Source organism: Mycoplasmopsis opalescens ATCC 27921, assembly GCF_000712185.1.
Lineage (GTDB): Bacteria > Bacillota_I > Bacilli_A > Mycoplasmatales > Metamycoplasmataceae > Mycoplasmopsis > Mycoplasmopsis opalescens.
This window is the reverse complement of record NZ_JOOB01000008.1, coordinates 1-57,671: the sequence shown is the minus strand read 5'-3', so window position 1 is coordinate 57,671 and position 57,671 is coordinate 1. Positions and strand designations below refer to the sequence as shown.

General features: G+C 28.6%; 59 protein-coding genes and 3 tRNA genes (1 of these 62 running past the window's edge). 16 read left to right on the top strand and 46 right to left on the bottom strand.

Features of this window, described 5'->3' with window-relative positions; translation table 4 throughout:
- The 4 genes in view from T385_RS0100355 to T385_RS0100340 are tightly spaced (at most 46 nt apart) and all read left to right on the top strand, a layout consistent with a single transcriptional unit that may run on beyond the window.
- Positions 1-810 carry the 3' portion of an HpyAIV family type II restriction enzyme gene (locus T385_RS0100355; RefSeq protein ID WP_029905484.1) on the top strand. It extends 78 nt beyond the left edge of the window, so the window shows 810 of its 888 coding nt (coding positions 79-888); its start codon lies off the left edge, out of view; its stop codon occupies positions 808-810.
- Between the two features lie 46 nt (positions 811-856).
- The gene (gene nadE / locus T385_RS0100350) at positions 857-1,642 is read left to right on the top strand and encodes an NAD(+) synthase (protein WP_029905482.1); all 786 of its coding nucleotides are present in this window, start codon (positions 857-859) and stop codon (positions 1,640-1,642) included.
- A 23-nt stretch (positions 1,643-1,665) separates the two neighbouring features.
- Positions 1,666-2,409 (top strand): YebC/PmpR family DNA-binding transcriptional regulator, encoded by a 744-nt coding sequence (locus T385_RS0100345; RefSeq protein WP_029905480.1) that lies wholly within the window; start codon positions 1,666-1,668, stop codon positions 2,407-2,409.
- A 3-nt stretch (positions 2,410-2,412) separates the two neighbouring features.
- On the top strand, positions 2,413-3,420 hold the full coding sequence (locus T385_RS0100340) for a ZIP family metal transporter (protein WP_029905478.1): 1,008 nt from the start codon (positions 2,413-2,415) through the stop codon (positions 3,418-3,420).
- Positions 3,421-3,516: 96 nt separating this feature from the next.
- Here the strand turns inward: T385_RS0100340 and T385_RS0100335 are convergent, their stop codons facing one another.
- Genes T385_RS0100335 through T385_RS03780 form a run of 4 tightly spaced genes read right to left on the bottom strand, consistent with a single transcriptional unit; the run spans position 3,517 to position 5,775 of the window.
- A complete protein-coding gene (locus T385_RS0100335; RefSeq protein ID WP_029905476.1) occupies positions 3,517-4,458 on the bottom strand; it encodes a hypothetical protein in 942 nt (313 codons plus the stop codon).
- 27 nt (positions 4,459-4,485) lie between these two features.
- The gene (locus T385_RS0100330) at positions 4,486-5,397 is read right to left on the bottom strand and encodes an RluA family pseudouridine synthase (protein WP_029905474.1); all 912 of its coding nucleotides are present in this window, start codon (positions 5,395-5,397) and stop codon (positions 4,486-4,488) included.
- Positions 5,398-5,438: 41 nt separating this feature from the next.
- Entirely contained in the window at positions 5,439-5,675 is a 237-nt protein-coding gene (locus T385_RS03785; RefSeq protein WP_084276656.1) for a DNA-3-methyladenine glycosylase I, read from the bottom strand.
- Positions 5,665-5,775, bottom strand: a complete 111-nt coding sequence (locus tag T385_RS03780; RefSeq protein ID WP_408633461.1) for a DNA-3-methyladenine glycosylase I — start codon at positions 5,773-5,775, stop codon at positions 5,665-5,667. Before T385_RS03780 ends, T385_RS03785 begins: the two co-directional genes overlap by 11 nt.
- 352 nt (positions 5,776-6,127) lie before the next feature.
- On the opposite strand from T385_RS03780, the gene T385_RS0100325 reads away from it, so the two are divergent.
- The 3 genes from T385_RS0100325 to T385_RS0100315 are packed head-to-tail and all read left to right on the top strand — an operon-like array spanning position 6,128 to position 8,862.
- Positions 6,128-6,730 carry a hypothetical protein gene (locus tag T385_RS0100325; protein WP_029905472.1) on the top strand — a complete coding sequence of 201 codons (603 nt, stop codon included), beginning with the start codon at positions 6,128-6,130 and terminating at the stop codon, positions 6,728-6,730.
- A 22-nt stretch (positions 6,731-6,752) separates the two neighbouring features.
- On the top strand, positions 6,753-7,706 hold the full coding sequence (locus T385_RS0100320) for an ABC transporter permease subunit (RefSeq protein WP_029905470.1): 954 nt from the start codon (positions 6,753-6,755) through the stop codon (positions 7,704-7,706).
- Complete coding sequence (locus T385_RS0100315; protein WP_029905468.1) at positions 7,699-8,862, top strand: ABC transporter permease subunit; 1,164 nt, start codon at positions 7,699-7,701, stop codon at positions 8,860-8,862. Before T385_RS0100320 ends, T385_RS0100315 begins: the two co-directional genes overlap by 8 nt.
- Positions 8,863-8,951: 89 nt before the next feature.
- On the opposite strand, the gene T385_RS0100310 is transcribed toward T385_RS0100315, so the two are convergent.
- Complete coding sequence (locus T385_RS0100310) at positions 8,952-9,956, bottom strand: HxHSH motif-containing lipoprotein (protein WP_029905466.1); 1,005 nt, start codon at positions 9,954-9,956, stop codon at positions 8,952-8,954.
- Positions 9,956-11,818 carry an MAG3240 family lipoprotein gene (locus T385_RS0100305; RefSeq protein WP_029905464.1) on the bottom strand — a complete coding sequence of 621 codons (1,863 nt, stop codon included), beginning with the start codon at positions 11,816-11,818 and terminating at the stop codon, positions 9,956-9,958. The genes T385_RS0100310 and T385_RS0100305 overlap by 1 nt, the downstream gene beginning before the upstream one ends.
- A gap of 166 nt (positions 11,819-11,984) precedes the next feature.
- Here T385_RS0100305 and T385_RS0100300 point away from each other — a divergent pair, with 166 nt between their 5' ends.
- Both T385_RS0100300 and T385_RS0100295 read left to right on the top strand, forming a co-directional pair.
- The gene (locus tag T385_RS0100300; protein WP_029905462.1) at positions 11,985-14,327 is read left to right on the top strand and encodes an OppA family ABC transporter substrate-binding lipoprotein; all 2,343 of its coding nucleotides are present in this window, start codon (positions 11,985-11,987) and stop codon (positions 14,325-14,327) included.
- 43 nt (positions 14,328-14,370) lie between these two features.
- Positions 14,371-14,964 (top strand): hypothetical protein, encoded by a 594-nt coding sequence (locus T385_RS0100295; protein ID WP_029905460.1) that lies wholly within the window; start codon positions 14,371-14,373, stop codon positions 14,962-14,964.
- A 698-nt stretch (positions 14,965-15,662) separates the two neighbouring features.
- Here the strand turns inward: T385_RS0100295 and T385_RS0100290 are convergent.
- From T385_RS0100290 to T385_RS0100250, 9 genes are all read right to left on the bottom strand, one after another.
- A complete protein-coding gene (locus T385_RS0100290) occupies positions 15,663-20,093 on the bottom strand; it encodes a PolC-type DNA polymerase III (RefSeq protein ID WP_029905458.1) in 4,431 nt (1,476 codons plus the stop codon).
- 156 nt (positions 20,094-20,249) lie between these two features.
- On the bottom strand, positions 20,250-20,624 hold the full coding sequence (locus T385_RS0100285; protein ID WP_051677934.1) for an MG284/MPN403 family protein: 375 nt from the start codon (positions 20,622-20,624) through the stop codon (positions 20,250-20,252).
- Positions 20,625-20,632: 8 nt separating this feature from the next.
- Positions 20,633-22,072, bottom strand: a complete 1,440-nt coding sequence (proS, locus tag T385_RS0100280) for a proline--tRNA ligase (protein WP_029905454.1) — start codon at positions 22,070-22,072, stop codon at positions 20,633-20,635.
- A 133-nt stretch (positions 22,073-22,205) separates the two neighbouring features.
- Positions 22,206-23,279, bottom strand: coding sequence for an aminopeptidase P family protein (locus T385_RS0100275; protein ID WP_029905452.1), 1,074 nt, complete (start codon positions 23,277-23,279; stop codon positions 22,206-22,208).
- Between the two features lie 8 nt (positions 23,280-23,287).
- Positions 23,288-24,160: a GTPase Era gene (gene era / locus T385_RS0100270; RefSeq protein ID WP_029905450.1), complete on the bottom strand. Its 873-nt coding sequence runs from the start codon at positions 24,158-24,160 to the stop codon at positions 23,288-23,290.
- A complete protein-coding gene (cdd, locus tag T385_RS0100265; RefSeq protein WP_029905448.1) occupies positions 24,160-24,552 on the bottom strand; it encodes a cytidine deaminase in 393 nt (130 codons plus the stop codon). The genes era and cdd overlap by 1 nt, the downstream gene beginning before the upstream one ends.
- A gap of 2 nt (positions 24,553-24,554) precedes the next feature.
- Entirely contained in the window at positions 24,555-25,010 is a 456-nt protein-coding gene (gene ybeY, locus T385_RS0100260) for an rRNA maturation RNase YbeY (RefSeq protein ID WP_029905445.1), read from the bottom strand.
- A 49-nt stretch (positions 25,011-25,059) separates the two neighbouring features.
- Positions 25,060-25,341 carry a hypothetical protein gene (locus T385_RS0100255; protein WP_156953931.1) on the bottom strand — a complete coding sequence of 94 codons (282 nt, stop codon included), beginning with the start codon at positions 25,339-25,341 and terminating at the stop codon, positions 25,060-25,062.
- A gap of 88 nt (positions 25,342-25,429) precedes the next feature.
- Complete coding sequence (locus T385_RS0100250) at positions 25,430-27,493, bottom strand: Mbov_0121 family peptidase domain-containing ABC transporter (protein WP_084276654.1); 2,064 nt, start codon at positions 27,491-27,493, stop codon at positions 25,430-25,432.
- 79 nt (positions 27,494-27,572) lie between these two features.
- Between T385_RS0100250 and T385_RS0100245 the strand changes: the two genes are divergently transcribed.
- Entirely contained in the window at positions 27,573-28,019 is a 447-nt protein-coding gene (locus T385_RS0100245; protein WP_029905441.1) for an RpiB/LacA/LacB family sugar-phosphate isomerase, read from the top strand.
- A 73-nt stretch (positions 28,020-28,092) separates the two neighbouring features.
- The gene (locus tag T385_RS0100240) at positions 28,093-29,136 is read left to right on the top strand and encodes a YhjD/YihY/BrkB family envelope integrity protein (protein WP_029905440.1); all 1,044 of its coding nucleotides are present in this window, start codon (positions 28,093-28,095) and stop codon (positions 29,134-29,136) included.
- A gap of 72 nt (positions 29,137-29,208) precedes the next feature.
- Here T385_RS0100240 and T385_RS0100235 read toward each other — a convergent pair whose 3' ends face one another.
- The 7 genes from T385_RS0100235 to T385_RS0100205 all read right to left on the bottom strand — a co-directional run bounded on the left by T385_RS0100235 (position 29,209) and on the right by T385_RS0100205 (position 35,151).
- Complete coding sequence (locus T385_RS0100235; protein ID WP_051677933.1) at positions 29,209-29,859, bottom strand: hypothetical protein; 651 nt, start codon at positions 29,857-29,859, stop codon at positions 29,209-29,211.
- A gap of 1 nt (position 29,860) precedes the next feature.
- Positions 29,861-30,364 (bottom strand): peptide-methionine (S)-S-oxide reductase MsrA, encoded by a 504-nt coding sequence (msrA, locus tag T385_RS0100230; protein WP_029905438.1) that lies wholly within the window; start codon positions 30,362-30,364, stop codon positions 29,861-29,863.
- Between the two features lie 104 nt (positions 30,365-30,468).
- Positions 30,469-30,981 carry an adenine phosphoribosyltransferase gene (locus T385_RS0100225; RefSeq protein ID WP_029905437.1) on the bottom strand — a complete coding sequence of 171 codons (513 nt, stop codon included), beginning with the start codon at positions 30,979-30,981 and terminating at the stop codon, positions 30,469-30,471.
- Between the two features lie 27 nt (positions 30,982-31,008).
- The gene (gene infB, locus T385_RS0100220; RefSeq protein ID WP_029905436.1) at positions 31,009-32,817 is read right to left on the bottom strand and encodes a translation initiation factor IF-2; all 1,809 of its coding nucleotides are present in this window, start codon (positions 32,815-32,817) and stop codon (positions 31,009-31,011) included.
- Entirely contained in the window at positions 32,787-33,092 is a 306-nt protein-coding gene (locus T385_RS0100215) for a YlxR family protein (RefSeq protein ID WP_318023865.1), read from the bottom strand. The genes infB and T385_RS0100215 overlap by 31 nt, the downstream gene beginning before the upstream one ends.
- Complete coding sequence (locus tag T385_RS0100210; protein WP_029905432.1) at positions 33,073-34,701, bottom strand: NusA N-terminal domain-containing protein; 1,629 nt, start codon at positions 34,699-34,701, stop codon at positions 33,073-33,075. The genes T385_RS0100215 and T385_RS0100210 overlap by 20 nt, the downstream gene beginning before the upstream one ends.
- Positions 34,702-34,710: 9 nt before the next feature.
- Positions 34,711-35,151: a ribosome assembly cofactor RimP gene (locus tag T385_RS0100205; protein ID WP_029905430.1), complete on the bottom strand. Its 441-nt coding sequence runs from the start codon at positions 35,149-35,151 to the stop codon at positions 34,711-34,713.
- Positions 35,152-35,280: 129 nt separating this feature from the next.
- On the opposite strand from T385_RS0100205, the gene rpsT reads away from it, so the two are divergent.
- On the top strand, positions 35,281-35,553 hold the full coding sequence (gene rpsT, locus T385_RS0100200; protein WP_029905428.1) for a 30S ribosomal protein S20: 273 nt from the start codon (positions 35,281-35,283) through the stop codon (positions 35,551-35,553).
- Between the two features lie 181 nt (positions 35,554-35,734).
- Here the strand turns inward: rpsT and T385_RS0100195 are convergent, their stop codons facing one another.
- The 5 genes from T385_RS0100195 to pyrH form a co-directional block, all read right to left on the bottom strand.
- On the bottom strand, positions 35,735-36,487 hold the full coding sequence (locus T385_RS0100195; RefSeq protein WP_029905426.1) for a hypothetical protein: 753 nt from the start codon (positions 36,485-36,487) through the stop codon (positions 35,735-35,737).
- A gap of 32 nt (positions 36,488-36,519) precedes the next feature.
- Entirely contained in the window at positions 36,520-38,319 is a 1,800-nt protein-coding gene (locus T385_RS0100190; RefSeq protein ID WP_051677932.1) for an MATE family efflux transporter, read from the bottom strand.
- Positions 38,320-38,457: 138 nt separating this feature from the next.
- Positions 38,458-38,533, bottom strand: a tRNA-Thr gene (locus T385_RS0100185).
- 789 nt (positions 38,534-39,322) lie between these two features.
- Positions 39,323-39,874: a ribosome recycling factor gene (gene frr / locus T385_RS0100175; RefSeq protein WP_029905420.1), complete on the bottom strand. Its 552-nt coding sequence runs from the start codon at positions 39,872-39,874 to the stop codon at positions 39,323-39,325.
- Positions 39,874-40,593, bottom strand: coding sequence for a UMP kinase (gene pyrH / locus T385_RS0100170; RefSeq protein ID WP_084276653.1), 720 nt, complete (start codon positions 40,591-40,593; stop codon positions 39,874-39,876). The genes frr and pyrH overlap by 1 nt, the downstream gene beginning before the upstream one ends.
- Before the next feature lie 91 nt (positions 40,594-40,684).
- On the opposite strand from pyrH, the gene T385_RS0100165 reads away from it, so the two are divergent.
- A complete protein-coding gene (locus tag T385_RS0100165) occupies positions 40,685-41,641 on the top strand; it encodes a phosphatidate cytidylyltransferase (RefSeq protein WP_029905416.1) in 957 nt (318 codons plus the stop codon).
- Between the two features lie 245 nt (positions 41,642-41,886).
- Here the strand turns inward: T385_RS0100165 and gatB are convergent, their stop codons facing one another.
- From gatB to T385_RS0100125, 8 genes are read right to left on the bottom strand one after another with little or no spacing between them, the layout of a single operon-like run.
- Positions 41,887-43,299, bottom strand: coding sequence for an Asp-tRNA(Asn)/Glu-tRNA(Gln) amidotransferase subunit GatB (gene gatB / locus T385_RS0100160; protein ID WP_029905415.1), 1,413 nt, complete (start codon positions 43,297-43,299; stop codon positions 41,887-41,889).
- A complete protein-coding gene (locus T385_RS0100155; protein WP_029905413.1) occupies positions 43,292-44,623 on the bottom strand; it encodes an amidase family protein in 1,332 nt (443 codons plus the stop codon). Before T385_RS0100155 ends, gatB begins: the two co-directional genes overlap by 8 nt.
- Entirely contained in the window at positions 44,623-44,925 is a 303-nt protein-coding gene (locus T385_RS0100150) for an Asp-tRNA(Asn)/Glu-tRNA(Gln) amidotransferase subunit GatC (RefSeq protein WP_029905411.1), read from the bottom strand. Before T385_RS0100150 ends, T385_RS0100155 begins: the two co-directional genes overlap by 1 nt.
- Positions 44,913-45,797 (bottom strand): pseudouridine synthase, encoded by an 885-nt coding sequence (locus T385_RS0100145; RefSeq protein ID WP_029905410.1) that lies wholly within the window; start codon positions 45,795-45,797, stop codon positions 44,913-44,915. Before T385_RS0100145 ends, T385_RS0100150 begins: the two co-directional genes overlap by 13 nt.
- Positions 45,798-45,802: 5 nt before the next feature.
- Positions 45,803-46,375, bottom strand: a complete 573-nt coding sequence (scpB, locus tag T385_RS0100140) for an SMC-Scp complex subunit ScpB (protein WP_029905409.1) — start codon at positions 46,373-46,375, stop codon at positions 45,803-45,805.
- Positions 46,365-47,150 carry a segregation/condensation protein A gene (locus T385_RS0100135; protein ID WP_029905408.1) on the bottom strand — a complete coding sequence of 262 codons (786 nt, stop codon included), beginning with the start codon at positions 47,148-47,150 and terminating at the stop codon, positions 46,365-46,367. Before T385_RS0100135 ends, scpB begins: the two co-directional genes overlap by 11 nt.
- On the bottom strand, positions 47,143-47,883 hold the full coding sequence (locus tag T385_RS0100130) for a lysophospholipid acyltransferase family protein (RefSeq protein ID WP_029905407.1): 741 nt from the start codon (positions 47,881-47,883) through the stop codon (positions 47,143-47,145). Before T385_RS0100130 ends, T385_RS0100135 begins: the two co-directional genes overlap by 8 nt.
- A 9-nt stretch (positions 47,884-47,892) precedes the next feature.
- A complete protein-coding gene (locus tag T385_RS0100125) occupies positions 47,893-48,210 on the bottom strand; it encodes a 4'-phosphopantetheinyl transferase superfamily protein (protein WP_029905406.1) in 318 nt (105 codons plus the stop codon).
- A gap of 167 nt (positions 48,211-48,377) precedes the next feature.
- On the opposite strand from T385_RS0100125, the gene recU reads away from it, so the two are divergent.
- Positions 48,378-48,869, top strand: coding sequence for a Holliday junction resolvase RecU (gene recU / locus T385_RS0100120; protein ID WP_036450645.1), 492 nt, complete (start codon positions 48,378-48,380; stop codon positions 48,867-48,869).
- A gap of 82 nt (positions 48,870-48,951) precedes the next feature.
- On the opposite strand, the gene T385_RS0100115 is transcribed toward recU, so the two are convergent.
- From T385_RS0100115 to tapR, 3 genes are all read right to left on the bottom strand, one after another.
- A tRNA-Thr gene (locus T385_RS0100115) sits at positions 48,952-49,025 on the bottom strand.
- Positions 49,026-49,034: 9 nt separating this feature from the next.
- Positions 49,035-50,270, bottom strand: a complete 1,236-nt coding sequence (gene tyrS / locus T385_RS0100110; RefSeq protein ID WP_156953930.1) for a tyrosine--tRNA ligase — start codon at positions 50,268-50,270, stop codon at positions 49,035-49,037.
- Positions 50,267-50,851 carry a TyrS-associated PheT N-terminal domain-related protein TapR gene (gene tapR / locus T385_RS03535; RefSeq protein WP_051677931.1) on the bottom strand — a complete coding sequence of 195 codons (585 nt, stop codon included), beginning with the start codon at positions 50,849-50,851 and terminating at the stop codon, positions 50,267-50,269. The genes tyrS and tapR overlap by 4 nt, the downstream gene beginning before the upstream one ends.
- A gap of 27 nt (positions 50,852-50,878) precedes the next feature.
- Between tapR and T385_RS0100100 the strand changes: the two genes are divergently transcribed.
- Positions 50,879-51,769 carry a DegV family protein gene (locus tag T385_RS0100100; RefSeq protein WP_029905400.1) on the top strand — a complete coding sequence of 297 codons (891 nt, stop codon included), beginning with the start codon at positions 50,879-50,881 and terminating at the stop codon, positions 51,767-51,769.
- 144 nt (positions 51,770-51,913) lie between these two features.
- Here T385_RS0100100 and T385_RS0100095 read toward each other — a convergent pair.
- The 8 genes from T385_RS0100095 to T385_RS03655 form a co-directional block, all read right to left on the bottom strand.
- Positions 51,914-51,988, bottom strand: a tRNA-Trp gene (locus tag T385_RS0100095).
- A gap of 76 nt (positions 51,989-52,064) precedes the next feature.
- Positions 52,065-52,295: an acyl carrier protein gene (locus T385_RS0100090; RefSeq protein WP_029905398.1), complete on the bottom strand. Its 231-nt coding sequence runs from the start codon at positions 52,293-52,295 to the stop codon at positions 52,065-52,067.
- Positions 52,296-52,302: 7 nt separating this feature from the next.
- The gene (gene prmC, locus T385_RS0100085; RefSeq protein ID WP_029905396.1) at positions 52,303-53,013 is read right to left on the bottom strand and encodes a peptide chain release factor N(5)-glutamine methyltransferase; all 711 of its coding nucleotides are present in this window, start codon (positions 53,011-53,013) and stop codon (positions 52,303-52,305) included.
- Positions 53,003-54,091 (bottom strand): peptide chain release factor 1, encoded by a 1,089-nt coding sequence (prfA, locus tag T385_RS0100080; protein ID WP_029905394.1) that lies wholly within the window; start codon positions 54,089-54,091, stop codon positions 53,003-53,005. Before prfA ends, prmC begins: the two co-directional genes overlap by 11 nt.
- A 117-nt stretch (positions 54,092-54,208) precedes the next feature.
- Positions 54,209-54,904: a 50S ribosomal protein L1 gene (rplA, locus tag T385_RS0100075; RefSeq protein ID WP_029905392.1), complete on the bottom strand. Its 696-nt coding sequence runs from the start codon at positions 54,902-54,904 to the stop codon at positions 54,209-54,211.
- The gene (gene rplK, locus T385_RS0100070) at positions 54,904-55,494 is read right to left on the bottom strand and encodes a 50S ribosomal protein L11 (protein ID WP_029905383.1); all 591 of its coding nucleotides are present in this window, start codon (positions 55,492-55,494) and stop codon (positions 54,904-54,906) included. The genes rplA and rplK overlap by 1 nt, the downstream gene beginning before the upstream one ends.
- 223 nt (positions 55,495-55,717) lie before the next feature.
- A complete protein-coding gene (locus T385_RS0100065) occupies positions 55,718-56,278 on the bottom strand; it encodes a thermonuclease family protein (RefSeq protein WP_084276652.1) in 561 nt (186 codons plus the stop codon).
- Between the two features lie 387 nt (positions 56,279-56,665).
- Positions 56,666-56,899: a hypothetical protein gene (locus T385_RS03655; protein WP_156953929.1), complete on the bottom strand. Its 234-nt coding sequence runs from the start codon at positions 56,897-56,899 to the stop codon at positions 56,666-56,668.
- A 95-nt stretch (positions 56,900-56,994) separates the two neighbouring features.
- On the opposite strand from T385_RS03655, the gene T385_RS0100060 reads away from it, so the two are divergent.
- Positions 56,995-57,671: restriction endonuclease subunit S (locus tag T385_RS0100060; RefSeq protein WP_245601755.1), on the top strand; the 677-nt coding region annotated here is incomplete at its 3' end.

Below are 57,671 nucleotides of genomic sequence, written 5' to 3'. Positions count from 1 at the left end.
ATTAATGCTCCATATAGGTTTTGATCCACATTGTCACCTCTTAATATGAAAATAAAATATGAACAGTCATTTTTAAGAACGCAAGAAAATAACTATTATAAATTTATTAAAAATTGCGCTGAAGAAATATTTGCATTTAATGAATATGAACTAATAGATAACCATTTTAAGATTCAATATGCCAATGAAGAGGGGGATATAATCAGCAAAATTATAGTGTCCGGATTTTCTTTTATTGATAAAGAAAATAATTTAAATATAGTTTTTATAAAAAAACATGATACTTTATCAAAAAAACAAACTATAGAATTAACGAATAAATATGAAAAGATTATGCTTGAATTTAAAAAAATATATCAAGATAAAAATATAGTTATATATAACTGATTTATTGATCCTTTACAAACTAAAAATTTCGAATTCTTTAGCGAATATTCACAAAATTATAATAGCACGCAGACTAAAATTAATTTTGTTTATGGAGCAATGCTTTTTGATAACTATAATCTCAAAGATAGCTGAAATAAAATCGAAGATAACATTAAACAATTTAAAAAGCAAAATTATGATTTCTTTTTACTTCCTCCTGATTTAAACACAGATCAAGAAACATATGAATTTATGATAAATATGAGCCAAAATTCTTGAGATAAATTATTAAGCAATGACTATGAAATGACAAAAGTTAGAGAGACATTTTTCAATGTCAATGATCCAGAAAGTAACATTAATAGAGCCAAAATAGATAGAATTAATATTCATGGAATGAATCAAAATGATATTGAAAATGAGATTTCAAAATTAATATAGTATTTTCAAGCTAAATATATAGTAAAATAGACAAATAAGGAAAAATATGGGTAAAAAACGTATTAATTTAATTGAAAATGATGCTCAAAAAACTAATGAGAATGTTGCAAAATATATAAATTATTTAGTAAATTGGATTCGTGAAAAAGTCTTAAAAGCTCACTGCAAGGGTGTAATTGTCGGAATTAGCGGAGGAATCGATAGTGCACTAGTGTGTGCTTTAGCATTAAAAGCATTCCCAAATAATACACTAGGTGTTGTTATGCCTATTGATAATATGTCTCATGATAAAACAGATATAGATGCTTTATCAAAAAGTTTAAATACTCCATTTATCGAAATAAATTTAGCTTCAACATTTGATCAAATCACCTGTGCTATAGGTAAATTAGATAATTTACTCGCAATTAGCAATATTAAACCCCGTCTAAGGATGACCACATTATATGCTTTAGCTCAAGAAAATAATTATCTTGTACTCGGCACGGATAATGAGGACGAAACATATATCGGATACTTCACTAAATATGGTGATGGCGGTGTAGATATCTTGCCTATTTCTAGACTTTTAAAATGTGAAGTTAGATTATTGGCTAAGTATTTAAATGTTCCTGAAAGTATTATAAATAAGGCACCTTCGGCAGGAATCTGAGAAGGACAAACCGATGAAAACGAACTGGGCTTTACATATAATGAGTTAGATAACTATTTGATGGGTAATACAATCAGCAAAGAAACTATAAAAAAAATTGAGTACAAACATTTAATCAGCGAACACAAAAGAAATATCCCAGATAAACCCTTATTAATTAGTGATATAATTAAAAGCTAAATTCAAATGAAAGGATTAATGATATGGCAGGACATTCACATTCAGCAAATATAGCGCACCGAAAAGGTGCACAAGACTTGGCACGTGGCAAAGTCTTTCAAAAATTATTTAAAGAAATTTTTGTTGCAGCATCTGGACCGGGCGGAGCAGATCCAGACCGTAATCCAGCTTTAAAATTAACTATTGCGAAAGCAAAGGCAAAAAATATGCCTAAGGCTAATATCGAAAGAGCTTTAGCTAAAGCATCAGGAGAAGCCAAAGATGGAGCAACATTTAGCGAAGTTTTATTCAATGCAACAATAACTGGTGGCGCATCATTTCTAGTTTCAACTTTAAGTGATAATTTAAATAGAACTAAATCAAATATGGCTATGTATTTTTCACGTCAAGGTGCTACTTTAGGAAAAACTGGACAAGTACCTTTTCAATTCGATCACAAAGGTATAATTGAAATTTCTAAAGACCTTATTGATGAGGATTCAATCACAATGGTTGCTTTAGAAAATGGTGCTGAAGATATTCAAGTTTTTGATGAATCTTACTATATTACAACACTTCCAGAAAATTTTACAGACTTAAAAAATGCTATCGAATCTTCTTTAGGCATTACAGATTATTTACGTTGCGAAGTAACTTATGTTCCTAACAGTTTTGTGGAATTTGATGCCGAAAAGACAGCCAAAATTAAGGAATTTATTGCAAAACTTGATGATGATGACGACGTCCAAGAAGTCTTTCACAATATAGAATTTGCTGACGAAAATTAATTCATGACTATACAAGAAATAATTAATAATTTTGTCACGCCTTCGTTTGGCGACGAAAAAAAATGAAGACAACTTTTTGTTGCGTTATTGGCCTCATTTATCTTTTTAATAATTCCAATATTAGTAGCTATTATTTTCCCTTTTATTAAAAAAGGTAAACTTTCTGAAAAAGGCACAGTAATAATTTATACATTTTCAACCGGTTTTTTTATAACTCTTTCACTTTTTGGTTTTTTACGTGAAGCCTTAGAAGGTTCAACATTAGAACTAAATAACTACAACTACCCTGATTGAAAGGTATATGTTATAAACGCTTTAATAGTAGGCGGTGGGTTGTCTTTTGGTATATCTTTAGCCTTTCTCATTAAGTGAATCATTAAAATTAGCGCAGTTAGTAAAGTAAAAAAAGATCCTCACGCTTCACAATTAATTCACTCTCATGATTTTGGCGAAGAACATGTCGAACATTATCATATCGATAAGCACACCCATACTCGTGAATGTGAAAAACAAGCCAAAAGCAGTAAAAGAATGAAGGCTATAGCTTTATTTTTACTTCTAACACATCGTGTACCCGCTGGATTGGTTATCGGATATTCCCTTAATAGCTTATTTGATACAATTTCAAAGACTTCATCTGTAATTAATTTGGCATTCTTAATTTCTTTTATATTACACTTAATTCCTGAAGAAATAATTTTCTTTTATCGTTTAAAATCGATGGGTATGAGTAATTCTAAGTCTACAATTTTATCAATTTCGTCATTGTTGATTTTAGTACCATTAATAATTATTGGTATTTATGCTGGGGCACCATTGTATGAAACAAAATTTGTTAAATCAATAGTGTGGGCAAGCGTTTCAGGTATATTCTTGTTCACATCAATAGTTGAATTTTTACCAGAAGTATTAAATATGAAGTATGACAAAAAAATGGTTACATATATTTTAATAAGTTTTTTTGTTGCAATAATCATTTGCTCAATCATATTATCGTTTCATAAACATTAAAGCAGTTGAAAATCTCAACTGTTTTTTTTACCTATGAATAGCTTAAAAAAGTAAAAAATCAAGCTTTTGATAAAAGCTTGATTATCTTTTTTTATGTTAGTTAGTCATAGTTTCATTATTGTTTTTATCTGTTTTATCATCAATAATATCAACTTTTTCAAGTGTGTCTTTTGAAGTTGCTGTTGCTTCTTTTTTCTTTTCATTAGCTTCTAATATATTTAAAATTAGGTTTACTAGTTTTTCCTTTTCAAGATCATGGAAGCCTGAAATATTAAGAGTTTGTGCGATACCATAAAGTTTTTCATTATTCATTGACATTAAAGTTTCAAATCGTTTATTATTTTTATTTTCAGCCGTTGCCTTATTAGCTTTATTTTCACTACCAAAATTATTAGCTTCATTATAAGAGTTTTGTTCTAAATTAATACCAAATAATGAGCCTAGTTCACCAACATTTTTAGAGTATTCTTCAATTTGTTCAGCTCTAAGAAATGCAAATTTAATAAATTTAGTTTCTCTTACGAACACAAAATAAAGAATAATAATTGATATAGGTCCTACAACTTCCAACACTATAGCAGGAATAAGGTATTTTGATTGATTCATATCAGGGTTTGACATTTTTCTTGTTCATAAGGAAATTATTAAATTAATAATGTAGATAAATACTAAAAATCAGTTAAATAAAATAGATAAATTATCAATATACTTAAATGTTTTGTTTCGATAACTTCTTACAATTCCTCTAACACTTAAAACCAAAGCCCCAATGGCAAATATACCATAGATAATATCCGAAAACACCTGTGGCACAAGACTTTGGATAAATTCACTTTGATTAAATTTACTAGAAGCTATCTGATTTTGTCTGAGCTCTTCAATATAAAAATATTTAATAATATCATTGACAATAAAATAAATTAATATAAAGATGAAGGTCGCAATTGAACCAATCATAAAACCGCGAAAACTTTTCTTTTCAAGGGCCCATAATTGTTTAGTGTCTGTAATCTTCATGTATTGTTTTGAAAAATCCATAAATCTCCATTCTTAATAGATATTATATTAGTTTTTTAATTGTTCTCAATCATATTCAACAATGTTAAATTGTTCGGGAATATCTGCATAAACTATCAATTCTTTTTTAGTTATTGGGTGGACAAATTCTAATTTGTAAGCATGCAATCTCTGTCCAAAATCATCGATTTCTTTGTTGTAAGTTGGATCCCCATAAATAGCATGTTTAATGTATTGCATATGAACCCTGATTTGGTGAGTTCTTCCAGTTTCGAGCTCACATCTCACTAGTGAAAGCGGTTGGTTTTGTCACCAAAAGTGCTGTAGCACTGTGATATTAGTAATGGCTTCCTTACCGTCCTTAATAACCGCCATTCTTTTTCGATCTACATTTTCCCTTGCTATTGGTAAATTAATTTTTAAGTTTTTATGTTCAATAAAACCATTAGCAATTGCAATATATGAACGCTTTATTTGGTGTTCCTTAAGCATCTCTGAAAGTAAATTATGGACTTCATTATGCTTTGCAATAATTATTAATCCAGAAGTGTCTTTGTCTATTCTGTGAACTATCCCTGGTCTTAAAAGACCGTTTTCATTAGATAAATTTTTAAAATGATACAGCAAAGCATTAACTAATGTGTCTTCATAATGACCTGCTGCTGGATGAACAACCATGCCAGATTTTTTATTTATAACAGCTAAATGTTCATCTTCATAAACTATTTCTAACGGAATATTTGCAGGTTTAACATCCACAATTTTATCTATTAGCTTTGTAATAGTAATATTTCAGCCTTCATTAACTATATAATTTGGCTTGTTAACAGGAATGGTGTTATCGTTCAAAAACACTGCGCCTTGCAAAATTAATTGTTTAGCATCGTTTCGAGTAATATCAGTATTATCTGATATATATTTGTCAATACGTTCTTTTCATTTAACCTCAAGTTTTAACATAATACTATTATATATAAATTTTTCATATTAATAAAAGTGGTTTAAGCCACTTGAATATTTTTAAAACTACAGTAATTAAAATGATCATTAATCATTCCTACGAGCTGTATAAATGAATACACTATGGTCGAGTTTGCAAATTTTAAGCTCGCTCTCTTTAGGTCTTTGCTGATTAAATCTGATAAATCAGAAGCCGCTGGCACATCTTCATAATTAAATAAATCGTTTATAATTGGCTTGTTTTCAACAAATTTGCATAAAAATGAGTTAAATTTGATGCATCTTTAAAATTCTAAAATACGCTTTCGCATTCTCGATTACAGTCTTAATTTTTAAACGATTGTGAATTATTGCTTCACTCTTCATTAATTCTTCAATCTTCTTATCATTTTATTTATCTAATTTGTTTGGTTCAAAATTACCAAATATACCAATAAATGAATTTATTTTTTTCTAAAATTATTAAACAAAATAAACCTGATTGCATTACTTCGAACATAATATTTTAAATAATAACTTATCATTATAAATGGGATTGCCGCCTAACTCATCGTGATATTTTTGCATTATATTATTATTTACAACCCAGTCCACCTTTAATTGGTTTTTTCATCTTTTCCTCTTTTTTAATTTCACCAAAAAAGCTAGTTTATTATTGTGGTATATCTTTTTTTAAATAAAAAAAGCTTATAATTTCATCGCTATAAACACTAGTGATTATGGGGAAAAAATGAAAACAAGAATTCCAAGTTTCAGCATATTTCTAATTCCTTTAGCTTTGGCTCCCTTACATTTATCATGCAAGAACAATGCAACAGATAAAGCTGATGAAACACGCCAGAACAATACAACAGATAAAGTGGATATTAAAATATTAGAGAAAATTGCTAAATATTCTCCGGAGGAGTCGCAACAAAACGAGGCTAAGGAAATTTTGGAAGAAATTAATAAACTTCCTACAAATTGAGAGAAAAACAAAAATAATGCTGGATTAATTAAAAAAATAAATACTTTGATTTCTAATTTTAATTCACTAAATAAACAAGAATTTTATGGCCTAATAATTGAGAAGGTTGCCATAAACCAAGACGAAAACAAGGCATCTACAGTAGTTTCAGAATTAATAAAAGCAAATAATTTTAATGACGCCACAAAAATATTTAAAAAATATTCAATTGTTTTTGATCAAAAAGATGTTAATGAAAAAGATGAATTAAAAATTTCTCCAACCACGCATGCGCATGATGAGCTTGGTATAATCCACCTAGAAATATCATTCAAATTAGCCAACCAAATTAAAAGATATGAAATTATTGGATTTAAAAAAGAATAATTAAATGATGTAAGGAGGAATAATGAATAAAAAAACGTTTATAAAATTTATAACAAAAATATCATTTTATTTGTTTATTTTTCTTATCTCTTTAATCATTATTTTCTTTGCGATTAACGTTTTAATTGAACCCCAAATCAAAAAAAACTTATCAACTTTCAATAATATTTCGAGTAGTTATTGAGTCCGTTTCAAAATTTTTAGTTGAAATTTAATTACTTTTAACCCTGGAAAAATTTACTCAATTGAGCTATCTACAGTCGAAAAAAATATTTTTGTATTGTATGTAAAACAATTTAAATGGTCTTGTTTGATTTGTTTGTTGATATTTATTTTTAGTTTCATGATTGGCAATATATTAGGGATTTTTTCAGCACATAAATTATTTACTACTTATGACACAGTTATTAATATTCTTATTTCTTTTTTAGGTTCACTACCTATTCTAATAATTGCTATTTTAGCATTGGTAAATGCCCCAATTTTTGGTTATCCTTCACAGTTTTTAAACGAAAGGTTAGTGTTTGTATCGTTGCTGGTTCCTATTTTAATAACATCATTCCCTACAATGGCCATTTTTTTCTCAAAATCTAGAAAAAAAACAATTGAAATTTTAAAATCAGATTATTACTTATTCTCGCTCTCTACAGGACTTTCGAGAACAAAACTATTAAACAAAATAGTTCTAAAAGAGCTTTTTATAAGTGAGATTAACTTATTTTTTGTAATTTATATATTGCTTTTTACAGTTTCCTTGTTAATCGAGAGGCTTTTTAGTATACCGGGCCAAAGCTTATTATTATCTTTTGCTTTTTCGAAAGGAGAACTAGACATAATAATGTTCTATTTTGTCTTTAATTTTGTTTTATTATCCCTAATTCTATTCATTAACAAAATTATATTATTTACAATGAACCCGATCTTAAGGGAGGAAAAGATTTTATTTTTCAAAAGCAAAAGAGGTTATCATGTTTAATCCTTTTGCATTAGCTTCTAAAAAGCTAGGAAACAATAGTTGTTATCCGATTTCAAAAAATCCTTTTAAGCAATATTGAGAAAGATTTTTTAGAAATAAATTAAATTTAACTTTATTTATTTTGTTTTGAATATTGCTAATTTCGCTTTTATTTGCAACCTTTTTTATTAGGAATAGTCCAATTAGCTCTATTGATAGCCAAACAACACTAGTTAATAATTTACCTTCGGAATATAATCGAGAAATTACACGTAGTTTTCAACGAGGATATGAGCTTGATTTTATAAGAAATATTGAAAAGATAGAAACTAAACTAGCTTATGAAGCTAACCGTAATCCAATTTTTTCAATAACTTTTGATTCTGCAAGGGATTTAGGAGGAGAACAAACCATCCACACCGATACCGTGACATTAATTTACAATCCTTACAATTTAATTTTGGCCATAAATTCGATGAATGAAAACAAAATTAATTTAGCTCAAGGGCTTTTTTTAGGAACTAATTCTGCAGGTATAGATATTTATTCGCGAATTGTCGTATCAATTTGAGTTACTTTTGCAATTATATTTATAGCTATTTTTATTAATATTATTTTTGGTTTCAATTTAGCTGTGTTTGTTTATTTATATCGAAAAAATTTTATAGTTAAATTTTTAACTAAATTGATTGATGCTTTAAGTGTAATCCCGGAAATAATTTGAGTCTTTCTATTATCTATATTCTTAGGAACTAATTGATATAGTTTATTAATCTCTTTAATAATAGTTTGCTGAATTTCTTATTATAAATTTTGCCTTGATCAAGTAATAATTTTGTATAAACAAGAATTTATATTGGCCGCCAAATCAACAGGGAGTTCAGATTGAAAAATAGCTTATAATCATATATTTTCTTATGTTTATGCTGACATATTAATAATTATGGTTGAGAGATTTTCTATAAATATTTTAATTGCCTCAGGCTTAGCCTTTTTGGATTTTATTAACGAAACAAATAACATAAATATTGGATCAGTTTTAAAAGAAGCAATTATTTTAATTCACTTAAATCCTGCATATTTGATAACTATTTCCTCTATCATATTTGTTTTTACTTTGGTGCTAAAATTATTATCCACATCATTTGCAAATAATTTCAATCCTAAACTTGTGTAGTCTTTTTTTACTGCACTACAGTGTTTTTAGAAAAAAAACATAAATAGAAAATAGCCAAAAGGAATTTTAATAACATTTTTGGCTATTTTCTATTTAATAATGTTTCTATCTAAACCTTGATTTTGAACAATAGATATAAGTATATTTTTAATTTTATCTAATTGTTGCTTAGCATTTGACCTAAAGGCGCTGTCTACAATATTATTGGTTGAATTAAAGCTTAAATCACCTTCAAAAATTCTTATTAAATAATTGAAGTCATCTTCATAATTTTTTTGTCCTATATTTTCAACAACATTAACCCTTAAAACTTCAAAATCATTTTTGAATTCTTCTATTTTTTCTTTTAGTTTTAAATTTTTAGATAAGATTAAATGCCATAATCCCATTTCAAAGGTCAAATTTATTATTGCATGTGAGTGGGAATGCGAGTTTTTATCTGATTCAATATTGATTTTATCAACATCTTCGATTTTAGAAAGTTTTTCTTCATTGTACACATGGTTTTTTAAAAATTCTCACGATGAAATTATTGCTTTTTGTAGGCTCCCTAGATTAATATCTTTACCACTTAGACGATCATCAATTACTTGAAGATATTTAGGGAATTCTTGATTATCGAAAACTAAATTAACATCATTTAATACAGCATCCACATCTTGAAAGATTAGCGTATATTTATCAAAAATTTTTGCTAATTCGCATTTATTTTCTCCTTGCGGTTCCAATCATTTTAGATAAAAGTCATTAATTTTTTCTGAATTCTCATGGTTTCCTTGTTCATTAATTAATTCTAACACTTTAGCACTTAGAGCTGATAATTTTCTCACAATGTTAATGTAATCTTTGCGATAACTTCTATAAGTTTGTTTAACTTGTGTAAATAAATTTGTTGTTTCCTCATTAAAAATTTTTATTATTTTTTTAGTGGGAGCATTTTGAAAAATAAATTTTTTATTATATTTTTTATTTTCACGAGATTCATCTAGATTTAAATTTTCATCATCATTAGGATATTTTTGGCATGATAAAGTAGAAATAGGAAAAAGAGAAATACTAACTGAACTTAAAAGTAAAAATGTTTTTTTAGCCATTATTTCTCCCTTCTAAATTCTATAAGATCAAAAAGATGATCTGAATTAAATGCGTCATAACCTTTAAAAAAGTTTCAATATAAGCTCGCTTTTGCAATGGTTTTTTCACCTTTACTATAATATTTAAAATCTAATGGATTTTCAAAACCTATAAAATTTAGTTCAAAATATAATTGACCGAGTTTATTTAACTCCGGCTTTAAGTTAATATCAATCCGTTTCACCCCGCTTAAAGTTTGATTTTTTACATTTTCCAAAGCATAAGCTAATAAATAATTGTTTAAATAAGCATTAAATATCTTAATTTGATATGATTCATTATTCAGTAAATTTACATCAAAATTTTGCCTACTATCATTATTTCAATAACCAAAAAGTAAGCTCAACTTATCAGAAGCATTTTTTAAAGCTTCCATAAATGCACCATTAATATCATCACTCACAAAATCCTCTAATTTGATGCCCTTATCTATACCTGTATTATGAGGTTTAAAAGAATATATATCATCTGGAATTAGATCCTTAGGAGGCTTGTTTTTAGTTATAAGACCTTTCAGCCTATGCCCATGATCATCAAAATTTGAGCTTAATCAAGCGTATTTTTTCTTGGTTCCATCTTTTTTATTAACTTCAACAATAGCCCTGAAAATTTGATTTGAGTCAAAATAATTAGTGAATTCAAAATCTATGATTTTGTATTTTAAATCCTCATTTTCTCTATATTTTGGAACCTTAATCTCTAAAATTTCATCTTTAAAAAGGCTAAATAAGTTCATTAAGCCTTTTGAATTTCAATAATCAATTGATGTGGCAGGCTTAATAAAGTGATTAATATTATCAACCACACTTAAATATTCTTTGCCGTTAATTAAAAGCAAAGGGTTTTCAATATAATCGGTAAATAATGGCAGCTTTTCGATTAATCCTTTTGTTCCAACACCAAATTTTCCATTTATCGCATAATTTCTAAAGCCATTTATATAATATTTATTTTCTTTATACTTTTGATCCATTAGTTCATTGTTATTTCAATCTAAAATACTTTTTATTTTAAAGGCGACATATTTAGTATTACTTGAAAATGATTTTTTAATTTCCGAATCTTCCCAATCTACAGTGATTTTGGCAACATTAACATTAAATTTATTTAAGTATAGCTTTAATAATTCTGTAAATGTTTTGCGAAGAGATTCATTATCATTATTTAAAAAAGCTGTTGCTTGCAAATATTGAGGTTGTATTCAGTTAGTAAATAAATATCTTTCTTTTTTTGCATTAACTAAATATTTGCGATTCATTAACCCATAATTAAGATAAATGTCTTGGTTTATCCTAAAAATAATAGTTTGTAAATCTTCAAAATAAGGGTCTCTTTGACGATTAAAGTCCTTGCCTCAAACCAAAGACAAATTATTAAATCATTCATCATTATAATTGCCAGCTGAATCGATTAATTCAAAGTTATATTCCCTTAAAAAATTATTAATATCGCTTCTTTCTTCGGAATCAAAAATTCTGATATTTTTATTCTCTGTTTCAAACTGCTTTCAATTTTTACGATACGGAAAATCAGGAACATAATGAATTCATTTAGACCCTCGCAATAACCACAGCTTATTATCTTCAATTTTTACATCATTAAATTGCTCTTTAAACCCATTATCGAAATGATAAAAAATATGGTTATCTTTTTCTATAGTCGCAATTTGACTTAAGGTTAGTCTATTTAAAAAAACCCTAGAAGTTTTTTCTAAATCTAAATATACATCTTTTTTCGCTTGCTGATTACAGCTTATGGCTGAAATTAGACACATTGAACCTAAAGGTAGGGCCGATAAATAAAGCTTGAATTTTGTTCTCATTATTAATAATTTTATAAAATTATTAAAAGGTTATGAATTAAAGATATATTTTTATGTTTGTTTTAATTTGGGATTGCAAAACTAAAACTATATACAAAATAAATATTTTTATTATATTTCTTTCCTAAAGCACTGTAATACTATAATTTTAGTAAAAGGAGATTAAATGCATAAAAAAATAAATTTATCAATTGTGCCATTAATTTCTATATTTCCTTTAGTTTCATCATGCAACAAAAACGATTTTAATATTGATAAATATCATTATATTGAAAAAAATAATTATGCGAATGACTATGGTAAATATGGATATTTAATAGATAACCATATAAGCACAAATATAAATAAAATAAATCTATCGACTTCTGCAAAATTATTTAGAATTTCTTCCCAAAAACAGCCAATTATAGACTTTAGAGACAACATTGTTATTAGACCATCGGAATTAAAATATAAATTTGAAGGTGTGAAGTCAATCACTATAAACTCTGCAAATAATTCAGTTAAATATGATAATGATGCTATTGATGAAGTGGATTATTCAGGCAATTCAATACAACCAGGTGTTTTCACACCTAAAAAAAACATAGGTAATGGATTTAATTTGCCATTCTTGTTCGTTCCCTCTAGTAAGTTAACATCTATCAATAATAAAAACTTCAAAAAAAATCTTACTAGCACAAGTTATTTGGAAATTGATATAGCAACCAAAAGAAATATATGAGTTGATAAAAATGGAAAGTTGTTGCATGATAATAATGTCTTGAACCACAAATCATATAAGCTTGGCTTACTATCAAAAATGCTAAGGCACAGTAGTTTTAGGCAAATTTTTGCTAGTCAAAATAATATTAATTTAGATAAAATCAATATTATAAAAATGAATTTAGAACATAGTTTTGATTTATATAATTATTTAATTCAAAATGATATTGATGTTGAAAAATTATTAGATTTTGAAAATGATAAAATAATTTTAAGAACTAAAAGTGGTAAAGATATAAACATGGAACCAATTTTTGATTTTCTTTTTATTGATCAAAACTTTTTTGATGCATTGCCTTATGAATATATTGCAAAAAGATATAATAATCCAACTAAAAGCATCGAATGATATTATCAATATGGCCAAAATTTAGACAATTTATACTTTGCTGGATACTATTACATTAATAAGTTAAATAGCGATATTACTAAATTAAAAATTAATAAAAATTATAGTGATGACGCATCTTCTTTAAGGGAAATTACCCTACAATATAATTCATTACCAATATCTCCTTCTACATTTTCGTTGCAATCTCTAAATGCTTTTAGACAGAACATAATCAGCAAAATAGACTATGAAAAGCTTGAATTAGACGAAAAAAACTTCATTTTAGGAAATTATCAAAATTATAATTTTTCTTATAGCCAAGAATATAACAAACTTCATTTGACAAATAAAATTATCGTAAACCATAACCCTAATATCAATACAAAATATATAAATAAACAATTTTTTGAGTTGTACTATGGATTGGAAAACGAAACAATAGATCTAAAACCTAAAAATTTAACTTTTCAAAGTTTATTTAATAATTTAATTAATCATTTTAGTCTAATTAATGAAAATGAAAATGTTTGACTAAGTCAAGCTCCTAAAAATAGTCTAATAACGGCTAAAAATAAAGGCATAAATATTTCGGAATTAAAAGATGCATATAATCAAGTTAATAAACCTATAATTTTTGATAAAAATAATAAGAAAATTAAAGATATTTTCCAATACCAAAACAAAGACAAACTCAATAATCCCCATGTCATTAACGTTGAAGAAAAAATAAAATCAGCATGGTATGAAGTCATCCACAAAAATTTAAATTCGATAATTAATGAATATTTAAATTCTACTAATAAAATTGAAAATATATATTTCAACATCCCCGTCATCGTTAATAATTATAATCATTCGACTAATATTAAAATTGGACTAATAACTAAAATTTTAAATTCAATCCACCAAAAGTTGAAAGTAGACATCACAATAATTGATGATTATGCAAAATATAAAGAATTCTTTTTACAAAATAATTCAATTTACAAGGAAGCACCCTTTTATCTTCATGAAGGCACTACCGCGGAATATGTGTTTGAACAATTAAATGCTCATCAAAATAATATTTTTCAAATTTTAAAAGCTATTGATAATAATATTAATCTTTATCAGGAATCCTACAAAAATTTAGTTGATCTTATTATTTTTATAAAATCATTGAATGTATTTAATAATCAAAATAATTTGGAGCAAAATAAAAATAAAATTATTTACTATTTAACTAATTTAACAGTAGAACAGCAATTATCATTAATTAATGAATTAAATAATTTAATTAGCTATACACTTAACTTTAATAATAAAGTTAAATTAAACACTTATGACAAAGTAATTTATCAAAAACATTTAATTAAGCCACTTAGCTGAAATAACTTAGAATTTTTTCAAGATGTAACAATTAATAATGGTTAATTGGAAATATCATATTAGAAACAAATAGTTATATAATTTTCATATGAAAAAACATTGGTTTATCCCTTTATTAGCTAATACAATCACGCCGCTTATGGCCATTTCTTGTGCACAAAATAAAAAAAATGAGAATAATACAAATTTAAAGTCAAACGCTGGTGAACAAAGCTCTGGTAAACTTTTAAATAATACAAATTTAAACCCAAACGCCGGTGAACAAGGCTCTGGTAAACTTTTAAATTCATCGCAATTGTCACAAGTGAAGGATTCTTTTGAATTTTTGCTAACTAAAGAAGGCAAAAAACTTTCATTAAATGAGCTTTTAGAGATAGCCAAAGAATTAAAAAGTTCTATTTATCCTAAGAGAAAAATAGAAAGTAAAGACAAGAAATATTATTTTGATAAACTTAGTGGAAATGAAAAATTTAAAAAATATTTTGTTTTCAAATCAGCTTTAAATAAAGGTTTTTCATTTTTAAGTGGGCATAAAATGGAATTTGAATTTTTCGTTGATAAAGGTGACAAAAAAATACCTTCAATTGAATATGTTCTTCGTTGCCCGGATAGAATTACAAACGGAATTTGAAATGCGGAAGATAGGCAAATTATATATTTAGATATTTCACATTTAAATTAAAAGATTAAAAATGACTCAAAAAAACTTGCTTTTTGCAAGTTTTTTTAATCGAATAAGCTAATTTGATCGGTTCTTGGCACATTTTTAAAAACACCAAGCTGATCCATTTTATCTATCAATGTTTTATTCCTGAGTTTCGGAGTAAAAAACAAAAAGTGTAAAATTGACCGTTATTTTTAATTAAAATACACTTTTTGTTTTTTCTATATACAATTTTTACAATTTCTAAAAGTTCATTATACCTGCATTTCCCACTTTAAGTATAAAACTAGAGCTATTTAGAATCATTGATACCTGAGTTTCGGAATAAAAAACAAAAAGTGTAAAATTGACCGTTATTTTTAGTTAAAATACACTTTTTGTTTTTTCTATATACAATTTTTACAATTTCTAAAAGTTCATTATTCTTGCATTTCCCACTTTAAGTATAAAACTAAAGCTATTTAGAATCATTGATAACACTATTAAATTTGTGTTTTTAATACACTCAAAATATAAACAATAAAACTGCAACTAAAAAATTGTAGAAATAAATCCATTTATTTCAAACATTGAAAAATTTAAAGAAATAAACACAATTATTAAAAATGGTATGTAATAAATTAAAAAAAGCGATTTTTGCGTATAAAATAGCGCAAATTTCACTTTTTTAGTTTAAACTCCGAAACTCAAAAAAAACTTGCTTTTTGCAAGTTTTTTTAATCGAATAAGCTAATTTGATCGGTTCTGGGCACATTTTTAAAAACACCAAGCTGATCCATTTTATCTATCAGTGTTTTATTTGTTGTTGTGCGGCGCGTAAAATCTTCAAGTGATGAAAACATTTTAATTTTGCGTTCATTAACTATTGATTCAGCAACAGTTCCACCTAAACCGTCAACTACAATAAATGGTGGAATTAAAGCTTTTTCCTCTTCTAAAATAATTCAATCATAATCAAGCGATTTTTCTAAAGAAATATTTTTAATAACAAATCCGCGAGCATAAAATTCTCTAACTAATTCCAAAGTATCTACTAAATCATTATCTTTAACTTTTCTAAGTTTACGATCCATAGCTTCAATTTCTTTAATTTTTAAATCTGCTTTTATGCCATAGCGCTTGTCAACCATTGTTTCAATATCAAAAGCTCGAGAACGAATTCCAAAAAATGTTGCATAAAAAGCTAGTGGTTTATATAACTTAAATCAAGCAATAACTCAAGCCATTAAAACATAAGCTGTAGCATGTGCTTTTGGGAACATGTATGCGATTTTTTGCATACTATCAATTTGTCAATCAGGCACATTATATTTTCTTAATTCGACTTCTTCTTCAGGTTTTATCCCTTTGCCCTTTCTAACTTTTTCCATTATGTCAAAGGCAAATTTGGGTGGAACACCATAACCTAGTAAGAAAACTAAAATATCATCGCGACAAGAAACTACATTACTCAAGGTGAACCCTTTTTTCATAATTAAATCTTGCGCATTATTTAATCAAACATTGGTACCGTGCGAAAGACCTGAAATACTAATTAAGTTAGCGAAATTTTTTGGTTTAGCTTGCGATAAAAGTTCCCTAACAAATGGGGTTCCAAATTCTGGAATCCCTAATGCACCTGTTATTTCGCCGCCAATATCTTCTGGTTTAATATTTAATTTTTCAACATTGTTAAATAAGCTGATGACATCTGGATCATATTTAGGCACATCCTTCATTTTTATACCGGTATATTCCTCAAGCTTTTTAATAATTGATGGGTTATCGTGCCCAAGAATGTCAAGTTTTAAAACATTATCATGGATTTTTTTGTAATCAAAATGAGTTGTTAATCAGCTACTATTGGTATCATCAGCTGGATAATTAATAGGTGTGAAGTCTGTAACATCAAATTCCTTCGGAATAACAATTATTCCTCCAGGATGCTGTCCTGTGGTTCTTTTTAATGAAACTAATTTCTCTGCTAAAAAGTTTTTAAAAGCATATGAAAAGGTTTTTCCAGTTTCTTCCTCATAATTTTTTACATAGCCAAAAGCAGTTAGAGATTGAACTGATGAAATTGTCCCTGCGCGAAATGTGTGGCTATGTCCAAATAATTCTCTTGTTAAATCGTGAATTTTACTTTGAAATTCACCTGAAAAGTTTAAGTCGATATCTGGAACTTTATCGGCATTAAATCCTAAAAATGTTTCAAAAGGAATGGTCTGCCCATCGGAATCCATTTTGCTAGAGCACTTTGGGCAATTTTGAGGAACTAGATCAAAACCGCTTTGAATATTTTTGTCTTCTACAATCTCAAAATATTTGCAATTATTACATAAATAATGAGGTGGTAAAGGATTAACTTCACTAACTCCAATTAAGCTCGCAACAATTGATGAACCAACCGAACCACGAGAACCAACAATATAGCCGGCATCAACAGAAGCTTGAACTAATTTATGGCTGATTCAATAAATGACATCGAAGCCATATTTAATAATAGGTGTTAGCTCTGCGTCAATTCTTTTTTCAATTATATCAGGCAATATTTCGCCATATCTTTCACGAGCATTTTTATAAACAAGTTCTTTTAATTTCACTGGAGAATTGTCGAATTTAGGTGTGTACAAGTCTTTTTTGATAATCTCGATCTTCTCGCACATATTAGCAATTAGTTGTGTATTTTTAATAACGATTTCATTTATTAGCTCTTGATCGCCTAAAAAACTAAATTGCTCAAGCATCTCATCAGTGCTTAAAAAATGCATGTCAGGAACAATTAAAGTATGATTTTTTGCTTTTGAATGTTCATATAAAAAGTGTCGCTGAGCTGTTTGGTTTTTATTATTTTTATCTTCGGTTCCAACCTGTGTGTAATCGTCTGAAACTGTTTTTTTGCCCTTAGCATAAACAACTACTTCATAGGCAATTTTTTCATGCTTAGCATTATATTTTACTTCACCAGTTGCTACTGGGATAATTCCTTTTTCTTTGCAAATTTTAATTATATCTTTATAGCCTTTTTCTAAGTCGCCCCTTGAAATTTTTTCATAAGCTATTCAATGTTCTAAAGTCGATAATGCTGGTAATTCAACATAATCAAAATACTCTAAGGTTTGTAAAAATTTTTCATGGCTTGAAAAGAAATAATCTTCTAATAAGCGGCCTTTTAATCCTGATGAACCAATCAAAATATCATCATTTTTTTTAATATCTTCTCAATAAGTTTTGGGGCCGTTATTAAAGTTAGTGGTTAAACAATCACTAATCATTTGAAATTGTTTTTTTAAGCCTTTTTGAGTTTTCACAATTGTTGTTATTTCGTTGCTAAATTTACGTCTGTACAGGCGTTCTGGGCAAAATTCATTAAGTGATTTGAAGTCAAAAATACCATTGTTTTCTAATATTGAAATTAAATTAATTCAAACTAAAGCTAAGACTTCTGCATCATAACCGGCTCTGTGTGCTGCACTATCGTCATACTCAATTTCAACTCTTTTGGCTAAAGCCTTAAGATTATGCCTTGTTTCATCAAAAACCATTCTAGACACCATCATTGTATCTATAACAGTCACATTAGGAAACGGCATATTATTAACTCTGAATTTTTCTTTTAAAAAATTATAGTCAAAAGACGCATTGTGTGCTATTGCTATTTTATTATTCAAAGTATCATAAATTCTTTGCAATGATTCTTTAATATCTAAACCCGATTTCATCATTTCATTTGAAATGCCAGTTTTTTCTTCAATAAAGGCAGAAATAAGTTTAGGAGATTGTATAAAAAACTCATTTTTTGGTTGCTCATAAATATTATTGGTATTAACCGCACCAAATTCTATTAGTTCATCGAATTTTGGGGAAAGACCTGTTGTCTCAATGTCAAAAGCAACATATTCAGCGGCTCGAATATTTCCAGAAGGAACGGGACCTAAAATTGCCTCATTTTTTTTAAAAATTGTTGAAAACGCAGTTCCATAAAGCACTTTTATATCTTTTTTCTTCGCAAAGTTAAATGCATCTGGATAACTTTGCGCTCCGTTTTCATCCATTATAGCCATTGCAGGCATTTTTAATTTCTCGGCGTGAGCTAATAAATCGGTTACTAACTCCAAGCCATCCATAGTATTATTTTTAGAACTGGTATGTAATTCGACTCTTTTTTCTTCGTTTTTATCAATTATTTCTCCAAAAATTGGTTCAGCTATTTCGTAATGGTCCACTAAAACATTTTTTTCATTAGAATTATTGAATGTATTAATTCTTACGCTACCAAAAAATTTAACTCAACTATTGACAGATAACTCTTTTAATTGTTGATCGCTGAGCTTTTTGTCCAAAATTCACTTTACATCGCAAGCGCCTTTATAGTCGCTGATACTAAATGTATAAATTTCTTTTTGGTTTTTAGTGGTTAAATTATCTGTAGCAAAAATTTGCCCATGTAAAATAACAGCAGCGAATTCTTCCTGTTCATCAAGCTCATCCAAAGATATTGAAATAAAATTTTTTATTTTTCTTAATCTCTTTTTGCCTGTACCACTATTGAATCCTCCATATGCAAAATTATTATTTTTTTTATTGTTAATAGAAGCCGCTTCTAATTGATCAAAATATTTTTGCATTTCTTTTTGTTTAATATGGTCTGCTTCTAAATAATCATCTATTGATTTATCGGAATATTTTTTAACATTGACAGATAGTTTCAATAGATTAAATCCATATTTTTTTAAAGAAGATTCTAAATTAGCAATGCTTTGGACAATTAAGTCACTTTCGTTGCTTTCTGTAATATTTATACAGTAATTATAGTCTTCAACCACTTTGAGCTCATTTTTAAAATTAATGTTTTTAAGCGTATTATATTTAGTTTTGTTATCAACTATGAAATCAATAAATTTGACAACATTTTCCTTTTTATACTGCAAAATGTCAAAATGAAATTTGGGAACAATTTTAGTATCACGATATCTTTTTATGGCTAGTAAGAATGAGAAAAAAGAATATGGCGAAATTTCGTCATTAAATTTTATGTCAATATCTAAAATGGAATTATCATCACTTAACGTGTGATTAATTAACTCTGTTTTTTGTAAATCAATAGGGATTGTAAAATTTATTAAAGAACAAAATTTAGCAAAACGCTTATTCTCAATCGTTGACATATCGCTCCTAAAATTTAAGGTATTTTTTGTGTTTTTATAATATCAAAAAAGTTAAATTAGCAACCTAAATGGTCTGGAATTTAAATAAAAAGAATACATAATTTTATTTTTATAAAGGTTATAACCATAAAGAAAAAACGCACCATTTTTGCGTTTTTATAATAGTTTTAATAACTCGACGAATTCCTTAATTGCGGTTTGTTTTCGTTTGTAATATGTTGATTTAGAAAAGAAATCATAAAATCACTTATTATCTTTAGCATAGTAGTAATCATATTCGATGATCAATCTACTTTCTTCACTCATTATACTGAGCAAGTTAAGAAATTTTATATATTCATTTCTTAAAATTGCAATTTCGTCTAATTCGCCTTTTTTATAGTGTTTTTCAGCAAATAACTCATTATTTAATTCCTTATTTAATGAATAGAAAAAGCGACATAAATTAAAAATCGCCTTTTCTTGGTTTGAAGAACCAGTATAGTCTCTTCTTGCCTCAAACACTAGTAATTTATATAAATTTATGTTCATTTATAGAATTAATATGCTCTAGCAAATATAACTCATCTGTATGTTTCAGCGGTGCAATCTTCGTATAAGCATTTAGCACCTTTTGTAGTTCTTGAGCCACGAGGAATAACACGAACAGTTGCACCTGTTTCCTCTTTAATTTTGGCCTCAGCGATATCACCACAACATAGAGGTGCATACACAAATTTTTGTTCAGCAATCGCTTTTTTAAAATCTTCATAATTGTCTACATGAACAATATTATCATTTAGTCTTTTTTCAGCACAAGCATAAAGATTTTTGTGAATTTCATTGAGAAGTTGTTTAACATATTTTGGTACATCTTCAATCTTAACAATAGTTTTTTCAAGTGTATCTCTACGTACTAAAACAACTTCTCCATTAGCTACATCACGAGGTCCAACCTCAATTCTAAGTGGGGTACCCTCAATTTCTGATTGCGAGGCTTTGAACCCTGGCGTCTTATCAGAATAATCTAGTCTAACTCTATTTTTTTTCGATAGTGTTTTAACTAATTGTAGGGCACATTCATGTACTTTTGGATCTTTATTAGCAAAAACTTCTATAATGTCTACTTGATTTGGTGCTACCTTAGGTGGAATAATCAAACCGCGATTATCTCCATGAGACATAATAATTGCTCCTAGTAAGCGGGTTGAAACACCTCAAGAAGTTTGGTAAACATGGGTTTTTTTATTGTCTTGATTTTTAAAAGCTATATCATAAACCCTTGAAAAGTTTTGATTAAGATAGTGACTTGTTCCTGATTGTAAAGCCCTACCATCTTTCATCATCGCTTCAACTGTATAAGTTGTTGTAGCTCCTGCAAATTTTTCTCTATGGGTTTTTTTACCTTTAATTGTAGGTATAGCAAGATAATCACGCAAGAATTTTTGATAAATATTAATCATTTTTGTTGTCGTTTCTCTTGCTTCTTCTGCTGTCGCGTGGGCTGTGTGGCCTTCTTGTCATAAAAATTCTCTACTTCTTAAAAATGGATTAGTAGTTTTTTCTCACCTTACAACATTTGCTCATTGATTAACAATAATTGGCAAGTCTTTATGCGACTCTATTTCATTTTTAAAAAACTCAGCAAACAGTACCTCAGAAGTTGGGCGAATATAAATTTTTTCATCAAGCTTTTTATCACCAACCATAGTAACAGTGGCTAATTCAGGGTTAAAACCAACAATATGATCTCTTTCTTTTGCAAAAAGAGATTCCGGAATAAAAATAGGCATATAAACATTTTTTACTCCATTAGCTTTAAAAATTTCATCTAAATTCTTTTGAATTAATTCTCAAATCCCATAAGCATTAGGCTTATACATTAATGTGCCCTTAACTGGACCATAAGCTATTAAATTACCAGCAGTAACTACATCAGTATATCAACGCGCAAAATCCACTTCAAGTGGAGTTATTTTTTCTAATTCTCTATTCCTCATAAAAATTCCTCGCAATTTATGTTATTGATAATTATACTAAAGATTAGAATAATATGGTTTTTCTATATAAAAAATTAAACTATTTTATTTTTTTAATAAAAATAAGCCCATAAAATATTGGCTTATTCTCATTTTACAATTCTAGTGGGTCACGTTCATTTTCATTTGAAAGCACATAGCGACCATTTTTAACAACTAGAACATCATCTTCATTTCTGGCTCCACCTAAACCTGGCACGTATATTCCGGGTTCAACTGTTAAAACCATCCCCGGCTCTAAAATAATGTCACCTAAAGTACTCACACTAGGTAATTCATGAACATCAATGCCTAAGCCATGTCCAGTAGAGTGTGTGAAGTATTGACCATAACCTTTAGCCGTTATGTAATCACGACAAACTTTATCAATTTCGCTGGCTTTAATCCCAGGTCTTACAGCATCTCTTCCTGCCTTAGCGGCCTCAAGAACTATTTGTAATATTTTTTCAGCTTCAGGGTTATTTGCTTTTGTAATTCTGTTTTTTTCATCTTTCAAGATAAAAGTTCTTGTAATGTCTGCTGTGTAGCCTTTATATTGTGCACCAAAGTCAATTTTTAATAATTCACCAGCTTCAATTTTTCTATCTGTCGGGTGGTGATGAGGTTCAGCTGAATATGAAGCGGTAGCAACTATTTCATCAAAACCTTCTTTTTCTGCTCCTTTAATTTTCATTAGATAGTTTAATTTTGCGGCAACTTCTTTTTCAGTCATACCTGGCTTAATTTCTTTTTTAAGATCTTCAAGGGCTTCTAAAGAAATATCAATTGCTTTTTGCAAAATCGCAACTTCTTTCTCATCCTTTAAAATTCTTAAATATTGACTATTAACAAAAACTCTTTCTTTAGGTTTGATAATTTTAGATAGTCTCTCAAGATCTTGATGGATTATATAGTCTGTTTCAAAAGCAACTGTTTTATAGGCTTTTTGGTCAAAAAATTCTTGCAATGATTTGCCTTGTAAAAGTCTAACCTCAACATTTTTTGCATTGTTTTGTGCATATTCAATGTAGCGGCCGTCAACAAAAACATAAATTTTATCTTTTTCGATAATTGTATATCCGTCTGTGGTTTGAATTTCACTTACTCATAATCTTGTTTGTGGTGCAACACTAACAAGAGCATCAATATTTTTTTCATGAAATAATTTATCTAAATATTTGCGATTCATTTTTACTCCTAATATCCAAATTTTTTAAGTGTTTTTGGATCATTGATTCATTTATTTGCAATTTTGACTTTAAGATTTAATTCAACTTTGGTGGCAAATTGAGCCATAATTTTACGTCTTGCTTGCATTCCAATTGTTTTAATCTTTTGACCACCAGCACCAATCACCATACCTTTTTGTGAAGCTTTTTTAACATAAATAATCGCCTCAATAATAATTTTATCTTCAAAATCTTCGTTAAATTCATTAACTTCTACAGCTATTGAATGAGGTAATTCATCGCGGAGATTATTAATGGCGCTTTCCCTGATAATTTCACGCGCAATAAATCTCATACTCTTATCCGTGATATACTCGGGATCATAAAATGGATCACCTTCATAAGTGTATTTTTTTAATAATTCAATTAATTGATCAATTGACTTATCGTTTTTAATAGAAACGCTTATTACATGATCAAAATTATAAGCTTCTAAATCCTTAATTTTATTAGCAATTAAATCAGGATTATTTGCAAGATCAATTTTAGTTAAAACAGCTATTTTATAGGGAAATTTGCTAATTTTTTCTAAGATTAATTGGTCGCCTTTTCCAATTTTTTCATTAATTGGAGTTAAAAATAGCAAAGCATCTGAACCTTTCAAAGTATCGTAAGCATTTTTATTTAAAGCTTCGCCTAGCATGTTTAAAGGTTTATGAATTCCAGGTGTATCTAAAAAAACAATTTGATAATTATCTTCATTATAGATGCCTGTAATTTGGTCCCTTGTCGTTTGAGGAACATTTGAGACTATCGAAGCTTCATAGCTAATTATTTTATTCATTAGTGATGATTTGCCTACATTTGGTCTACCAATAATCGAAACTAATGCTACTCTCATTATTTTATTTGCTCTGTTCTAATTGGGAATGGAACCATTTCAACTACGGTTCTTTCAATAACCTTATCGCCTGCGCCATTGTACATAAAAATTTTGGCATCATTAGGCATAAATTCAGTTATTACTTGGCGGCACCCAGCGCAAGGTGAAACACAAGCTTCACCGCTGGAAATAATGTGAATTTCTTTAAAGTTTCCAATTTTTCCGCCATAAGCCACAGACCCGAATAAAGCTGATCTTTCGGCACATAAACCTGATGGGAAGGCAGCATTTTCAACATTTACTCCGTAAAATTCCTTTCCATTATTATCAATCGCTATTGCAGCAACTCTAAAGTGAGATCATGGTGCATATGCCTTAGCTCTTAATTCTTTCAATTTTTCTACTATCATAATTATTCCTCTCTAGTGATATTTAAGGGATTAAATATGGAGTCAACTAGGCCATCCATTTCTTTTTTTTCTTCTTCAGTTTCGTGATCATAGCCCATTAAGTGGATACAACCGTGCGCAAATAAATAACAATATTCCCTTTTTAATGAGTGGCCATATTCTTTAGCTTGTGCTTCAACCTTTTCATGGTTTATAACTAATTCGCCAATAGCTAAAAAAGGCATAGCATCATAAAAATCTTCATTTCCGAAATCAAATGATAATATGTCCGTGGCATAATCTTTGCCTCTATATTCCTTATTTAACATACGTATTTCTTCATTGTCCACAATTGAAACATCTAGCAAAATTGTTTTGTTTATCTGAAAATAATTTTGCAAATTTTCAAGAATTTGAACAAATTCTTTTTCAAATTTAAAGCTTTTTCCAGATTTAATATCCACATTTAATTCAACCATAAAATAATTATAGTATTTATTATAGAATATCGATATAAATATAACCTACTTAGTTTTTTATATTAAATAATCAGCTAAACATGCTTTGCGAACCGTAAAAGTGAAAAAGTTTATCACCTGGTTTTATATTATGAAAAAACTTTTGGTTTGTATCGTACAACACTATTTTATAGGTGTTTCCATCGAATATATACTTTTTAAAAACTACTTCATATTTAGTGTTTCCTTTAAAAAAATTTATAGCTTCACCGTTTTCAATATCTAAAATATGTTTGTCTACCGTTAAAAGCTCAAGTTCATTATTGCTATTTTTTATGATAATAACTGCCATTTTGTTTTGCACATGATAAAAAGCTAAAAAGATAATTAGTGAAAAAGAAATAATAAAAAGTGAAGCAAAAAAAATCCAAAATCATTTGTTAACGCTTGTTAAACTCGTCAAGATTTACCTCCATACTATTAAATACATAATTTCTATTGTGGCTAATTTCAATAAAAACAGCTTCATTTTGATAGTTTTTTATTCTTTCCTTAATTTTTTTATAAATATTTTTCGATAAATTTTCAAAAGCTTCATCTAATAAGACTAAGTGGTACTTCTTACAAAATAACCTCATTAGATGAATGAGTTGTTTTTGTCCTGAAGACAAATTGGATCCATTATTATATGCGTCGATATTTAATTCTAAGTTCATTTCATTAAAAATATCTGAAAGTCCATATTTACTATAGTTTCGGTAAAATTCCAATTGGTATTCTTTGTTGCCATATGTTATGTAATTTATGATATTACCATCACTCATAAAATTATTGTTGGATATTAAAATTAAATTATTCTCAAAATCCTGAAGATTAAAAGAATCTAAACTTTGACCATTAATTTTAATTGTTCCCTCAACATCCGAAAACTCATTTGCAATAATAGATAATAGAGTGGACTTCCCTGTACCATTTTTCCCTGTAAAACAGCAATTTTGGTTAATTTTTAGGTATGGGATTTTAATGATTGTTTTGCCAACTTCATATTTGTACTTTATATCATAAAGCTCTATTTGATTTATTTTTTTAATTTTAATTCCTTCGTTAAAATTAATCATTTCCTTAAAACTATAAACAAAATTAATTAAATCCGCATTTTTTTGCATTATGTGATGAGTAGAAATTAAAGAAGAAATAGATAGAATTGGACTAGTAAAAAAACTTATTCCACTTAAAAATAGTATTAAATATCCTATTGTCAATTTATTATCAAAAATTAAAAATGAGGATATAACAATTATAATTGGGGTAAGATTACCCATTACTAAATTAGAAAATAAGTCCTTCCTATTACTAATATTAAAAATATTAAGCTCATTATTTTTATACTCATATAATTTTTTGACCCTATTAGTTTCAATAAAATTAATGTGATCCATATTTTTTTGGTTTGTGATACTCATTATTTCACTTAATTCTGAACTATACTTTTCTTCGGCTTTTTTTATAGAAACAGAATATTTTTTTTCAATAATTAGATTGTGCATATAATTAATTAAAAATGTTAATATAGTTGTAACCAAAAGCACTATAAATAAGATGTAATTGACTCAAACAAGCAGCGTTAATGATATGATAAATGAAAATAATTCTGTTATAAAAACATACAGAAATTCGCTATGATAACCACTTATTAATGAGATATAAGATAGCCTTTTTAAATACTCAGAGGTTGTTAATTTGCGTAAAAAATTCTTTTTGGAGTGATTTATTTTATAAAAATAGAAATTAATTAAGTTCATTTCAATTTTATTTTCTATTTTTTTCGTTATGATGCTTTTAAGATGGCTATTAAAAATCCTTAATATGTTTAATCAAATAAATAAAATAAAAATTATCAGCAATTGACTTTTATATTCATTTGGAAGCAATAAATCAAAAACAATTTTGGCGAAAAAAGTTGATATAAAAACTAATACCATATTTAAAATACCAGCAAAAAATAAGTATCAACGATAACCGCTTATATCCAATAAAGCACTAAAATTACTATTGATTTTAAGTTCTTTGTTGTTTGGTTTTTTGTGTCCTCGCTTGCTGATCAACATAATTTTATTCTGAAAAATTTGTTGCATTTCTTCATTTTTAATCTGTATTAATTTGCCAACTGATGAATCCTGACAATAAAATGTACCATTGTCAATATATTCTAAAACCATATAATGCATTAGTTCATTTCTTTTAACCAAAATAACTGTAGCATAGTCATTTTGGTTAATTGTTTTTAATGTTTCTAGATTGCATTCATAGGCTTCGATAGCTAAATCAATCATTTTACCTAGTTCAATAAATCCGCTGATATTCAATCCGTTTTTGCCATATTTAGCATTCAATTTTAAATAATTAATTTCAGTGTTATAACCATTGATTTTCTTGGATAAATATTGCAAAACACATAAGCCACAATCTTTAATATCTTCCTGTTTTTTAATTCTCATATTCATTTATTTATTATTTTTTTCTCTTAATAAAAAAATGGAAAAAAATAGAATTTTTGTAAAATAGTACAGCAAAGGAGCAAATATGCAGAAGAAAATTATTGCTTTAGCTAGTGATCATGGCGGAGTTGATTTAAAAAATCAATTACGCGATTATGTAAAATCAAAAGGCTATGAAGTTGTTGACCTCGGGCCTGCTGATTCAAGCCAATCAATTTCGTATGCTGACCAAGGCCACAAATTAGCTAACTACATTAAAGACCATAAAGAAGTAACTTTTGGATTAGGTTTTTGTGGAACAGGTTTAGGAATTTCATATGCTTTAAATCGTCATGAAGGCATTAGGGCGGCTAGAATAGCATCTGTTGAAGACGCAACTTTAGCTAAAATGCATAATAATGCAAATGTTTTAGTTATGGGTGGCCGTCAAATTAGTTTGGAAGAAGGCAAAAAAATGGTTGATGCTTATATTGAGGCTGAATTTGAAGGTGGCAGACACTGCAGCAGAATCGAATCAATCGAAATTAAATAATTTGGGCTCATAGGCTCATTTTTTATATTTATAATAATGTATAATTAGCTCACAACAGATATCGAAAGGTAAAATGCGAAAAATTTACACCGGATTACAAAAAAGCAGATTAGAGCGAGCTCGACGAAAAGCACTTAAGCACAGCCTTTTTAGTCGCAATATTATACCTAATAAGTCAAATGATTTTTATCTTTATGAGCTAGTAACTAAATTCATTATTTCGATTATTTTAATAATAGTTATGCCTAAGCAATCATTTTTAAATAAAAGCAAAAATAGAGAATTGGTTAATCGCACATATGAACAATTCGTTTCAAATGATTCGGTTTATATACCAATTGCGCAATCATTTTATTTATTAGTTTCATTTGTTCCAATTGTCACTTTAGTTATTTCGATATTAAATCTAATTCCTGGTTATGGTGAGACCTTTATTAATGAAATTTTAGGCAGAATGATACCGGCTATTAAAAACGTTATTACAGGACATGAAAGCATACTAGATAGTGGTGGAAAATTTGCAACATATATTGTGCTTTTATCCGGATCTTTATGGATTGCATCTAGTGGGTGAGGACGCTTTGTATTTACTCAGAATTATATTTATGGCCACGAAAGCCCAGGAAATTGATTTTATAACCGTTTTAAAGGATTTTTAATAGTCTCTGGAATTGCACTTTATCTATTATTTTTTTCAATTATTTACACTAGTTTTTATCGTTTAGCAACAAGAAACATGGATGTTAATAGTTATGATCGAAGTGCATTATTCTACTCTACTTTTTCAATATTTGTTTTTGGATTTTTATACCTTGGTCTTTCACTTTTATACCTATTGACACCTTCTTTTAAACAAAGTTGAAAAGGTATCAATGCTGGAGCAATGGTAGCAACTATCCCGAATGTTTTCTTCATCACAATATTTGGATTTTTAACTTCTCGTATTGATTATAATCAGTACGGAATAATAAGTGCATTTATGTATATTGCCCTTTTTATTTCTTATTTTTCATACTTTATATATTTAGGTATTATCGTAAATGAATCTTATTATAAGACTTATATTTCAAACTACACAATTAGTAGAAGATTCAATCTCTTTGCTAAATATAAATAAAAAACAGGAACCCTGTTTTTTATTTATTTATTACCTAAAATTACTGTGGTACAGTGTTTTTAGGTAATAATGTTATCACATAATAAGTTTCAAGTTTTTGTATTTTTTTCTTAGATGCATACCAATTGGATATAGAGCTGTGGCTACAATAATACATATTATTGGTTCACCAATTAAATTCACTGGGTGTGTTATTATTCACTCCTTAACAGGTAAAATTCCTTTTAGCTCGGCTATATAATGGTGATGAAAATATTGTGCAGATAATGTTAAAATAATGTTAAAGAAAACCGCAAAAAAAGCCATTAAAATAACTTTCCAAAGTTTAGGATTTTTATGTGTTTTTAAAAGTAAATAAATTAAATACACTAATATGGAAGTCAAGAACCTTGGTATAACTGAAATATCAAAATTTTGATATTTTATAATACCCAAAATATATGCTGCAATAAATGAAGAAAATCCAAAGCCTAAACCAGACACTAAAGACCCAAAAAAACCTAAATGTAAAATTGAAATAGTTAATATTGCGGGTAAAAAAGTTAGTTGTGTATGGCCGAAAGGTATATATCCTAAATAAATAGTAAAAGCTGCAGCAAAATACCAAGCAATATATACTGCGCTAGTAACAATTTTATATAAGCTCACACTTGACTTATTTGTTACTAATTTCGCTTGGCTACTATGATTTTGGTTAAGTTCAGACTTTAATTTAACTTGCACTTTAACCTCTTTTTTTTCACTCCTCTTTGCCAGAATTTAAATCAACATGGCAATATCCTAGTGGATTTTTACCTAAATAATCTTGATGGTAATCTTCAGCAATTGTTACATCAGTTACTGGCAAAAATTCTATAAAATTTTGTTTACCTTCACTTTCAATAAATTTTACATTATATTTTTTAAATTTATTGAGTAATTTAGCATCATTAGTATAGACTCCAGTTCTATATTGTGAACCTTTATCATTACCTTGTTGATGATAAGAATATGGATCTATAATAGTTAAAAAAGCTTCTCAAATGATATTTTCACTAAGAATTTCGTCATCATAAACTAACTCTATTGCTTCTGCATGATCTGATCCTTTACAAACTGTTTTATAATCAACTCCTTCATACCCACCATTAACATAGCATGTTTTTGTTGATTTAACACCTAGCAACTGTTTAAAAAATGCTTCAACTCCTCAAAAACATCCGCCAGCAAGATAAACTGTTTTAATCATAAAAACTCCTTTATAGTATTTTAATTATTATAATAAACTTTATAAAAAAGGATTAAAAAGTATGAAAATTTAAACTTTTAAAAATAAAAAGCGATTTCCTCGCTTTAATATTTGATTAATGAGTGAACTTCAACACCGTGAGATTCTAAAACTTCACGACCTTTTAAGCTTTCTAATTCAAGTAATAAAATTACTTTCTTAACAATTGCTTTTTGTTCGGTTAGTAATTTTATAACGGCTTGAGTGGTTCCTCCTGTGGCCAAAACATCATCAATAATTACGACGGTTTGACCAGGCTTGATAAATCCATCTTGGATTTGGAGAACATTATTACCATACTCAAGATCATAACCTCTTGAAATAACCTTACCAGGTAATTTACCAGGCTTTCTAACCATTATAAAAGGTTTTTTTAATACTGCTGCTGTTGGAGTTCCGAATAGAAAACCACGAGCATCTGGACCAACGATAACATCACAATCTTTAGCAATTTCAGCAAATTGATTTATCGTATTGTGCAATGCTTCGCCATCTGCTAAAAGAGGAGAAATATCCTTAAACACAACCCCTTTTTTTGGAAAATTAGGGATATCGCGTACATAATCTTTTAAATTCATTTTCATCCTTTTTGCCTGTACTATAGATTAAATGGTAACAGGTACATCTTCGAAAAATTCTAAAATATCATCTTCTTTTAAATCATTAAACTTCTTAATATGCGTACCAAAATCATTTCCTTTATCAACTTCTTTCGCATCATCAAGTCCACGTTTTAATGAATCAATTACACCTTCATAAATTAATTTTCTATTTCTAAATACTTTGACTTTTGCATTGGCTTTTACAACACCTTCGTCGACGATGCATCCTGCAATAGTTCCAACTTTTGAATAGAAGAATAATTTAACAATGTGGGCTGAACCTGTTTTTCTTTCCTCGTAAACAATAGTCTTTTCGCCATCGAGCATTTTTTCGATGTCAGCTATAACTTCAAAAACAGATTCATAATAAGCGATTCTTATACCACTTTGTTTAGCGCTTTGTTTGATATTTGGCGTCGGTTTCATTCTAAATGAAATAATAACGGCGTCAGAAGCTTGAGCTAATAATAAATCTTGGTTATTAACCATTCCGGTTTGAGCTCCAATAACCTTAATAATTGCATCATTATTTGATTTTCCATCTATACCACCTCTAATTGCCTCTGCGGTTCCTTGAACATCAGCTCTGACAATAATATTAAGGATTTTTCTACCTTCATCTTTATTGTTGTTTGTTGACCTATTTGATAATTCACGAGTTTTGTCAATATTTGCTTTCTCTAAAGCAATTTTTTTGGCAAATTTTTCATCTTCGAAACAGATGAATCTATCCCCAGCTAAAGGAGAAGTGTTAAGGCCGTGAATAATTACAGGCATTCCTGGAAAAGCTTCCTCAATAGGACGTCTAGTCGATGAGTTTAACATGCTTTTTACACGTCCATAAGATGAACCAGCAACGATAAAGTCACCCTTTAAAAGAGTTCCGTTTTTAATAATTAATAACGTAACAACGCCGGCTCCTTTATCACTTCGTGAGTCAACAACAACACCTGAAGCATGACGATTATTATTAGCTTTTAAATCTAATAATTCAGCTAAAACGCCTATATTAGCGAGTAATTCATCAACTCCTTGCCCATTTATAGCAGAACCATAAATAACAGGAACATCGCCTCCATACTCTTCTAAAACTACTCCAGCCTCTAGTAATTGACTCTTTAATTTTTCCAAATTCTTTTGTGGTTTGTCCATTTTATTAACAAAAACAATTATTGAAGCCTTGGCTAAATTAGCATGTTCGATTGCTTCACGAGTTTGAGGCATAACTCCATCATCTGCAGCTACAACTAAAACTACTATATCGGTAATTTTTGCCCCACGAGAACGCATTTGAGTAAAGACTTCATGTCCTGGTGTGTCAATTAAAGTTATATATTTATCTTGGTGTTTAATTTGGTATGCACTTACGTGTTGAGTGATTCCAGAGGTTTCGGTCGCTGCAACTTTAGTTTTACGAATGTAGTCAACTAGCGTAGTTTTTCCATGGTTTACGTGACCCATAATAGTTACAACGGGAGGTTTTGGAGATAATTCATCTTCAGGATCATCAAAATGAACCATATTTAAATAGTTAGATGCATCAATAGAATCTTCTTTTTTGAAATCCAAACCTTGTTCAAGACAAACTTCCGCTATTTCTTCTTCTTCTAAAATATGGTTGATTTGATACATTTTTCCCTTCATAAGGAAATACTTAATCAAACTATTGATATTCATGCCAATTTTTGTTGCAAACTCCCCAAGAGGCATTTTATTAGTAAAAATAAATGTACCACCTTTGACTTCGGTTTTAATATTATTAATTTGGCTCTGAACCTCTTTTATATTGCTTCTTCTTTTATCTTTTGCCATATTGTCTCCTCTAACTCTATTTCAATATTTTTATAAACTTCGTTGTCTACAGAAGTTCTAAATGCACGATTTAATCCTCTAGTTTTTACTATTTTTTGTCAGTTTTCTTTTAAAGGAATGAAATATGCTCCTCGACCTTTTTTATTTTTTTCTAAATCTAATGTGATTTGATTATTTTTTTTATCAAAATCAAAGCGCACTAATTTATTAATTTCAACTATTTCGCCTGTAACAATGCACTTTCGATTTCATTTTTTAGTTTCAATCTTCATCATCAAAATCACTTAAGTCAAAGTCATTGTCAAGGCCAAATGATTTAAGATCATCATCGACTTTAAAGTCTTTTAATGTTTCTTTAATACGTTTGTAGTCTTCCGCAGTAGATTTAGATTCTTTTGCCACTTTCTTTTCTTGTTCAGCAGTTAATTCAACTTTGTTGTCTTCAGCTTCAGAATCCATTTCATCGGATTCTTCTGATGAAATTTCACCCATATGTTGTTTGAATAATTCTTCGAAGTCCATTTCATAAGAGTTAAATTCTTGATTTTCTTCTTGTTCTTTAAATGCTCTAACATCGCTATCAAAACTATCAATTACAACATTTATGTTATTAAATTTGTTATTTCTTTTTGTTGAATTATTGTCGCGATATCTAGGTGAAAATTGGCTGTCTACAGTATTTTTAGCACGAGCTGCACTTCGATAAGCACCATCAAATACAATCCCTTTTGTTCTTGCTTCCTCGGTTGTAATAACATCAATCTTAACACCTACAAGTTCTGAAGCTAATTTAACATTAATACCTTTACGTCCTATAGCTAGTGTCGCATTGTCTTTTTCAACAATAACAAAGTACATTTGTTTTTCTGATACTATATTTTTAGATACTACGTCAAAAATCTTACCAGGTGCCATTGCATTACTAATGTATCTTTTTATATCATTATCATAGGCAATAATGTCTATGGCTTCGCCATCTAATTGATCACTTATAGTTTTGATTCTTGCTGCATTTTGACCTATAATTGAACCATATTCGTCAATATCTTTTGCTAAATAATTATCAGTATTTTTAGCAATAGCAACTTTAGTTCTTTCTCCTGGTTGACGAGTTACTTTTACTATGTTTATTAGTCCGTCTGCAACTTCAGGAATTTCTCTTTTGATCATTTCAATAACCATTTTAGGAGAATCTAATGAAACTTGAATTTGACTTAATCTTGTTTCCTCCTCTACTGATTCAATAATTGCTGATGAGAAATTACCGGGGTTAATTTTACGTTTAGACGATATTAATGTTGAGGGTAAATAAGCACTAATTGTTAAATCACCTTCATCAATAATTTGGACATTTCAAGATCCGTCTTTGTTTTTTGAGCTAAATTGAATTTGAACTTTTTCGCCTATTCTATCCTTGTATTTGTCAAAAATCTTTTTCTTTTTTAATGTTGAAATAGCTTGGATAAGTGATGCATGAATTGCTTTTAAAATATTAGAAGCTTTTTGTTCTTCAACATATTTAGCAACTTCTTTAAGCGAAATAGTTTTTTTGATAGTATCGCCTTCTTGAATTTTAGAATCAATCAACTTAGCTTCCGCTAACTTAACATAAGATAAGGATAATAAAATTTCGTCTTCTTCTTCATCGTCACAGACTATAGCGTTTAAGTTATAAACATTAATTACTTTTTTATCTTCATCAATTTCATAACTAATTTCTGTATCAGGGTCTAATCTAGCGAGAATTTTGGTTGTTTCGCGGTTAAAAATTTGAACAATGTCACTTAAAGTGAAAAATTCACGTTTAGAAAAGTCATAGAATAAGTCATAAAGTATTTGTCCTTCACTTTTAGTTATTGCATCAGTATTCTTTTTTGTACGCATGTTTTCTCCTTAAAATTTAATGTATTCCTCGATTTGTTTAATATTTTCTTTGGAAACTTGAATTTTTCTAATGTTACCTTTTGAATTCCATTTTATTAAAATATTATCATTATTAACTTCTAACAAAACAGCAATATATTCCATTGTTTTATTTTCTGATTTTTTTAATTTAATAAATAAATTTTTACCAATGTAGCCACTTAGTTCTTCAAATTGTATATCACTACTTACTCCTGGTGATAATATAGTGAGTGAATCGATTTGGTCAGTTATATTTTTATCTAAACTATCAAAATAAAAATTTATTTTTTGGCTTATTAATTCTATTTGTTCCAAATCATGCTTATTTACAGTAATTTCAAGCAAATTCATTCCATCTTCTTTTACTATTTTTGCATCTAAAATTTCTTTGCTAAGTTCACATTTGCTAAAAATTTCTTTCCAATTCATAGTGCTCCTTAAAAAATATTAAAGAGTTGCAACTAAGCAACTCCTTTCTCTAGATAAATTTATTTTATCATATTAATTTTTAGTTTATAATAAATAAGATTTTTTTAAATAAAAAAAGGGGAGGTAAAAATGGCAAATATTAAATCTAAAGTTAAAAGCATTGCTAAAATGGAACAAAACCGTGTAAGAAACAATGCTATGAAAACTAGAGTGCGTAAAGCAATTCGTGCCGCTCGTGAAGCACTTATTGCTAAAGAGGCTAATGCTGGTGAACTTGTAAACAAAGCTCATTCATTAATTGCTACAGCTGTTCAAAAAGGTGTTTTCCACCCAAACAAGGGTGCTAGAAAGTCATCTCGTTTAGCACTTTTTGCAAATCAACAAGCTAAAGTTGAAGCTTAATTACCTCATTAAAAAATAGTCGTTTTTTTGATATGTACCCTCTTTATTGGACAAAGAAAAACCAATAACGAGTGTGCATATCACAGCGACTATTTTTATTATATTTTTTTTCAAAATGATATGTACCCTCTTTACTGGACAAACAAAAACCAGTAAGGAGGGTACATATCAAAACCCTATTTTATCCTATAAATATTTTTTGGAATTTTTGCTCAATAGTTTCTAGAGAAAGATCAAAAAGGTACGATAAATCTTTTAATGCTGCCATAAGTATAATTTTAATTTTTTCATTATTGTTTTCAAACTTCTCACTATCACTTAACAATGCAAAACTATAAACTAATTCAATAGCATTTTCAATTGTTTTATCATCTTTCTTATCAACTTTTATTCCTTGTAATTTAGCTAATAAATCATTATATGTTATGGTTCTTCCACTATTAACTTTTACTTTTAATTTATAAATGATTGGATCATTATTTACTAAAAATGGTGATAACTCATTTTTTTGAACAATTTCTTTATATGTTAAAAAATCTTTATTTTCAATTCTTGTTAAATTTTTACTAATTAAACTGTAGCATAGGCATATTAGCGAAGCATAAATTATCGATAGCATAATAAATAAGATTTGAATGAAGATAAATGCTTCTTTTCACTCTTCAATTACTGCGTTGGTTTTAGGATTTACTTTTTTTAGTTCTAATAATGGATTAGCAACAATCGGTCAGCATATAACAAAAATTATGCTTATAAGAAAAACAATAAGAGAGCTTATTAAATTAATTTTCTGAGCACGAAGATCTTTATGTTTAATTAATGGTTCTTTTAACGATTTATTCCCTGCTACTATGGTTTTGATCACAAATGCTGAGAACATTAAAAGTAATATTCCGCATATAGTGATGATTAATAATGGGTATTTTGGATTCATAACTTCTCCTTGCTTATATAAATATTATTCTACTATACTGCATTTATTTTTTTCATTTTTTCAAGTCATTCTTTTTCTAATATTTCTGCATTATCGAAGAATTTTTTTTCAAGGCGCTTGCTTCAAGAAAGCTTAGTGCATTCATCCATTTTAGGAATCTTTTTAAATACATAATTTATTGAAACACCTAAAAGGAATAAAGAAGAAACTAGAGAATTTAAAATAAAGAAAGCAGTAATGACTCAGCAAGCAGCATTTTTATTTCCTGTGTTATAGTAGACAATGTAAGCAACTAGCGCACCAATAGGAATAATCGTGGCAAGACCAATATAGTTTTCAGTAACTGATGCTAATATTGACTTTGCCGAATCGTTCGCTGCTTGAAATACCATTAATGAACAAATAGTGAAAGCGACGGTAAAAATTCTAACCATTAATATTGAAATAAATTTAGCAACTTCTGCCCTTGATTCTTCTGAAGCATTAAGTGCAAAAGTTCAAAAATGATAAGAAGTTGCAGAAACACCTATCCAAACTAAAGCACCATAAATAATAGCAACTCCAAAAGTTCAATAATATACTTCTTTGCAACGTTGAAAATCTTTTTGAGTGTAATTATATGAAAATAAACTTCTTGCTCCATCACTGATGCCAAAAATTGAAATTAAAAACAACGTTAATATTGGACTTGATTTAGACCAATAAACTTGAAACTGTGGATTAGAAAATGATGTTTTTGTGTACAGTAGGCTTAAAACAGCAAAACTCACAGCCACGCCAAAGCTTCTTAAGAATCCGCTTACTCCAAGCGAAAAGCTTGGTAGCAGAATGTTTTTATCAAAGTTAAATTTAAATAAATTTTTAAAAGTCATTCAGGTTTTTTTGCGTCTATCCATATAAACTATATATATCACAAAGGCACCAACATTAATTGTTCATCCAATAACGGTTGCAATAGCACCACCTAATACACCTAATTTTGCAATGCTAATTAATATATAATCCATTCCAATATTAATTAAATTCGCAGTAATACCTCAAAACATAATATATGTGTTGTGTCCTTCTGCTCTAATAAAAAATGATAATAAAGAAACTAGCCCTTGTAAAACTGTGCCAGCACCAAAAATTAAAATATATTGGCGTGCAAATTTCAACGATATTTTAGAGCCTGCATCATAGTAATCTTGTAATAAAAGTGCTTCTCTATAGGTTTTTTCGTCAAATTGTGTTTTAATTTTCTCTAATACCTCTGTATCTAAAACCGTTCTACCCACAAGCTGTTTTTGCAGTCCGGAAAAAGAAAAAATAAACATAAAAACAGTTGATAACAATGATAGAGATACAGAGATTCAAAACGATGTTGCTCATATATTTTTACCTGTGAACTCCATTTTTTTAGATATACATTTAGTGTAATAAATTGATGTTCCTACAGGCGTAAGGAAAACAATTGAATTACTAAAAATCAGTAATGGTTGTGATGCAACTGTTGATACAGCAACAATTGAATTTGATGTTAGTTCCTGCAACATTACCTTATTAGGCAATTCAGCTGCACTTTTATTGTATAAAATGACTAACTCTTTATACTTTATAGAATTAATTTTTGTTGTCCCACTTTCTAGAAAATCATAAATTATGCCGTTTTCTCCAAAGAGGTGTGTGGTTCTTGGAACAAAGTGTTGTATCATAACTTGATCAACAAAACCATAAAGCCCTACCATAAATGCAGTTAATAATGCAGGAATAGTTACGATCCAAATTGCCTTCTTTATAGGTGTTTTGGAAAAAAGTATTTCTGCCCTTTCTTGTTTATTTTTTGCTTCCACAATTGTTACCTCATTTTTTATAATAATAAATTATACTCAAACGTAATAATTATTATTTTTAATAACTAATAATATATAAAAAAAATAGGTTGACAACCATATCCTATTTTTTATTTTTGATGTGTTTTATAACACTTATGGTGCCGACAACAGGACTTGAACCTGCGACCCCATCCTTACCATGGATGTGCTCTACCGGCTGAGCTATGACGGCATTAATATAATTTTATAAAATTTTAAAAAATTAATAAGTTTATTTTTAAATTAGATGAGAAATAAAAATTAAAAATCGTGTTACAACTAAAGCTGTTGTATTACAGACTTTTTAGAAGATAAAAAAGAAAAAAACTAAATTGTCATTAGTTCTTTTTCTGAGTTTCGGAGTAAAAAACAAAAAGTGTAAAATTGACCGTTATTTTTAGTTAAAATACACTTTTTTGTTTTTCCTATATACAATTTTTTACAATTTCTAAAAATTCATTATACCTACATTTCCCTCTTTAAGTATAAAACTAGAGCTATTTAGAATCATTGATAGCGCTATTAAATTTATGCTTTCCTGAGTTTCGGAGTAAAAAACAAAAAGTGTAAAATTGACCGTTATTTTTAGTCAAAATACACTTTTTGTTTTTTCTATATACAATTTTTTATAATTTCTAAAAATTCTTTATACTTGCATTTCCCACTTTAAGTATAAAACTAGAGCCATTTAGAATCATTGATAACACTATTAAATTCATGTTTTGAATACACTCAAAATATAAAGAATAAAACTGCAACTAACAAATTTGTAGAAATAAATCAATTTATTTCAAACATTGAAAAATTTAAAGAAATGACACAATTATTAAAAATGGTATGTAATAAATTAAAAAAAGCGATTTTTGCGTATAAAATAGCGCAAATTCCGCTTTTTTAGTTTAAACTCCGAAACTCAGGAAAAATCGTATTACAACTAAAACTGTTGTATTACAGACTTTTTAGAAGATAAAAAAGAAAAAAACTAAATTGTCATTAGTTCTTTTTCTTTTTTAGCTGTCATATCATTTATATGATTCATTTTGCTGTCGACCTGTTTTTGGATATCTTCTAAATATCTTTTCTGCAAGTCTTCTGAAATGCTTTCATCATTTTTAATCATTTTATTTGCATCTTGACGCGCATTTCTAATACCAACTTTAGCCTGCTCTGCTAATTTAGTTAAAGATTTAGCTAATTCTTGACGGCGTTGAGCCGTTAGAGGTGGAAACGTTAATCGTACTTGGTGACCTTCGTCAACTGGATTAACTCCTAAATTAGCATTCATAATTGCCTTAGCAATCAATTTAGTTGTAGTTGCATCATATGGTTTAATCAAAAGTTGTTGTGGTTCTGGGATTGTAATGTTTGCAATTTCTTCTAATGGAGTCATTGTGTCATAATAATCAATTCTTATACCTTTAACGACTTGTGGGTTCGCTCTGCCCGTTGATATTTTTGAAAGTTCAAAAGCATAATGATCAATAGGGCCTTGGCATGCATCCTCAAACATTAATAAAATTTCATCAAAATCCATTATTTAGTCACCTCAGTTATTTTTATTTCTCCTGAAATTGCTTTTAAAATAGCATCTTTTTCAAGCACATTAAAAATTAATAGATTAATATTGTTATCTCTTGCCATACTTGTAGCTGTTAAATCCATAACTTGTAATTTTTTCTCTAAAATTTCATCATAAGTGATTCTTTTATAGTGCTTTGCGTTCGGGTTAGTTTTTGGATCAGAATCATAAACCCCATCAACACCATTTTTGCACATTAAAATTACATCAGCATTAACTTCTGTTGCACATAAAGTTGCGCATGTGTCGGTTGTAAAGTAAGGCCTACCAGTTCCACCAGCAAAAATTACTACATAACCTTCATTTAAATATTTATCTGCTTTTTCTTTGATATAGTATTCTGCAACTCTTTGATCTATCAATAACGATGATTGAACCCTTGCTTTGAGACCAATTTTTTCAAAACCGCTTTGTAAAGCTAATGCATTCATTTCAGTAGCTAGCATTCCTATATAATCTGCTCTTACACGAGGAATTCCATTTTTTTCTGCGCTAGCTCCTCTTCAAAAATTGCCACCACCAATAACAACTGAAACTTGAATGCCCTGATCTACTAAAACTTTTAACTGGCGGGCAATGTCACCCACTAAATTGTAATCGATTGCTAAATTTTTTTCTTTATTGGTGAGACCTTCACCAGATAGTTTAACTAAAATTCTATTGTACGCCATTAATATCCTTTAGATTATTATATCAAAACAATTTTAGAACAAATTTATATATATTAAATAATATTATTAAACAGTCTTAATATATAATTAAGTTATGACACAAGCAAATAAAAACGATTTAAAACAACAAAAACCAGAAGAAAAAAAATATAGTTTTTTTGTTGGAAGAATCATTCCTGCAATAGTTTTAGCGTTGGTGACAGTTGGTTGTTTAGTGTTTTTTTCAATTTTTAGTGCCGACTATAAATGAGTTAGAATAATCTCTTATGTTTGAGTTAGCGTACTTTTTGGTATTTTTATATTCGAACTACTTAATGCTTTTAGATTGCCAATATATTTATCAATAGTTTTTGGTTTTTTAATGGCGCCATTAACAGTTTTCCCTTGGGGGAATACTAAATTATTTTATGAAGATGTTAAAAACATTACAGAAGTTTCTGATCATATTAGAATAATAGCTTCAAACCCATGAATTTTTATGTGAATATTTGGATTTGCAATCATATTTTTTCTTACTGAATTGGCTTTAAAAAGACAAAACCAATGAACCGATAAGCTTTCAAGATTAATTTTTGTCTTTTTAACATCTTATATTTTATTGATTAGCTTAAAAACTTTACAATTATCAGTTATAAAAAATTGAAAATTATGGTTTAGTGTTGGAATTATTGCATTTACGATTGATACTTTCGGCTTAGTGGGTGGTAAATTATTTGGCAAAAAATGAATTAAAATGCCATTTGTACCGCATATTTCACCTAAAAAAACATGAGAAGGATTTATTATTTCTGTTTCTTTGGGAATTGGTGCAACAATTGGGCTTGTATTTGGATTTAACTTATTTGAAAACAGCTATGCACTTAAAGTTCTTTTTATTTTATTAGCTCCACTTTCTAGTGTTTTAGGCGACTTATACTTTTCATATTTAAAAAGAATAAATGGTGTCAAAGACTATTCAAAAATTTTACTCGATCATGGCGGTTTTTTAGATCGCTGAGACAGTATTTCGTTCATTAGTTTTACGCTTTTTATCTTACTAATTTTTAATTAAGCATCAAAAAAACGAGATAATCTCGTTTTTTGTGCTTTTTTAAAACTAAACGTTTATTTTTGCCCTCTATTTTAGAGTTTTTATAGATTGTTTTAATTCAATTTAAGTATGCATCAATAATTGATTCATTATCTTCAATATCGCCTTAAATAATTTTAAGTCTTTATTAGTATTTAATTTTTTTTGATGTGTACCCTCTTTATTGGACAAAGAAAAACCAGTTAGAAGTGTTACATATCAGAGTGCTATTTTTTATCTATTTTTTTAAGTAGCAATTCATTGGCTTTTGTTGGGTTTACCTGGCCATTTGAATATTTCATCACCATTCCTAAAATCATTTTTAAGACTTTTTCAGGTCTATCTTTATATTCATTAATTGTGTTTGGATTCGCAGATATAGCTTGATCGATTCAAATATTAATTTGGTTTTCGTCACTAATCTGCATTAAGTTTTTAGATTTAACTAATTCAGCTAAATCTCCATCAAATGAACATAATAAAGGAATAAGAGTTTTGAAAGATTTTCCTGAAATTACTCCTTGGTCAAGCATCTCAAGAGCTTCTTCAAGCTTTAAATTATCAATATTTAATTGTGTTGCATGAATATTTTTTGAATTAGCTAATGAAACTATTTCTGCGAAAAATAAATTTGCTAGTTTTTTGCGATCATAATATTTAATGGAATCAAAATAAGCGGCTAACTCTAAATCGTTAACTAACTGACTAATATGAATGGGTTGTAGATTTTCTATTTGATATCTATTTTCCATTTCCCAAGGAAGCTCTTCTATAGTTACTTTATTAATAAAATTATCCGATAGCTTTATTATTGGAATATTTGGCTCAGGAAAGTATTTATAATCAACCGTTCCTGTTTTGGTTCTCATTACAACTGTGCTTTGCGTTGCTTCATCATATCTTTTAGTTTGTTGTAAGATTGCTATATTTTGGTGAATTTTTTGGTTTTGTAAACTTATTTCATAGTCTATGGCGTTTTTAATTGCTCTAAAACTATTCATATTTTTAATTTCAACTTTTGTTCCAAAACCACTGTAGCCACGTGGTCTTAGTGAAATATTAACATCGGCTCGAAGTGATCCTTGTTCCATTTTTGCATTAGAAATTCCAAGTGAAATGGCGATGCGACGTATCATATCTATATAAGCCACTGCCTCCTCGCTAGATTTAATTTCTGGATAAGAAACTATTTCTATTAATGGTACACCAGCTCGGTTATAATCTAATTTTGTATATTCATCATGATGTTGCCGTGCCGTATCTTCTTCAAGATGAATTCTTTCAATATTAATAGTTTTTTTACCATTAGAAGTGTTAATTTCGAGCAACCCATTAGATCCGATTGGTCTATAAAATTGGGTAATTTGATATCCTTTGGGTAAATCTGGATAAAAATAATGTTTTCGATCAAAATGAAGCTCATTGTCAATTTTCATTTTTAAGGCTTTAGCTAGCTTAATTCCAAAAATTACAGCTTTTTTATTTAATAAAGGCAATGTACCTGGGTATCCTATATCAATTTGATTTATACAAGTATTAGGAGCAGCATTAAAATCTATTTTAGCAGGAGAAAACATTTTAGTTTCTGTGTTTAATTCCAAGTGGATTTCGATACCGATAATAACTTCTAGGTTATTCATAATTTCCTCCCAAAAATTCTTCTATTCATTTAGCATGACTTAATAATTTTTGGTCATGGTCTATTTCTCCATCAAGAGCTAAGTTAATAGGTAACTTTTCTTTTTTTGATTTGATTCACGGTAAGGTTATTGAAGGATTGCCAGCTAAATTTGAAGTTGTTAGTATCCATTCCATAAATGAGTAATCATTCTTATTTTTATTATTATCAATAAAAGGTGCAACATCGGCAGAAGCAGGAAATACTAGTAAATCAGCAGTTTTAGTCAAATTATCCCAATACTCTTTAACTAGTCTTCTGCCTTGTTGAGCTTTGATAAATAATTCTTTTTGATTTTCACTATGAAGGAAAAAACTACCCAATGTTAATCTTCTTTGAACCATTAAATGGAACCCTTGGCTTCTGGTGTTTGTCATTATTTTTTCTCAAGAATCCCCTTCTTTCCTGTTTCCAAATGCAATACCATTTAAATTAGCTAAATTACTTGAAGCTTCTGAAAATGAAATTATTTCATAGATTGGTTTTACAGCTAGAAGAATCTGTTCATCTACATCAACCTCATTTATTGTGATTCCTGCATCGCTTAATTGTTTCTTTAATGTTTTGTATGCTTCTAAAACATCTGTAGATAAGTATTTTTCATTAATTTTTAATAAATTTATTTTTTTGGGTTTAATAGATTGATTAGATTTTACCTTTAGAGATTTCGAGGTAAAATCATTTTTATCTTTACCAAATAAAACGGAAGCATAAATAATAGCGTCATTAACATTGTGTGTAAAGTATGAGACGGTATCCAATGAGGAAGCATATGCAAACATTCCATACCTGCTAATAGCTCCATAGCTTGGCTTATATCCAACAACACCTAAATAAGAGGCAGGGAGGCGAACACTGTCTCCCGTATCCGAAGCTAATGCGAGAGAAATATTTTTAGTAAATGTTGCTACCGATCCTGAAGATGAACCGCCACTTAAACGATTGGGATCAAGTGGGTTTCTGATTAAACCAAAGGCGCTATATGTTCCCGTGCCTCCTAAAGCTAATTCATCGCAATAAACTTTTGCTACTTTTTGTGCACCATTATCAATTAATTTTTGTACACACGTTGCATTGTAAGATGGTTTAAAATTTTTTAACAATTTAGAAGAGGCTGTTGTTGGGGCATCTTCGGTAGCAAATACATCTTTTATAGTAAAGGTTGCATTTTTAATAATGCCATTATTTTGATTTAAATCTTCAAAAACATAAGCAACACAGTTATTTTGATCATTTTTTAACTCTTGAATTGCTTGATTAAAATTACCTTGAACTTCTAACTTCATTAGTTAACCACCTTATTAGTAATAATAAAATCAGCGTCTGATTCTTTAGCATTACTTAGCACTTGATTCTTGGTTATTGAACCTGTGCTATCAAATTCATCTTCCCTTAAATAATCAATTATTGGGAGTTCATTTATATGTGTAAGAGGTTTAACATTTTGAGTATCAAGACATTTTAAATTCATAAGATGTTGTTGAATAATTCCTCATTCGTTAATAATTTGATCCAAAACTTCATCAGTCGGTTCAAGTAAAATGGATTTAACAACTAGTTTAAGCTCTTCTTTTGTTATTTTTTTCATTTTTCCTCCTTAATGCTTTTATTTGATTTGATTATTTTTTTATTTAAGTAGTCTAATTCACCATCTAATTCTAAAAAAACTAATTCATAGCAATGTAAACACAATCTATAAAAATTTTCTCCGCCGTATTTTTTATCACCTAAGATTGGGTGATTAAGGTAAGCTAGGGTGGCTCTAATTTGATGCTTGCGTCCTGTTTCCAAAATTGCTGTAGCATAGCCGTTTTGGAAAACTTTAAATTTAGTAATAGCTATCTTTGCATTATGATAATTTTTAATTTGTTGTTTAGTAATAACTTTCATTCTTTGCGTAGTTTCATCGTGCACTAATCAAACTTTAGCAACTAAATCATTATCTAAATCTGTAATTAATTCATATTTTTTTAAAATCTTATTTTTATTTTGATTCAAATATTTTAAGGTTTGATAATTTTTTGCATATAACATTAACCCGCTGGTTTCCTTGTCTAATCTCCCAATATGCGAGGGAGTAAAAGAACTATTTTTACTAAATTCTAAATATTTAAGCACTTGATTGTCTAAGTTATCTACTCCATCATGAACTGTTAATCCATGGGGCTTATCAACAACCAAAATATTTTCATCTTCATAGACTTTTTCAAATGTTATTTCTACATCTTGGATATTTTTATGTGTTAAATCGGTTTCATCTAAACCAAATATAGTAATCATATCGTTTTCATGCAAAATTAATTGTGGATTATTTGTTCTTTTATCATTAACTTTAACATCTTTTTTTCTTAAAATTGAATGTAAAAAATTGTAAGAAATTTCTGAAAACATACTTTCCAGAAATTTTATTAATTTACGTGTTTCATCATTTTTTGTCGCCGTAAGTACAATTTTTTTCATAAACTTTATTCTTCTCTTTGGCTATCAAATAAATTAAATGTTTCTTCTTCGTCTTCAAAGCCTTCGACAAAGTTAAACTCTGTTAAACGAGGCAATTCTGCAAGAGATTTAATTTTAAAATAATCATAAAACTTGTCTGTAATTCCATAAAGAATTGGGTTTCCAGGAGTAGGAGAAACACCAACTTCTTCAACAACACCTTTAACAATAAGTGTATTTAAAACTTGGTCGCTTGCAACTTGTCTAATGTTATTAATCATTGATCTTGTAACTGGTTGTTTGTAAGCAATAATTCCTGCAACTTCAACTGCAGCATTTGAAAGTCTGTGCTTTTTAACCACTTGAACCATTTTTATAATATATTCTTTGTAGGTTTCTCTGCTAGCTAATTTATATATTTCTTTAAAATTCACTACCTTTAAACCTCTATCCTGGTCATTATAGGTTTTAAGGAAATCATGCATAACTTTGCGAGCTTCATTGATGGTATTAAGGTTAAAAATTTCTTTAACTTGTTGTAAACTTAAACCTTCATCACCTTGTATGTAAAGTAAAACTTCAATAATATTATTTTTCATTTTCTATTCCCCTTTCATCAAATAAAGGTCCTTTGTTAAAAATAATTAATCCAAATTGCTCATTTTGATGCATTGTTATTATTTGGCGACGAACTAAATCTAAAACAGCTAAAAATGTAATTACAAAATGGTTCATCGAGGGTTGATTAAATATCATTTCAAAAGATACTGTGTCAACTGAATCAAATATATTTAAAATGAATGGAATCTGGTCTTTTGGTGTCAACCTGAAGTTATCCAACTTAGTTTTTTTAAGTTGAATTGCATAGGATCTTTCAAACATTTTACGTAGCACCGTTATTAATTTTAAAGGTGTTGATGATCCATCTAAAGCCGCTGGGTCATCATCAAGAATAAACTCATCAATATCAGAAGGTTTTTTAATAAAAATGTCTTGTCTCAAAGCTTCTTGTTCACGCAGTGTCTTAGAAATTTCTTTAAATTGTTGGTATTCATAAAGTCTACGTAGCAATTCTCTTTTGTCCTCTTCTATTTCTGGTTTTTCTTCAGGAGTGTGCAATAACATTTTAGATTTTAAAGCCAATAATGTCGCAGCAATAACCAAATAATCACCCGCAATGTCGATTTCATGCTCTTGAAGCGTGCTAATAATTTTGATGTATTCACTAGCTAATTCAGCTAAATCCACTTCCATTAAATCAACGTTTTTTTCCTTCACCAAAGCAAGCAGAAGATCTAGAGGTCCTTCATAATTTTCAAGCTGAATATTATATTTTCCGTCGCTTGTTTCATATAAACTTTCTTTTTTACTCACTCAAAGCTCCTTCGATTTGGTTTTTAACCTTATCTGCTAATGCACTAGCATCCATTGTCATAAAAACTTGCGGTTTAATAGGTTTTAAGAAATTTACTTTAATAATAAGTTTTTTATTTCTTTTTTTATTTAATGCTTGACGTGTATCAGAAATCGCAACAGGTACAATAGGTAAATAATTACTATATGCAGGTTTAAATGCGCCAGGTTTGAATTCACCCAATCCATCTTCAGTAACTCTTGTACTTTCAGGGAATATTACACCACATGTTCTTTTTTCACGAATAAATGCACCAAATTCATGTAATGCCTTTATGGCTTGTCTTGGGTTATTTCTATCTACATAAAAAGTATCCAAATAGTTCAAAACACGCTTATTTATACGCTTTTTAGTTAATTCTATTTTAGCCAAAAAGGTTGGAACTTTGTGTTCAACCCCTTCTTCTTTAGTCTGTTTTTGAAGAGCATAAATCATAACTAATGGATCTATGTTCGATTTATGATTTGGAACTAAAAGTAATGGCCCCTTAGGCAAATCCTTGTAACCTTCAACCTTAACTTTAATATTATAAAATCAAAAAATTCTCTTAACTACTTTTAAAAAATAATTGTAGCGAGCTAATTGTGGTTGTTGATCAGGAGCTTTTTCATAACTTTTTGTTTTAGCTTTAACTCTTAATAATAAAAATAAAAAATATCACCAAAAGAAAATCATTTTAAATATATATCCCATATTATCTCCTTATTTATTTTTTTTAGATACTATAGCCACTAAAAGTCGACCAGTATGGCTAATTGTAATATCGAAATTTGGATGAACTCAAAATTGATCATTTTCATCGCGCTGAATATAAAATTCGGCAAATTTAGCATAGTTATTGTCAGCTTTAAACATCGCTTCTTTAATTCCCCAAATTGATGCTGCATAAACAATTTTCTGATTTTTGCTATTTAATTGCGAAAATTTCGCGAATTCTTCTTCGTGCATAAATCTCTTAAAAAATTTTTCATTTTTAGAGCTAAAACGATTAAGCTCAACGAGATCAACTCCTATATTCATATCTATAATTATATTTAATTTATATATTAATTCTAATTTATATTATGAATAATGATTATGTAGTTAAGAGCAAAAAAATTACACCTTAATAATAGCAGATACAAATTGCCAAAATTCTATTTTTTTCTATTTTCGATAGAAAAGTTTAATTTCTTATATATGAATGTATGACCCAAAAAAACAAAGGTATGCTTCTTGAAAAAATAATTAACCAAACAATTAGTTTTTATGAAAAAAACGAACTTGCTTTTATTGAAAAAAAATCTATACCAGTAAAATTTTCTGGTGTAGCAAACGATGGAATTAAACTTGAAAATGCATCATTCAAAGGCAAAAGTACTGTTGATTATATAGGATGTTATAAAGGATATTTTGTTGCTTTCGAAGCCAAGAGTGTTGAAGGTGATGTTTTTCATTATAAAAATATTTCTTCTCATCAGTTAAAATATTTAAAGAAAATTATGCAAAATGGTGGTTGCTCATTTTTAATAATTTTCTTTAACCATTACGATTCATTTTTTTTAGTGAAAACCATCGACTTATTAAAATGAGATAAAAAATCAATTAAATTTAACGAGATGTCAGAGATTGGTTTTAGAATGGATTTAATTTTTCCAGGCATAATTGATTTTTTACCATTTTTAAATAATTTATTTTAATTGCTACCAAAAATGCTGTTCTACAGTGCTTTTGGATTGATGAAATATAAAAAAACTTGGGTTTTTCCAAGCTTTTTTTATATGGTGCCGAATACGAGGATCGAACTCGTGTCTACTGATTACGAGTCAGTTGCTTTACCACTAAGCTAAAACGGCATAAAGCAATTAAATTGCTTTTATAATTATAGATTGTTTTTTACCTTTTTTAAAAATCGAATATTTTTTATTAAAGTTTTTAGGCTCATAAATTGTGTTTTCATCGATGATGATATCATCTAATTTTAAGGCTTTTTGAGCAATAAATTCTCTCGCTTCTCTACGCGAACTTAAGATTTTTGTAAATATTAATTCATCTATTAAGTTTTTGCCTATTTGAATATTGACAGTTTTTATATATTCACTCATCAATTCAATTTGGTCAGCATCTAGAGAAAAAATATCAAATGATTTATCAAATAAAAATTTAGTAATATTCTTAGCATTATTTAGTTCTTTTTCACCAAAAATATCTTTAGTTACTTCCGAAGCAAGAGTTGACTGAGCTAAATGATTTTTAGTGTCTTTTTTATGCTCAACAATTAACTTTTCTATCTGTTCTACAGATAAAAAAGTTAATCAGTAAAGTAGTTTTTCAACACTTTCATCACTTTGATTAAATAAATATTGGTACATTTGAAATGGTGAAGCTAATGATTTATCTAACCAAAGAGCACCACCACCGGTAGATTTACCAATTTTTTGCCCATTTTCATCTGTTAATAATTGAAATGTTAAAGCAACAGCTTGATGTTTATCGCCATGAATTTTGGTTATCATATCTAGTCCAGAAGTAATGTTGCCTCATTGATCTGATCCTCCAACTTGTACAGAAACTTTTTTATCACTATAAAGCTTTAATCAATCATTTCCCTGAAGAAGCTGATATGAAAACTCGGTGAATGATAAACCGCGTTCAATTCTTCTTACCACAGAATCTTTAGACATCATCGAAGCTACGTTTAACAATTTTCCAGTGTCGCGTAAAAATTCTAAAACGCCTGTATTACTGTAGAATTCGTAATTATCAAGCACTTGTAATCCGAATGATTCAAGTTGTTTTTTTATTTTCTTTTTATTTTCATCAACCTTTGCTTGATCTAATAAAACCCTTTCACTATCATTAAAAGAAGGATCTCCAATCATACCAGTAGCCCCACCAATTAAAGCATAAGTTCTAAATCCAGCTAGCTGAAATCTTTTTAATATTGAAATTAAAATATAGTTGCCTAGGTGTAGACTACTTGCTGTTGGATCAAAACCGCCATAAACTGCTTTATATTCATTTGGCAAATTTAAAAATTTTTCTTCATTACTTATTTGTTTTAAAATGCCTCTTTTTTTCAGTTCTTCTAAAAACATTATTTCCTCTTTTCAATTTCGATTTTCAATTGTTCATCATACTCATGTTCACTTATACCTAAGGAATCATTTGAAGCAAGCATACCTTCACTTTTGATACCCATGATCTCACTATTTACTATGGCTAGCCCTTTTGCAGTTATTGAACCAGCTAAGAAAAATGGAAAAACTTTCCCTTCTAAAGTATATAAGGTATTAGTTAAAATTTGCTTTTTATGTTGTGGAAAGCTGATTTCAAGCACAAAAAGTTTATCACTTTTGGCGTGATTTTCACGCTTTATAATTAATCCATATTCATAATGCTTATTTTCATTAAAAATAAAATTAGGGTTAGCTTTATAAACGATATCCTTTAATTTCGCTTCTTGTTCAATAGTTAAAAAACCATAATCCTTAGTTAATTCATTTTCAAAAATATTCCCAAAAAAAGTTATCGAATGAATTTTATTATTGTCATCAAATAAAACAGTGAAACTAAAATCATCTAACGCAAAACTTTGCTCTTTCGTTATTTTTACTGATGTATCAGAATAAAAAAGATATGAATTATTAAAGTTTTTATAAATATTAAAATATGTAACCATGATTATTAAATTATATATAATAAAAGAATGAAATACGCAATTATTATGGATTCATCTTCGGGCTTAACTGAAGAACAAGCTAACAAACTAGGATTTTATTTTATACCATTGTATCTACAAATTGATGGTGTTGAATATCGCGACGGAATTGATATAAATTCGAAAAGCATTTTTGAAAAATATACATTAGAATCAGAAGTTAAAACTTCATCATTTAGTCCTGCAACTGCAATCGAACTTTTTGATTTATTGACAAATAAGTTTGACCGTATTTTTGTTTTTCCTATTTCGTATGCATTATCAGGCGCATACCAAAACTTTGTGAATATAGCTAAGGATTACAAAAATATTACCGTTATTGAATCAAAAACAATAACTGTTTTATCTATAGTGGAGGCTATTTGGTTAAAACACCAACTTGAAAAAGATTTTGACAAGTGGCCAGAATATGTAAATATAATTGAAAATAATAAACTTAATTTTGCAGCTTCATTGGTTCCAAAGCATAATAAATATCTTGTTAAGGGAGGCAGATTAACAAAGGGAGCCGCTATTGTAGCAAGAATGCTGAAAATAGTTCCTATCATTAACCTAGAAAACGGTGCACTAGTAAAAGGTGATTTGGGTAGAATTTATTCAAAAACTGTTTTAAAATTAGTTAATTCAATGGTTGAAAATGTCAAAAAACAAAAAATTAATCCTCTTTGATTTATGTTGGAAGCTAATAATGATAAGGCAGAAAAAGAAGCAACCTTATCTGAACTTAAAAAGCATTCTAATGATGTTATTCTTGCAAATATTCCTTCTGTAATGTCTATTCACACTGGACAAGATGCGACTGTTATTGCATGATTTGAATTAGAAGAGGATATTAAACAAGAAGTTATAAAAGTTTTTGAAGAAATAATTAACAAATAAGTTGCTGTGGCAACTTATTTATTTTCTTTTATAACCAAAAAGCCTATACTACAGTCTTTTTGGTCATTTTTGTTAAAAATAAAAAATCTCTTATAATCATTTATTGGCCCAAAATATAATCATCTAAAAAAGGAATAAAAAAAATGGCAGGGGTGACAGGATTCGAACCCATAACACACGGGGTTGAAGCCCGATGTTCTACCGTTGAACTACACCCCTGTGTGTAGCCAAGTTATTATAACATAATAATGTCAAAATAAATCATATTTTAAAGGCAAATAAAAATTAGGCAATCCTAACTTTTATTATTAAGTGTTTCATCTATTAAATCTATTACATCTTGAATTGTTTTAATTTGAGCCAATTTTTCATCGCTGACTCTTATTTTTAATTGTTCTTCCATATCAAAAACTAATTCCGCCAAAGAAAGTGAATCAATTTTTAAATCTTTTAAAATTGAATCTTTTTGAACTTTAAGTTTAGTTAATTTTTGAACTTTTTCAATTACTAATTTTTCAATATTCATGACTCTCCTATGTCTCGATAACCACAAATCTATATTTTTTATTTATATCTTTAATAATTTTAGCATTTTTTATATTTTGCCATTTTTCTATATGTTGAGGATTTATTTCTAAAATTAATTTACCACCAGGATTAAGATGTTTACGATATTCTTGTAATATTTTATTATAAAAATATCAACCATTGTCTGGAGCAAAAATTGCATTGTATGGCTCAAAGCTTAATGATCTAAAATCAATATCTAATTCGTTTTCATCTACATATGGCGGGTTACAAATTATTAAATCATATTTTTCATTTAACCCTGTAAATAGGTCATTTTGGATAATTTTTATTTTGTTTTCATTAATTAAGTTTTCTCTAATATTTTCCTTAGTTTGCTGTATAGCTTCTTCAGAGATATCACTAAATGTGACTTCTAGAGAAGGATTATTTTTAGCTAAAGCAATACCAATAAATCCGCTACCACAACATAAATCTAATACCTTTGAGTTATCTTTTATATAATTTCTAAGAACTAAATCGACTAATTCCTCGGTCTCGTAGCGAGGAATTAAAACGTTATGATTAAGTAAAATTTTTGTATTTAGAAATTCAACGTATCCGATGATTTTTTGAACCGGCATACCACTTTCAAGTAATTTTAATTCATTTTCACCAATAGTTTGACTTAGACCATAACGTCTTTTTTCTCTGATTAAATCTTCTTTATTCGCCATCAAATAATCCGCTATCTTTAATTTTTTGATTTTGTTCTTCAGCTAATAATGCATCAATAATTGGGGTTAATTTGCCTTCAATAACTTGTTTTAAACTGGTTGAAAAACCTATTCTATGGTCAGTTACACGGTCTTGTGGATAGTTATAAGTTCTAATTTTTTCACTTCTTTCGCCATGTCCGGCTAATTTTCTATACCCTGATTCCTCGTCTTGTTTTTTTTGCATTTCTAAATCATATAATTTAGATTTAAGAATATTTAAAGCCGTTTCACGGTTAGCTATTTGGCTTCTTTCATCTTGAGATGTAACAATAATTCCAGTAGGTAAGTGGGTAATGCGCACTGCTGAGTCGGTAGTATTAACACTTTGACCGCCAGCACCCGATGAACGATATGTGTCAATTTGTAAATCACTTGGTTTTACCTCTATTTCAACACTATCATCAATTTCAGGCATAACTGTCACAGTGGCAGTCGAAGTATGAATTCTACCTGCGCTTTCAGTAACGGGAACGCGTTGCACTCTATGAACTCCTGTTTCAAATTTAAGCTTACTATAGGCTTTTTCGCCACGAACCATAAACACAACTTGAGAATATCCACCTGTAGCGCCTGCCGACGTTGAAATTAGTTTTACCTTAAAATCAAGATCTTCTGCATACTTAGTATACATTCGTAGCAAGTCTCCAGCAAAAATGTTAGCTTCATCCCCGCCTGCAGCCCCACGAATTTCCATAATAACATTTTTGTCATCATTTTCATCTTTTGGCAAAATTAAAATTTTTAATTCAGCTTCTAAAGCTTGTAATTTCGGCTCACTTTCTTCTAAAATACTTTTAGCAAGCATAACTTCATCATTATCTTTGGAACTTAACATTTCTTTTGCCATAGTACAGTCATCTAAAATATTTGTATACCTATTAAAAGCATCAACAATGTCCTTGATTTTATTGAGTTCTTTATTAATTTTTGTATATTCTTTAATATTATTTATTACTTCTTCCTGTGAAATTTTTTTATTTAGGGTATTATATTTTTCCCTTATATCAGAAAGTGATTTAATCATTGTTTTTTCCATAGTAATATTATTTTATATTAAGTATGTTTATAAATAAATAAATTATTAGCTTAATTAAATTAGTATAGAAAAAGAAAATAAAAATCAAGTTAGCAAATGTATCTAACTTGATTGAAATTATTTGTCTAATTTAATTCTAATTGCAGGTCCCATTGTAGGGGCAACAACAACGTTTTGAATGTATGTTCCTTTAACTGCTGCAGGTTTTAGACGTTTAATTAAGCTAATAATTGTTTGTGCATTTTCCTTTAATGCTTCAGTAGACATGCTTTGTTTTCCAATCATTGTGTGAACAACACCAGCTTTGTCTGTACGGTAGTTTGCTTTACCTTTTTTAAGTTCTTCAACAGCTTTTTCAGGGGTTGGGGTAACTGTACCTGTTTTAGGGTTAGGCATTAAACCTTTAGGTCCAAGTTTTTTACCGTATTTTCCTAATAAAGGCATCATAGCTGGGTCAGCAACCATAACGTCAAAATCAAAGTCATCTTCTTTAATTTTTTGTTCTAATGCTGGACCATCAACAACGATATCTGCACCAGCCGCTGTAGCTAATTTTTGTTTTTCAACATTATTTGTAACAACTAAAACTCTAACTTTTTTACCTGTACCATTAGGAAGTAAAACTGATCCACGTAATTGTTGGTCAGCTTTACGAACATCAAGATTTAATTTGAAAACTAATTCGATTGAGGCGTCAAATTTTGCATATGAAGTTCTTTTAGCTAATTCGATTGCTTCGCTTAATTCGTATAGAATTGTTTTATCAAATGATTCTCAAGCTGCACGAATTTTTTTACCATTTTTTGAAGCCATTATTCTTCTCCTTTGGTTTCATCGCTAATTGTTTTTACTTCAATTGCTTTGCCTTTTGTTTCGGTCATTTCTGCTTCAGCAGCAGCTAATGAAGCTTCACGAGCTGAAGCTAATGATTTAGCTTTTGCTGCTTCTTTAGCTGCTTTTTGTTCAGCTAAAATATCATCGTAGCCTTCAATTAAAATACCCATGTTTTTTGCTGTGCCAGCAATAATTTTCATAGCTTGATCAACATTTTCAGTGTTTAAGTCAGGTAATTTGTATTGAGCAATTTCTCTTAATTGATCAACTGAGATAGTCGCAACTTTAGTTGTTTTTGAGTTTGCACTTCCGCTTTGTAATTTAGCAGCTTGTTTTAATTTAAAACTTGCTGGAGATGTGAATAATTTAAATTCAAATGATTTGTCTTTGTATACTGTAATTTCAACAGGAACAGGTTCATTTCCTCTATCACGTGTTGCATCGTTAAATGCTCTCGTGAAGTCAGGCATGTTAATACCAACACCAGCTAAAGCTGGACCTGGTTTAGCTTGTCCTGCATTAAATTGTAATTTACGTACACGAACAATATCTGCTTTAGATTTTGCCATGTTAAATATCCTTTCGATAAGTGTGGTACTAGCGATTTTTTAAATTCTCTCCCACTAGTTCAGAGGCAATATAAATTGCTTTTCTATTATAAAGCATAGTTAATTAAATTGTAGTTAAATATAAAATATTTATTTATTAAATAATATGAGAAATGACCTTCTCACTTTTTTATACTTTATTGTTCCCGTTAATACTGTAATACAGTCATTTTGGCAACAAAAGTTATTTGTGGAATACTTCGTTTAATTTATATTGTCAAATGCCTTTCCTCAAAGTTTTTGCATCAGCTTCTGCTTTTTGAAATAAATCTCACAACTCTTCAGAGTTTTGAAATTCCATATAATAAGGGCTTCTTTTATTCTTAATATCAAAAAAAGACATCTTAACTAACCCACTTTTCAATAACTCTGCAGATAAGTTTTTTTCGCCTGTAGCAATAACATTAGCGACCATTCTCCCGTATTTATCGGGTCTAATTTTCATTAATTTAATAGGTTTATTTTGTAAAGTTTTTTCAACAAATTTTTTAGCACTTTTAGCAAAATAATTTTCATATTTAGCTAAATTTTCTTTATTGAAATCTTTTTGTAACTCGGGAGCGTCTACACCTAATAAACGAATACGAGATTCCTTTGAACCTTCATAAATTAATAATGTATCACCATCTACTACCTTATATTTTTCAATACTAATATAGGAGTTTTTGTCAATTGCAGCATGCACACATTGAGAAGAAACTAAAGGCAAAAGTAAAGGTGCTAAAAAAATCAATTTTATTTTCATACCTTATTATTGATACAATTTGAACAAAAGATTAAAATAAGAAAAAAATAGATTTTTTTAATTTTATGCTAGTGGAAAACCAGAAGGAATGATTTCATTTTTTTGCTTATCTTGTGAAATATCAAACAAAATGAACCCTTTGAGATAGGTAAGTTTAATTGATAATGCTATATCATGTTTGTCAAAAATAACTATCGAAATTTGGTTTTTAATACCGTTATTTGATAGTTTTTTTGTTTAAACAACATTTCGACGCAAAACAAGAACATTGATCAGGTTAAAATGTTCTTGTTTTGTTTTTCAAAATGTATTAAAACAACTTTATTTGTACCAATATTGACAACAAGCAACATTGTGAATTTATTATGGCCATTAAGTCAGTAATGACTACAGCCATCAATTTCAACGATAACCCGTTCCTGTTTTTTGAAACTCTCTCGACTGTTTTCGCTTTCTTTTTATAGTTGAAATTGAGACATCTAAAGCTATTGACAATTGTTTATTTGTTCAATCGCTATGCCTTGTAATTTGCCTGTAAATTAAATCATTTTTTTGCTGCATATCTCTGATTTTTCATACCAAAATTGTGTTCCTTAGTTGAATTCTAACTAAGAGGTTCATTATGTTTAATGTTTGAAAATATTTTAATTATTAATATATATTAGATGAGCATTGAACATATTTCAATATAATATAAAAATATATGAAAGGTGGACATGATGAGTAGCGAAATAGTACCTAAAATAAGATTTAAAGGTTTTAATGAGAGTTGAGAGCAGTGTAAATTAAAAGATTTTGCTATTTATAAGTCATCATCTCTTACAGTAAAAGATTGTAAAAATGAAGGAAAATATGATTTATACGATGCTAATCAAATTATAGGGAAGACTGATAATTTTGTGATGAATGAAGATTATATTACAATTATCAAAGATGGTGCGGGAGCTGGAAGAATAAGAAAATTGTCCAGAAATACTGCATTTATAGGCACTATGGGAGCGCTGATTGTTAATAATAGCGATCTAGATTTTTTATATGCTACTTTGAATAGAGTAGATTGGAGTACTAAAACAACTGGTTCGACAATTCCACATATTTATTTTAAAGACTACGGAGAAGAAATATATAAAGTACCATTTATTATAGAACAACAAAAAATAGGTTTATTTTTCAAAAATTTAGATTATCTAGCCACACTTCATCAACGTAAGATAACTGCACTCAAAAAAATCAAGCAAACTTTACTTGAAAAAATGTTCCCAGTTGAAGGCTCAAATATTCCTACGATTCGGTTTGCTGGATTTACTTACGCTTGAGAACTAAAAAGGTTAGGGGATGTAACCAATTTTTCAACCGGTAGAGTTATAACTGTTTTTCAATCATCTAAAAAAGG